Below are 56,043 nucleotides of genomic sequence, written 5' to 3'. Positions count from 1 at the left end.
TCGCACTCGGCCAATTTGTCGAAATCATCCGCGATGGTGCCGGTCGTGATCCGGTCGAGGCATTCCTTGGAATGCAACGCTGGTGGATCGGATTTCTTGAGCCGTTGAAGCGCGTAGTCGGTCGCGTCGGTCGTCAGGTCGAGCAATAGGACGTTGTGGCCCGCATTGGCGATTTGCCCGGCGATCCCGGACCCCATGGTGCCTGCGCCGATGACGGCAATATTCGTGAAAGTCATGGCACAGTGCCTCTTGCTGGCGCCGGAGCCTCCGGCGGGAGTTTTTGGGGAAAGATGAAGGTCAGGCGGTGGCCTTTTGGGCGTCCAGAAACGCGCGCAGGGCTCGGTTTACATCCATCGGTTGCTCGGTGATCGACATATGTCCTGAATGCGCGATCTCGACGAGGTCTCCACCAAGAGCCGCGTGCAATTTGCGGCCTGCCTTGATCGGCGTCATCTTGTCCTGACCGTTCAGGATGCAAATCGTCGGGCAGGTGATCTTGGCAGCAGCCTCAAGCCCGGTCGTGTAGCTGTTGCAGGCGCTCAGGTCTGCATAAAGCGCTCCGGGTGCATTCGATGCCATGAGCTGTGCGCCATAGAGCATGTGCGACGTGCCGGGCAGGGTGTGGTCGTGGATGTGACCGGTGGGGCCATGGCCCCAATCCATCATCGCGCGGATCGCCTTTGGTTCTTTGTCTTTGGCCAAACCCAAAAGATAGTCATTGACGGGGATCGCGTGTGCCGTGCCAAGGAAGGCTGCAGACCGCACGCGGTCCGCGTAGCGCGATGCCAGTTCCAGCGCGACAAGTCCGCCTTGTGAGTGGCCCGCGATATGAGCTTTGTCGATGCCTGCGGCGTCCATGAACGAGGCTAGCCAATCGGCCATCTCCTCGATCGAGGTCAGTGGCTCTCCCTCGGATTGCCCATGGCCGGGGAAATCCGGCGTGATCGCTTGCCAGCCGCGATTGGCGAGAAAGCGATGTTGCAGCATGTAGCCGAGGTGGTTTTGCCCCGACCCGTGGATGAACAGGATCACGTCACCTTTTGGGTCGAAGTCGCGACCGCCGGTTGAGGCGAAAATTGTGGTGCCGTTGACTTGGGTCTTCATTCTGCGGCCATCCGGGGTTGAACGCGGCTTGCGGCCTTGAGCGCTTGGTTGAAGTCAGCGGCGAGGTCGTCGAAATCTTCGAGGCCGACCGAAATACGCACGAGGTCTTCGGTCAGGCCAGCGGCAGCCATCGCCTCTGGCGTGATGTGGCTGTGGGTGGTCGACCCGGGATGGATCACCAGCGTTTTGGCGTCGCCCACATTGGCGAGGTGGCTGGCGAGTTCGACGGACTCAATGAAGGCACGGGACGCGTCGCGGCCACCCTTGACACCCATCGAAATGATCGAACCCTGACCTTTTGGCATCAGGCGCATGGCTGCTTCGTGATCCTTGTGGTCGGGCAGTTGCGGATGTTTGACCCATGCGACCTGATCGTGGTTTGTCAGAAATTCCAACATCTTGGCCGTGTTGGACATGTGCCGTTCCATCCGGAGCGGCAGCGTTTCGAGGCCTTGCAGGATATAGAATGCGTTTTGCGGTGACAGGCAGGGGCCTGCATTCATCATGCCTTCTGTGCGGACACGGATGCTGAACGCGGCTGGACCGAACTCTTCCCACAGGTTCACGCCTTGATAGCCAAAGTGCGGCGTCGTCAGCATCGGGAACTTGCCGGGCGTTGCCCCCCAGTCGAAATTGCCGCCGTCGATCACGGCGCCGCCTAGCGCCACGCCGTGGCCGCCCATCCATTTGGTCAGTGAGTGGATGACGATGTTCGCGCCATGCTCAATCGGCTTGATCATCCAAGGTGTGTTGAAGGTGGCATCAATCACCAGGGGGACATTGGCCTCTTTGGTGACTGCAGCGACGGCAGGGACGTCGAGAATGTCCATGCCGGGGTTACCGATCACCTCACCAAAGACCATCTTTGTGTTGGGCTGGATGGCGGCTTTGATCGCGTCGGGGTCGTTCGGCGCGACAAATGTGGTTTCAATGCCGTAGCGGCTGAGCGTGTGTTGGAACAGGTTGATGTTCGCGCCGTACATTTGGGACGAGGACACGATGTGATCGCCTGCAGAACAGAGCGCCAGAACGGTCACGAAGAGTGCCGACATCCCGGACGCCGTTGCCACTGCGGCGACGCCACCATCAAGCGCCGCCAGACGCTGTTCCAGAACGGCCACGGTCGGGTTCGTCAGACGCGAATAGATGTGGCCGCCGATTTCCATGTTGAACAGGGCTGCGGCCTGTTCGGTGTCTTGAAACACGTAAGAGGTGGTCTGATGGATCGGCACAGCGCGGCTGCCAAAGCGGGCATCAGGAGCCTGCCCGGCATGCAGGCTGAGCGTATCAAATTTATAATCGGCCACGACGGATAATCCTCCCCAGCGAACGTGTTGGTGTGTCGTAGCGCGACACGGGCAGGCGCGGCAAGCGCGCTCCCTTATTTCCAAGGTGCCGCGTCGCAACGGAACTTTCCTTTGGGTCAACTCTGGATTGTGCCTCGCACCGGTCAAATCCATGGCTATTTTGGGAATTGTCCAAGTTGCCGCGACAATACTTATGAGAATTGATCATTATCCTTTTGCTCTGTTGAGTACCGGGAGGTTCCGGTTCTATCCTACGAACGACTTTACGCTGGTGTCGGACTTGGGGTTTCGACGTTACTGATTGCAAAGGATGCTGCCATGCCGACCGTTTTTGAAACGCTCGCTGCCGACGAGAATTATTCGGTTCTAACTGACACGATCATCGCCGTGGACGCGGCCCTAGGATCGTCGCTTCAGGCGCAATTGAACGATGCTGGCCTCGGGGCCACCATTTTCGCGCCCAGCAACGATGCCTTTTTGTCGGCGGCACAGCAGATCGGCTATCCCGGCGACGACCTGGATGATGCTCTGAAGTATCTGACCGCGTCTTTTGATGCGCTCGGCGATGGCAACGGTGCCGCGCTCTTGGCGCAGGTTTTGAGCTATCACGTCGCCACATCCGAGCTTGAGGATGCTGATCTGGTTGATGGGGCAATCATCGCCACATTGCTGGGATCTGACGTGACGATTGCGGGCGGCGCGGTCGTCGATCTTGACCCTGAATCGCTTGATGCGGGTTTTGGTCCCGCTCAGGCGGTAGATAACGGTGTCATTGTCCCGATTGACCAAGTGCTGTTGCCTCTGGATGTCGATGCCGACATGGCGCCGACCAACGACGCTGACCTGATCCTCGGCACCGAGGGCGATGACGTGATTGACCTGCTGGACGGGGACGACGTGCTCAGCGCGGGCGACGGCGATGACGTGATCCGGGGCGACATGGGCGACGACATTATCCATGGCGGCGCAGGAAATGATCGCCTGATCGGTGAGCAGGGTGACGATTGCCTGCATGGCGGCGAAGGAAATGACGCGATCTTCGGGCTTGAGGACAACGATCTGCTCTTTGGTGAAGGTGGCCATGACCGCTTGGGCGGTGGCGCAGGCGATGACCGCGTCGATGGCGGTGAGGGCGACGATACCCTCTTTGGCGGCGACGGCGACGACCGCCTGTTCGGCGGACGTGGCGATGATGTCATGTCGGGCGGGTCCGGCAATGACCGGCTGTTCGGCAACTCCGGCGATGACGAGATGGCCGGTGATGATGGTGACGACTTCCTCGAAGGGCGGAGCGGCGATGACTTTCTGTCCGGCGGCGATGGTCAGGACACGATTTTTGGCGGGCGCGGCGATGATGCGATTGTAGGCGGCGGCGGTGCTGACCGGTTGAATGCCGGCTCAGGCGATGACGTCGTGCGCGGCGGCAATGGCGACGACCGGGTCGCTGGCAACTCTGGTGATGACCGGGTCTTTGGTGGCGAAGGCAACGACACCGTTCTCGGTGGCAGCGGCAACGACTTTGGCACCGGCGGCCTCGGCAACGACCGCATGGTCGGCGAAGACGGCAACGACGAATTCAACGGCGAAGAAGGCGATGACATCATCGATGGTGGCCTCGGCGATGACATCCTGCGCACCGGGTCGGGCAACGATACAGTGATCACCGGCGAAGGCTTTGACCGGCTAGAGCTTTTGGTGTCGGACGAGGGCGCCAATACGGTGACCGACTTCAACACCGAAGAAGACACGCTCGCGCTGTCCATCGGGGAAGAGGACGTGCTCAGCATTTTGACCGGACAAGGCGATGGCAACGACACCTTGATCACCGTCGAAGGCAACGAAGCGTGGTCTGTCCTGTTGGAAGATGTCCAAGATCTGTCGGAAGACGATATCGAGCTTTTCTGATCGCTTTGTGATCTGATCCTTTGAAGGCGGGTGCGCGAATGCGCCCGCCTTTTTTGTTTCGGCCGATTTGCCCGCCCGCCTCCCTCTTCGCCAGCGGGCGCTGGCTGTGACCGCTTGAGGCGCCGCCTGCGGCGGCGAAAGGGGCTCTGCCCCTTAGACCCCGGAGTATTTCAGAAACATAGAAGGGATCAGGTCACGCGGTTGCGGATCTGGTACTCTGGCGCCTCATAGGCTTTGGTCTTGATGATGTGCTCAAGACGCTGCGCGGCTTCGGTTACGTCACCGGCGTCGATGAAGAGAGGCGTGAACCCAAAGCGCATGATGTTCGGCGCGCGGAAGTCGCCAATGACCCCCGCTGCGATGAGGGCCTGCATCGTAGCGTAACCGTGATCGAAGGCAAAGGAGACCTGTGAACCGCGCGCATTGGCATCGCGCGGCGAGACGAGCGTGAGCTCAGGGCAACGGTTTTCGACCTCGGCGATGAAGAGATCGCAGAGCGCGATGGAGGCTGCGCGAATGTCCTGCATCGTGATGCCGTCCCAAACATCTAGCGCGGCCTCAAGCGCGGTCATTTGCAAGACCGGCGGTGTGCCGACGCGCATGCGTTCGATTGACGGCGCCGGGCGGTATCCGGGTTCGAAGGCAAATGGCGCGTCATGGCCGAGCCAGCCGGACAGGGCCGGATCAATCGTCTCAATCAAATCGGGGCGCACATAGATAAAGGCCGGCGCGCCGGGACCGCCATTGAGGTATTTGTACGTACACCCAACGGCAAAGTCGCAGTGTGACGCCGTCAGATCGACGGGCACTGCCCCTGCGGAATGGGCCAGGTCCCAGATCATCACGGCACCGGCGTTATGGGCGGCCTGTGTGATGGCATTCATGTCATGCATGCGCCCGGTGCGATAATCGACGTGGGTGAGCATGACGACGGCCACCTCATCGGTAATGGCGGCCGTAACATCTGTTGGGTCGACAAGGCGCAATTCATGGTCCCGACCCAACATGCTGCTCAGGCCTTCGGCCATGTAAAGATCGGTCGGGAAATTGCCGGTGTCCGACAGAATGACCTTGCGCGTGGGGCGCATGGACAATGCCGCTGCAAGGGCCTGATAGACCTTGAGCGATAGAGTATCGCCAAGAACGGTTGTCCCGGTGGGGGCGCCAACGAAATCGCCAATCCGATCCCCAAGGCGTGCTGGCTGAGCCATCCAACCTTCTGAGTTCCAACCACGGATCAGGGATTGGCCCCATTCCTTTTGCACGGCTTCGCCCACCCGCGCGGGCACCGATTTGGGCAAGGGACCCAAAGAGTTGCCGTCAAGATAGATCAGGCCCTCTGGGATGTGGAAACGGTCTTTGACGGGAAGCATGGCAGTCAGTCCAGAATTGCGGAAGTCAGGGGGCTGTCGGCAGTCATCAGACCTTCGACCACCGAGAAATGGTCTTGCCCTGGTTCGTAATACGCGCGCACCTTTTGTCCCTGTCTGCTCCAGTTTTCTTCGAGCAGCCGGGTTTGACGCAAAAACTCTGGCCGCTCCTGTGCGCCTACCCATGCTGTCACGGGGCAGGTGTTGGACGGTGTCAAAAGCGCGGGGCTGTCCGCAGCCGCCGTATCGGGTGTGAGGCCAAGATCGTCGTTCATATTGGTCAATGCCAGAGGGCGCAGATCATGCAAACCACTGATCGATGTGATGCCTGTGATGCGGGCCGCAACCGGCTCTGGCAGGAGGCCGGGGGAGGTGGCCATGCGGCTGACCAGATGCCCACCTGCCGAATGTCCGGCAAGGCGGATCGGCGCGGTCACCAGCGTGGAAGCATGCGCAATCGCGGCTGCAATATGCGGCGCAATCTCGGGCAACGAAACGCCTGGACACAGAGGATAGCTTGGCATGGCGACCGCCCAGCCGCGTGTCAGCGCACCTCTGGCCAGATGGCTCCAAGTCGATTTGTCAAAGAGCCGCCAATAGCCGCCGTGGACGAATATCATCAGACCCTGTGCGGTGCCTTCGGGTTCGAACAGATCAAGCCGGTCGCGGTCGCCGGGACCGTAGGCCAGATCAAGCTGCGCATCGGGATGTGCCGCGCGGAACTGAGCGGCGGCGCTGTGCCACTGATCTGGATAGGCTTGGCCACCGGGGATGTAGCCCATGTTGTCGAAGGCGTCGTCCCAGTCGAATGTCCAGTCTGTCATGGCAGGAGCCTTTCTTTCACGTCGCTCAGGGTGGCCGCGCCCAGCTGGGCCATATTGGCCTCAAGGTCGGCGCGCAGGATATGGATCAGGTGGTCGATGCCGCGCGCCGCAAACGCTGCAACCGCATACATGAAGGCCCTTCCAAGGAATGTGAAGTCTGCGCCGAGGGACAAGGCGCGCAGAATATCGAGCCCGCCGTCGATGCCGCTGTCAAAGATGATCGGTGTGTCCGGACCGGCGGTTGCGCGGATGAGCGGTAATTGCGTGATCGCGGCAGGGCCACCGTCGAACTGGCGGCCTGTGTGGTTTGAGACCCAGAGTGCGTCTGCGCCAGCCTCTAGAAGACGGGGTACCATGGCTGGGTCGCTGACGCCTTTGATGATCAGCGGCCCCGCCCATGCGGCGCGCAATGCGGCGAAGTAATCCCAGTCTGGCCACCCGCGAATGACGCGACCTGCATGAACAAAGGCGTCATGCGCAGAGGCATCGACATAGCTTTCTGGAAAGGGCATGCGCGGAGGGCCGGATCGAGCCATCGCCAGTGCCCAACGCGGATGCGTCATCATCGAAACGATCATGCTGGGTGTCAGGCGCGGCGGCATGGCGACATGCGCGCGTCTTTGGCGTTCGCGGCGGCTTTCACCGGGGACATCGACGGTGATCACCAAATTGGAAAACCCTGCCGCTTTGATCCGCTCCAGCATGTCTCGCATGATCCCGAGATCATGCACAGGGTAGTGCTGAAACCAGCCCATTTCTTTTGCGATTGGGCCTGTGTCCTCTGGGGCAGCGGCAGCCACGGTGGATTGACAGTAAGGAATCTGGTGTGTGGCAGCCGCGCGAGCCAGCAGGCGTTCAGCGTCCGGCCAGATCATCCCCGCCATGCCAATTGGGGCGATGCCAAAGGGCAGGGGATAGTCGCGCCCCATAAACGTCGTCGCGGTCGCGTAACTGAGATCGCCTGCGAGGATCGCAGGTTGGAACAGCACGTTGTCCAAAGCCGCGCGGTTGCGGCGTGCGGCGGCCTCGGTCCCGGTGGCGCTGTCGAGATACTCAAAGGCGAAATGCGGGATGCGGCGGCGGGCCGTGCGACGCAGATCGGCAATGGCTGGATGGGTCAGGTCAAGATCAGCGGTCGATGCGCGCACGCGTTACACCCGCTCCAGCGCGACAGCGATGCCTTGGCCGACGCCGACACACATCGTCGCGAGCGCGCGGGTGCCTTTCATGCTCTGAAGCTGCAAAGCCGCCGTGCCGGTGATCCGCGCCCCTGACATGCCCAAGGGGTGGCCCAGAGCAATCGCTCCGCCATGCGGGTTCACGTGGTCAGCATCATCCGGCAAGCCAAGGTCGCGCAACACGGCAAGTGCCTGGGCGGCAAAGGCCTCGTTCAGTTCAATCACGTCGAAATCCGTTGGTGACAGAGCCAGCCGCGCGCACAGCTTGCGCGTTGCGGGGACCGGTCCAATTCCCATGATCCGAGGGGCAACACCGGCACTGGCCCCGCCTGTGATACGTGCAATGGGGGTAAGACCGTTGGCCTTGGCGGCGGCTTCTGAAGCGATGATCATCGCGGCGGCACCGTCGTTGACCCCGGATGCATTGCCCGCGGTGACAGACCCGCTCGCCCGGAATGGCGTGGGAAGGCTGGCAAGCTTTTCCAGCGGGCTGAGCCGGGGATGTTCGTCCGTTGCGACGACGATTGGATCGCCCTTGCGCTGCGGGATGGTGACCGGAGTGATTTCTTGCGACAGGGTGTCTTTTGCTGTTGCCGCACGGGATTGGCTGCGAAAGGCAAAGGCATCCTGATCCGCGCGCGAGATCGCAAATTCCTCGGCGACGTTCTCGGCGGTCTCAGGCATTGAGTCGATGCCATATTGCGCCTTCATCACCGGGTTGACGAAGCGCCAGCCGATGGTGGTGTCATGGACTTCATTGGCACGGGAAAAGGCTTGGGTCGCCTTGGGCATAACGAAAGGCGCGCGAGACATGCTTTCGACACCGCCTGCGATCATGAGGTCGGCTTCACCAGCGCGAATGGCGCGGGCGGCAGCGATGACGGCATCCATCCCGCTGCCGCAAAGGCGGTTCATCGTTGTGCCGGGGACCTCGACAGGAAGCCCCGCCAAAAGAGCCGACATACGCGCGACGTTGCGGTTGTCTTCGCCTGCCTGATTGGCGCAGCCATAGATCACTTCATCGACCGAGACCCAGTCCACGCCGACGTTTCGCTCCATAAGAGCTTTGATCGGGATGGACCCCAAATCGTCCGCGCGCACCGAAGACAAAGCACCGCCGAAGCGTCCGATAGGCGTGCGGATGTAGTCACAGATAAATGCCTCGGCCATGGCGTGCCTCCCTTGCGCGCCATGTGGTCACGGGGCCGCGCGATGTGCAAGGGGGCTACCCGGCAAGAAGAGCCGCGTTGCCACCGGCGGCTGTCGTGTCGATGCACAGATGGCGTTCCTCCACCACATCTGCGGCCCTTGGTGTGCCTGTAATCAAAGGCAGGATCGGACCGGGGCGGGCTGCCAAAGCCTGTGCGTAAGGGCGCGCATCATCCGTCCAAACGATTGCGGCGGAAATCCCCGCGAGCTGAGTTAGTTTCTCGACAGGCAAATCCGGATAGAGGACCGCCGCGCCGCCGGCCGCACGCACCGCTTGCGCTTGTTGCTGGGCTGTTTCGCGTCCGGGGCCAAGACAGGCGACAGGCGCGCGGGGATGGCTGGAATACGTGTTGGCCTCTCCTGTGGGGCCGGGCAAATCGATCTGCGACTGTGCGGCAATCGCGCCTTTGTGAAAGCGGGACAGGTAGAGCGGACCACCCGCCTTTGGCCCCGTGCCTGACAGCCCGTGCCCGCCAAAGGGCTGGCTGCCGACGACCGCGCCAATTTGGTTACGGTTGACGTATATGTTGCCCGCCCGGATGCGGTCGGTGACATGCTGTACCCGTGTGTCGATGCGGGTGTGCAGACCGAAGGTCAGGCCATAGCCCGTCGCGTTGATTGCATCGATGACGGCGTCCAGATCACCGGCCTCGAATGTTGCGACATGAAGGACCGGGCCAAAGACTTCGCGGTCAAGATCGCTGATGTCATCGACCTTGATCAGCGTCGGCGCAACATAGGTACCCGTCTCTGGCGCGGTGATCTGATGAAGAACGCGCTCTTGTAACTGCGCCTTTTCGATATGCGCGTCGATGGTTGCCTTTGCTTCGGGGTCTATCACCGGGCCGACATCGGTCGACAGGTGCCACGGCTCGCCCACGCATAATTCGTCCATCGCGCCTTTGATCATGTCGATCATGCGCGGGGCGATATCGCTTTGTACATAAAGACAACGGAGCGCCGAACACCTTTGGCCAGCCGATTGAAAGGCGGAGGCCACGATATCGCGCACGGCCTGCTCCGGAAGGGCGGTCGAGTCAACGATCATGGCATTCAGCCCGCCGGTTTCAGCAATAAACGGCGCTCCGGGGTGCAGCGCGTCGGCCATCGATCGGCGGATCAGATGGGCCGTGTCGGTTGATCCTGTAAAGACCACGCCATCCACGCGCGGATCAAAGGTGAGAGCTGCGCCAACTGTCGCGCCGTCGCCAGGCAAAAGCTGCAACGCTGAAATCGGAACACCGGCGCCGTGCATCAGTTGGACAGCCATCGCCGCCACCAGCGGTGTTTGTTCGGCAGGTTTGGCGAGCACCGCGTTTCCTGCGGCCAAGGCGGCAGCGATCTGGCCGGTGAAGATCGCCAGAGGGAAATTCCATGGCGAAATCGCTGTCACCGTACCGATTGGGTCCGCCTTTTGCGCCGCAGCCTCGGACGCGTAGTAGCGCAGGAAATCAACTGCCTCACGCAATTCTCCTACGCAATCATTCAGCGTCTTCCCTGCTTCAAGCGCCAGTGCCGAAAACAGCCTTCCGGCATTCGCCTCATAAAGATCGGCAGCGGCATTCAGGACGGCTGCTCTATCCGTCACTGGCGCATTCCATGGACACGCATCGTCAATCGCACGTGCCACGGTATCCGCGTCCGCCTCTTGCACATTCGCCAAGGTCGCGCCGGTCGCGGGATTTGTGATGGCCCTGACAGGGCCCGATGCCGTCCGCACGGTCAGTGGCGCGGCATCGGGCAGATCTCGGGGCCGAGTTGCGTCAAGGGTGGAAAGTGTTTCTGCGTCGGTCAGATCAAACCCGGTAGAGTTGGCGCGACCCGGAAAGATAGCGTGCGGTGCTGCGATGCTGGTTTGCGCCGATGTCGCGATCTCGAATGGATCGGTCGCGATCTCTTCTGGCGTCACATCGGTATCGACGATCTGGTTCACAAAGCTGGAGTTTGCCCCGTTTTCCAACAGTCGCCGGACGAGATAGGCCAGCAAATCGCGATGCGCGCCCACCGGCGCATAGATACGGCAACGCTTGCCTTCTGCGACGCCGAGGTCATGCAGACGTTCGCCCATGCCGTGCAACCGTTGGAACTCATAGTCTGCATTGCCTGCCATATGCCGGATAGCGGCCACGGTGTGCGCGTTATGTGTCGCGAATTGCGGATAAAGACGATCCGCGTGATCCAAGAGTTTGCGCGCGCAGGCGATGTAGCTGACATCCGTGGCGGATTTCGTTGTGAAGACCGGGAAATCTGCCAAGCCTTCGACTTGGGCATGTTTGATTTCAGTGTCCCAATACGCCCCTTTGACAAGACGAACCATCAGGCGGCGGTCCAGCCGTGTTGCTGTTTCGGCAAGCCAATCGATCACCGCATCAGCCCGTTTGCCATAGGCCTGCACGACGACGCCAAACCCGTCCCAACCGGCAAGCTCAGGGTCCGCCAAAACCGCTTCAATGACCTGCAGCGACAGGACCAGCCTGTCTTGCTCTTCCGCATCAATATTAAGCCCCATGCCAGCAGCTTTGGCTTGCCGCACCAAGCGCTGCAGGACAGGAACCAGTTCCTCCATAACCCGCTCGCTTTGTGCCACTTCATAGCGCGGGTGCAGGGCGGAAAGTTTGACCGAAATGCCGGGATTGGCCCGTACATCACCGTGCGTGCAGGCACCGGCAATGGCGGCAATCGCGTCCTCGTAGGCCGTAGCGTAGCGCGCGGCGTCATCTGCCGTCATCGCTGCTTCGCCCAACATGTCGTAAGAGTAGGTGTAGCCCTTGGCCTCTTCGCCGCGTGCTTCTTTCAGCGCGCTTCCAATCGTTTCGCCCAGCACGAACTGAGCGCCCATTTGCTTCATCGCCTGACCCACAGCTGTGCGGATCACAGGTTCGCCCAACCGTTTGATCGCGCCGCGCAGAATGCCCGCGATCCCCGGCTGGTCATCATCCAGTACGCGGCCCGTCAGCATAAGCGCCCATGTCGACGCATTCACCATCGGCGACGATGCAGCGCCCAGATGCCGCCCCCAGTCCGATGGGGCGATTTTGTCTTCGATCAGGGCATCGATTGTCTCGGCGTCTGGCACGCGCAGCATCGCCTCTGCCAAACACATCAAGGCCACACCTTCGGTCGTGGACAGGCCGTATTCCGCAAGGAAATGCTCCATCATCGTCGGGCGTGAGGTGCCGCGAATATCCCGTACCAGTTGCGTCGCCTGTGCCGCGATCTTTGAGCGGTCATCTACCGTAAGTCGGGCTTGGTCCATCAGCCTATGGATCAGCGTGGTTTCATCGGCAGTTTTGGTGGCATGAGTAAAGCGAGTGTGCAGCGGCATATGCATGGCGAGCTCCAAGAGGTATGCCCTATGATACACCCGATTGAATGGGCCTTGCGTCTAAAGATGGCGGAAATCATAGTCCGAATGGAACGAGAATTTGACCGAGAGGCCCTCAAATGGTCTATCAACTGGATGCACAGGACCGAAAGATCCTGAATGAACTGGTGGCGGATGCCCGAATCTCGATCGCGGAACTGGCACGCAGAGTCGGTCTGTCGAAAACGCCCGTCGCATTGCGGGTCAAAGCGTTGGAAGAGGCGGGCGTGATCACCGGATACAGGGCGAACCTGTCACCGGTGAAGCTGGGACTGATCCATATCACCTTTGTCGAGGTTAAGCTGTCCGACACGCGCGAAGCGGCGCTGCGCAAGTTCAATGACGCAGTGCAGGACATTCCCGAAATCGAGGAATGCCACATGATCGCCGGAGCGTTTGACTACCTGCTCAAGGTTCGGTCCCGCGATGTCGCGGACTATCGCCGTGTGATGGGGGAGCGGATTTCCACGTTGCCCAACGTCATGGCCACATCCAGCCATGTCGCCATGGAGGCGGTTGTCGAGCAAGGCACGCTTTCAGTCTAGCGCTCACTTGTTCCATATTTTGAAACTCAGTCCCAAATCTTGGATTTTTCCTCCGGAATCCTTCCATCACCTCTTTCCTGTCGAGGCAAACGGTCCTAACCCGTTAGGGACCCCCAGACAGGAGCCCGGCTATGACCAAGCGCAAGATCGGCATTGAGGACCTGCGGTCCCGCAACTGGTTCATGAACTCAAAAGACCCTGAGATGACGGCGCTCTATCTAGAGCGCTATCTGAACTACGGTCTGACGCGCGAAGAGCTGCAATCCGGCAAACCGATCATCGCGATTGCGCAGACCGGCAGCGATTTGAGCCCTTGCAACCGCCATCATATCGAACTGTCGAAACGTGTGCGTGACGGCATCATCGCGGCCGGCGGCACCTGTATCGAGGTTCCGGTGCATCCCATTCAGGAAACCGGCAAACGCCCGACGGCCTCGCTGGATCGCAATCTGGCGTACCTGTCGCTGGTCGAGACGCTATTTGGTTACCCGCTTGACGGGGTGGTCCTGAACATCGGGTGTGACAAGACCACGCCTGCATTGCTGATGGCGGCGGCAACGGTGAATATCCCGGCGGTTGCCTTGTCGGTTGGCCCCATGCTGAACGGCTGGTGGAATGGCGAACGCGCCGGGTCCGGCACCGTGATCTGGAAAGCGCGCGAGATGATGGCCGCTGGCGAGATCGACGGCGATGAGTTCATGGAGATCGCCGCGGCCTCGGCCCCATCGGTCGGTTATTGCAACACGATGGGCACCGCCACCACGATGAACTCGCTCGCCGAGGCGCTGGGCATGCAACTGCCCGGATCGGCGGCCATTCCAGCGCCGTACCGTGAGCGCGGACAGATCGCCTATGAGACCGGCAAACGGGTCGTTGAAATGGTGTGGGAGGACCTGCGCCCCTCCGACATCATGACCCGTGAGGCGTTTGAAAATGCCATCGTGATAAACTCGGCCATCGGTGGTTCGACCAATGCGCCGATCCACTTGAATGGCATTGCTCGTCACCTTGGCGTCCCGCTGGACAATGACGATTGGCAGCGTCTTGGTCACCACATTCCGCTTCTTGTGAACCTGCAACCCGCAGGCAAATACCTCGGCGAAGACTACCAACAGGCTGGTGGCGTGCCGGCTGTGGTGGGGGAGTTGATCAAGGCGGGCCTGCTTCCCCATCCGGGCGCGATCACGGCCAACGGTCAAACCATGGGCGACAACTGTTCAGCCCGGAAAACGCTGAACGACGATGTCATCCGGACCGCTGACAACCCGCTTGTTGCAGCCGCGGGCTTCATCAATCTTAAGGGAAACCTCTTTGACAGCGCGATCATGAAAACTTCGGTGATCAGCGCCGAATTCCGCGACCGCTATTTGTCAAACCCAGACGACCCGAATGCCTTTGAAGGGCGTGCGGTGGTCTTTGATGGGCCAGAGGATTTTCACCACCGGATCGACGACCCGGCTGAAAACATCGACGAAACCTGCATCTTGTTCATGCGCGGGGCTGGACCACTGGGCTATCCCGGAGGCGCCGAGGTCGTGAACATGCGCGCGCCAAATTACTTGATCAAGAAGGGCGTAACCGCTTTGCCATGCGTGGGGGACGGGCGGCAATCGGGCACGTCAGGTTCGCCTTCGATCCTGAACGCGTCTCCCGAGGCGGCGGCTGGTGGTGGATTGGCCTTGCTCCGGACCGGCGACACGGTGCGCATCGATCTGGGCAAATGCACCGCTGATATGCTTGTCGCACCAGATGAACTGGCCGAACGCGCGCGCGAATTCGAACGGGCGGGGGGCTATCAGGCCCCGGAAAGCCAGACGCCTTGGCAGGACATCTTCCGAGATCGGGTTGAGCAGTTCGACCGCGGTATGACTCTGCGCGGGGCCGACCAATACACCGATATCTCACGAAAGTTCATGCCTCGTGACAGCCACTAAATTCGAGACGGTCGATATCGTCAAATGGGTGGCGACTGTTATCCAGCTGTTCGGATATGGCTTGACCGGACTGGGTGTGACCCCGTGGAACATCTGGGCGTTTTTCGCCGGCATCGTTTTGTGGTTTGCGGTTGGTTTCATGTGGAAAGACCAGGCTATCATGGTGGTGCATGTTGGGGCATTCCTGTCTTTGATGGTGGGTTACCTAAACGCCTGACTAATAGGGGAGAACCGCATGAAGCTGTTGCGATGGGGTGAGCCGGGGCAGGAGAAACCCGGCCTGATGGCGGATGATGGCACCATCCGGGATTTGTCTGCCCATGTGGTGGATATCGGGGGGGCGGTGCTCTCGCCGGACGGGCTGGCACGGCTGGCCGAAATTGATCCAATGTCTCTTCCTGTTGTTGCCGGTGATGCGCGGCTTGGTCCCTGCGTTGGCAACATCGGCAAGATGATGTGCATCGGTCTGAACTATTCTGACCATGCCGCTGAGGCCGGGATGGATGAGCCAGAGCACCCGATCCTTTTCATGAAAGCCAATTCTGCCATCACCGGCCCGAATGATACGGTGATGATCCCGCGTAGGTCGGTGAAGACCGATTGGGAGGTCGAGCTTGGTGTCGTCATCGGCCAGACCTGCAAATACGTGACCGAAGCCGAGGCGCTGGATTACGTGGCGGGCTATTGCATCGTGAACGATGTCAGCGAACGCGAGTTTCAGATTGGACTGACCGGCCAGTGGACCAAGGGCAAAAGCTGCGACACCTTTGGCCCGACCGGACCGTGGCTGGTCACAGCCGATGAAATCCCAGATCCACAGACGCTTGACCTGTCGCTCGACCTGAACGGTCAGCGGATGCAGACCGGGAACACGTCCAAGATGATCTTTTCGGTCGCGCAGATCATCTCGCACCTGTCGCAGCTCTGCACCCTTCACCCCGGCGACGTGATCTCAACCGGCACCCCGCCTGGTGTCGGCATGGGGATGAAACCTGATCCGGTATATTTGAAGGCAGGCGATGTGATGGAGCTGTCTATTTCAGGGCTCGGCACCCAGCGGCAAGAGGTTGGTCAGGATGCCTGATCTGCTGATCATCGGCTCCATCACGCCCGAAATGCAGGCGCGCGTCGAAGACCGATTTGATGTGCATTGGCATGGGCAGGTTGATCTGGCAGCCGTTGGTCCAGACGTCACCTATGTGCTCACCAACGGCGCGCTCGGCCTGCCGGATGAAGTGATGTCGGCCTGTCCCAACCTGAAGATCGTTTCGTCTTATGGCGTTGGCTACGATGCGATTGATACCGCGGCCTGCGTGGAACGCGGCATCGTCGTCACCCACACGCCCGATGTCCTGAACGCCGAGGTCGCCACGACGGCGCTCATGCTCATGCTGGCGCTGTTTCGCAACCTGATTGGGGATGACGCCTATGTGCGCGCGGGCCGCTGGCAGACCGAGGGCGACGCGCCTCTGACCCGCACGGCAGACGGCCGCAGGATCGGCATCCTGGGCATGGGCCGTATCGGGCAAGAGATCGCGCGCAAGCTTTCTGTCTTTGACGCCGAGATTGCATATCATAGCCGCACGCCAAAAGACGTCCCCTATCGCTATGTCGATGACCTCTTCGAATTGGCGCGCGACGTTGAGGTTCTGATCTGCATCACACCCGGCGGGGCCGGGACGCATCACCTTGTCGGGCGCGAGGTTCTGGACGCTCTCGGGCCTAAAGGTATGCTGATCAATGTCGCGCGTGGGTCCGTGGTGGATGAAGCGGAACTTGTCTGGGCGTTGCAGGATGGTCGTCTCGGCTATGCCGGGTTGGATGTCTTCGAAGACGAACCGCGTGTGCCGGACGCCTTGAAAGAGATGCCCAACGTCGTGCTCTTGCCTCATGCAGGCAGCGCCACCCATGAAACGCGCGCCGCGATGGGCAAACTGACGGTCGACAACCTTGAACGGTTTCTGGACACAGGCAATGTTTTGACGCCCGTGCCGGAGTGCAAAGGCCTGCTTTAATCCCGTGGCGCTGGTGCGCCACCTTCGAAATTGTTCCCATTCTCATAGTCACAGGGCGCTTCCTGCATTTGCAGATGCAGGTCTGGGCCTGTGTATGGATGCGCGCGCGCAAGGTCTTCGTCCACCTCGACACCAAGGCCCGGTGCCGTTGGTGCGGACACGAAACCGCCCTCAACCCGAATGGAGCCTTTGATCAACCCGTCATGAAACGACGTCTCTATCGTCTCTGCCAGCAACAGGTTTGGGATCGACACCGCGAGGTTGATATTCGCCGCCCATTCGATTGGTCCGGCATAGAGGTGCGGAGCCATCTGCGCGTTATGCACCTCTGCCAGCGTGGCGATTTTCTTGGCTTCCCAAATGCCGCCAGCCCGCCCCAGCGCAGGTTGAAGGATAGTCGCCGCACCGTGGCGCAGCACCTCGGCGAATTCGGCCTTTGTCGTCAGTCGTTCACCGGTGGCCACAGGAATACGCACCTGGCCCGCGACCTTGGCCATTTCACCGACGGCATCCGGCGGGATCGGTTCTTCGAACCAAAGCGGGCTATAGGGTTCCAGCGCCTGACCCAAGCGGATCGCGCCTGCCGTGGTGAATTGCCCATGCGTTCCGAACAAAAGGTCGGCGCGGTCGCCCACCGCGTCTCGGATGGCTTTGCAAAATGCAACCGACTGGCTGATGTCACGCATCCCGGGCATGTGTCCGCCGCGCAGTGTATAGGGACCTGCCGGATCAAATTTGACGGCTGTATAGCCCTGATCCACGTAGTGCAGCGCCGCCTCTGCCGCCATGTCCGGCGATGTCCAGAAGTCCGACAGCGCATGCTGCGGCTGCGGATAAAGATAGGTGTAGGCGCGCACCCGGTCATTCATCTTGCCGCCGAGCAGGGCCCAAACCGGCACATCGCGCGCCTTGCCCAGAATATCCCAGCACGCGATCTCCAGCCCCGAGAACGCGCCCATGACTGTCAGATCGGGCCTCTGCGTGAACCCCGATGAATAGGCGCGACGGAACATCAATTCGATATTGGCGGGGTTTTCGCCCTGCATGTGCCGCTCAAACACATCCTGAATGACAGCGCGCATGGCCTCTGGCCCAATAGAGGACGCATAACACTCGCCCCAGCCCGTGATGCCGTCATCGGTTGTGACCTTGACCAAGATCCAATATCGCCCGCCCCAGCCCGGAGCAGGTGGCGCCGTGACGATGATGTCTAGGTCTTGAAGCTTCATGCGCTCTTCATCTTTCCCAAAAAAACTCCGGGGGGGGCGGGGGCTGGCCCCCGCGTGTCGGATCAGCGGTCAAACAGGATGACGTTGCGCTTGGCTGACCCAGTCTTCGTATCGGCAATTGCCTCGTTGATTTGATCCAGCGTCCACCGGCCAGAGATCAATTCATCGAGCTTCAGCCGCCCCTGTTCATAGAGATCGACCATCCAAGGGATATCGCGCTGGATCACCACATCCCCCATCTTCGATCCGATCATGCCTTGCCCCATCGCGGCAAGGATCACGGGTTCATAGCTCGACATCGCTCCGGTATGGGGCATTCCGACCATGATGACCTTGCCGCCGGGGGCAAGGTAGCGCGGCGCCTGATCATAGGCCGGGATCGCGCCCACGGTCACGATCACCGCATCGGCATTGCGCCCCATCGCCTTGCGGGCGTGACGCCATGGGCTTTTCTCCGTGGCCAGAACACCGTCGGTGGCTCCAAATTCCTTTGCGATAGCGAGTTTTTCTTCGCTCATATCAACGGCCACGATCCGGCGCGCACCGGCAATGCGTGCGCCTTGGATGGCATTTAGCCCGACACCACCAGCCCCGATGACGACCACGTCTTGGCCAGGGCGCAACCCGGCGGCATTGACCACCGCGCCCACACCCGTGATGACACCGCAGGCCAAAAGACAGGCGGTTTCAAAGGTGATTTTCTCGCCGATTTTCACCACCTGGCTTTGATCAACGACCACCTTCTCGGCAAAGGCTCCGCTGTTCATGGCCTGCGTGATGGGTTGGCCGTCGGCTGTGTTCAGTGGCCCGTCATTCAGGCTGTCGGGGGCCGTTGTGCATACGGTTGGCTGACCGCTCGCACAGGTTGGGCAGGTGCCGCAGGCGCGGATCAACGTGACAACCACCCGGTCCCCAACGGACAGGTTCGACACGCCGTCGCCCACTGCCGTGACCGTGCCAGCCGCTTCATGCCCATAGATCGCGGGGAGCGTGCCGCCCCAAGCGCCTTCCGCAAAGGAGATGTCAGAATGGCAGATCGCCACGGCACCGAGTGTGACCTCGACTTGCCTTTGAACAGGTTCTGAAATCTCGATCTCTTCGATGCTGAGTGGGGCGTCGAATGCATGCGCGACGGCAGCTTTGATACGGGCCATGCGCGGTCCTCCTCGTTTGGTCTTGGTCCGACCTGACCGCAGGATGGGTGGCAAACGCTAGTCCAAAAACGTCACGTCTGGATCAGGTCGTGACGTCACGGCGGCGCTCGGGCCACAGGAACACGACAAAACACGCAATCACCAGCACCATGGACAACGCGAACGGTGCGCCGGGCAGATAGATTCCGCTGTCGCGCGTAAACAGGAAGAACAGGCCAGACATCACCAAGGGGCTCAGGATCATCGCAATTGCCTTGAACGAGGTAATGACGCCCTGCAATTCGCCTTGCTGGTTGTCGGCGGCACGCTGGCTCATCATGCCTTGCAAGGCAGGCGTGACGACCGCGCCAAAGGCACTGATCGGCGTCAGCAAGAGCGCCAGCGTCCCGTTGGCAAGGAAGGTCAGCACAAGGAAGATCACGACGTTGAAGAGCATGCCGTAGATGATGGTCTTGCTTTCCCCGAAACGGGGGATGATCCATCGGATTAACACGCCTTGTACGATCGCCATGGAAATGCCGAAGCCGCCCAGCGACGCGCCAACCATCGTCTCGCTCCAACCAAAGCGTTCAGGCGTGAAGTAGGCCCAAACCGCCGGATAAACGATGAACGCAAATTCATAGAGAAAGACGATCAACAAGAGCCGTCCAAGCCCCGGCAACTTGGAGATTTGCGCCAGCGCACCAAACGGGTTGGCCCGCGCAAGCGTAAAGGGACGCCGGATTTTGTCGGTGACGGTTTCGGGAAGCACGAAGAAGCCGAACACCAGGTTTGCAGCCGCAAGCGTAGCCGCGGCAAAGAACGGCGTCCGATGCCCGAAATCGGCAAGCAACCCCCCGATCACCGGGCCCAACACAAACCCAATGCCGAAAGCCGCGCCGACCAGACCAAAGTTGGCGGCTTTCTTTTCAGGGGGTGAGATATCGGCAATGAAAGCCGAGGCTGTGGCCTGCGTGGCGGTAGCGATGCCGCCGACGATCCGCGTCACCAAGAGCAGACCGATGGTGTTGGCCAGCCCCATGATGATGAAGTCCACACAGACAACAGCCAGCGAAATCAAAAGGACAGGCCGCCGCCCGTAGCGATCTGACAACGACCCGACGATCGGCCCAAAGATCACCTGCATGATCGCAAAGATCGAGGACATGATCGCGCCCCAGACGGCCGCGTCGCCAAAATCACCACCCGTGATTTCCCGGATCAGGGTGGGCATCACAGGCAGGATCAGCCCGATGCCCATGGCGTCGATCATCAAGGTGATGAAGATAAAAGTCAGCGCGGAACGCGGATTGGCAATAGTCGTTGTCATCTTTGTTCAGCCCAAACGTCTCAGGCGTGTAACAACTGAACTGCCCGGTTCAAAGTGAATTCACACGCGTCGCAAAGGATTTCGCGTCATCCGGTGCCTGTCCAAGCTGCGTGGCCACGTCAAACACCGCGCTCATATCCATATCAGGAAATCGCTCAGCAACGACCTTTGACAGGTGTGTTTCCGTAGCCATCGCCTGCTGGCACAGCTCTTTGGATACTGCCTGCGCCTCTGGTCGCGGCATCGCCGCGCAAAGTGCAAAACTCAGCGCCTCGGCATGGATCAACCCTTGGGTCAGGTCCATTGTCTTGGCCATGCGGTCCGCGCGGGGTGAGATCGTGCCCATCAACTCCGCCGCGCCGATCAAGGCGCGTCCGGTGGCGATGACCATTTGCGGCAGGCTCAGCCATTCCGTCATCCATGCGGCCCCGTCGCGCTGGTGCTGATGAACCGCCGCGCCTTGTAGGGCGGTGTTCAAGGCTGCCGTATGACCGGCAAGAGCAACCAGGACCGCAGGCTGAACCGGGTTCTGTTTTTGCGGCATGGTGGAACTGGCCCCCGCGCCACCAAGGTGGATTTCGGCCAGCTCGGTTTGTGTCAGGGCCGTCAGGTCGCTGCCGATCTTGCCGATCTGTGCGGTCACCTGCGTCTGCCATGCGCCAAGCGCAGCAATGCCAGAGCGGTCACTGTGCCAGCTATGGCCCGGATCACGCAGGGACAACGCCTCGGCAAGTGCTGCCCGCGTTTCGGCGGCTTTTGGGCCAAGCGCGCCTGCCGTGCCTGCCGCGCCGCTCAGCGACACAACGGCAACGCCGTGTTCGACGCGTTCAAGATCGTCCAAGAGGGCGAGCAATGGGTCGCCCCACGCCGCGCAAATGGCCCCAAAGGTTGTCGGAGTGGCATGCTGGCCCCAAGTGCGCGCGGGCATGGGGGTGTCGGCATGCTCATTTGCCAGCGCGCCAAGATGGCTGAGCACCTGGCTGAGCCGGGCACGATAGATGCCGATCACCTGCCGCAGACGCAGCGCCTGTGCGGTGTCGATGATGTCCTGTGACGTCGCGCCAAAATGAAGGTATTGCGCGTGTTCAGGGGCCTGCATTTCCTTGCGAAACGCCGAGACAAGGGCTGGGATCACAACGCCATTCTGCGCCGTTTCCGCCGCAAGGCCACCGGCGTCCAGCTGGATTTCCAACGTCGCGCGATGGATGGCGGCGGCGCTGAGTTCGGGGATCACGCCCAGTTTTCCCTGCACCTTCGCCAGCGCGCCTTCAACGATTAGCATCGCTCGGATCTCGGCGCTGTCGCCTGTCAGTCGTGACAATTCGGGGTCGCCAAACAGGCCGCGCAAATGCGCGGAATCAAAAACACTCGCAGCCATTCAGATATCCAGAAACAAAGTCTCGTTTGCGCCCTGCAGAACAAAGTCGATGGCATATGCGCTGGGACCGGTCGCCTTTGCAATGAGCGTTTCCGCGCGGTGGCGGTGTTCAACGCGTGAGAGCAAAGGGTCGGCGCTGTGGTCATCCTCTGGGAAATAGATGCGCGTGTTCAGGCCAAGATTTATTCCCCGCGCGACAATCCAGACGGCGATGTGCGGTGCCTGACCATCCGCAGCGCCCGGTTTCACCGTATTGAGGGACCATTCTCCGGTTTCCGGATCGGTCACGATCCGCGCCCAACCACGTGTCCCAGGGCCGTAGGTGCCGCCTGCTCCGGCTTGCCACGTCTCAATCATCGGGTCCTTGATCGGGGTGCCAAAGCCGTCAATCACGCGACCGGTGATGGTGATGCGGTCACCTTCGCCGGGAAACGGATCAGCGCCCAGATCGTCGAATACGCCTTGGATGCCAGCGAAGTTGGGTGTGCAGCCAATGTGTACATAAGGCCCCGCCGTCTGGCTAGGCGTTTCGCGCAGGTGGTCGAGTTTTTGCACCATCACATCCCTTCCGGCCGGTTTTCAAACCGGGTCTGTGTGCGCCCACGCAGCACGATATCAAATTTGTAGGCCAGACAATCGAGTGGCTGCGCCATGGTCATATCGAGGGGCGCGACAAGGCGGTCGATCTGGGTTTGGTCTTCGATGGTTTTTACAATTGGGCAGCGGGCGATGAGCGGATCCCCTTCGAAATACATCTGCGTGATCAGGCGCTGGCCAAAGCTGTGGCCAAACACGCTAAAATGGATGTGCATCGGTCGCCAGTCATTGGCACGGTTGGGCCAAGGATACGCGCCGGGACGGACGGTTAGAAACTCATAGCGTCCGTCTGCGTCGGTGATCGTGCGCCCGCAGCCGCCAAAGTTTGGGTCGAGTGGCGCGAGGTAGCCGTCCTTTTTGTGGCGATAGCGACCGCCGGCGTTCGCCTGCCAGACCTCGATCAAACAACCGGGCAGTGGGCGGGCGTATTCATCCATCAGGCGGCCATGCACGATGATGCGTTCGCCGATGGCGGGTTGGCCTGTGAAGTTCAGGATCAGGTTGTTGTCGTGTTGGCCGATCATGTCGTGGCCGAAAGTGGGGCCGGTGATTTCAGTCTGGGTTGTTGGAAATGACAACAGCGGCTGATTGGGCGACCGCGAAACGGATGTTTTGTAATCCGGCGCGTAGGCGCGGGGATGGGCGCTCAGGTCGCGGGGGATCAAGCGCTCAGTCATCTGCCATCTCTGCATAGGTTTCCTTGGCAATCTGGATTGCACGGTTAGCGCGCGGCACGCCTGCGTAAATTGCGACGTGCTGGAACGCCTCCATGACATCTGTTTGTGTCGCCCCTGTGCGGGCTGTTGCGCGAATGTGCATCGGGATTTCGGCAAAGTTTCCGGTGGCCGCAAGCAGCGCCAGCGTCAGCATCGACCGCTCTCGCAACGAAATCGCATCAGAGGCCCAGACCGTTCCCCATGCGCCTTCTGTGATCAGGTCCTGAAACGGTGTGTCAAAGTCCGTTTTTACGGCCTCAGCCCGGTCCACATGGGCGTCGCCCAGTACTCTGCGCCGGACCTTCATTCCGTCTTCGCGCCTAGACATGGCCGGTCTCGCGCATGAAATCGGTCAAATGGCGGGCATAGGTCACAGGATCTTCTACGCAGGGCAGATGCCCAGCCTTCCGCATGATCACGGTACGCGACCCGGGGACGAGGCCCACCGTTTCCTTAACTAGATCGACCGGCGTCGCATCATCTTCGTCACCTGCAATGCCAAGGGTCGGAAGGCGTAATCCGCTGGTGGGCGTGATGAAGTCGGTTCCCGAAATCGCATGGGCACAGCCAATGTAGCCCTGTGCGGGCGTGCGGGTCAGCATATTGCGCCATGGCTCTACTTCAGGTGTTTTCTGGAACCCGCGCGAAAACCAACGCTTCATGGTGGCGTCGCCGATGGCTTCCATCCCATAGGTCTCGATGGTGTGGATACGGTCGGCCCAGATATCACGCGTGGCGATCTTGGCCCCAGTGTTCGACAGAACCATTGCTCGGATCATGTCGAGCCGCTTGGCCGCCAGCCCCTGCGCAATCATGCCGCCGATGCTGAGGCCCACGAACAGGCAATCGCGCACCTCGAGATGCTCCAACAGCGCCTCGATATCCTTGACTAGTGCACCCATCGAGTACGGTGCCTCGGGGCACGACGACAGGCCATGGCCACGCTTGTCATAGCGGATTATCCGTAGGCCCGGCGGTAGGTGCGGCAGCACGTCGTCCCACAGGCGAAGGTCGGTGCCGAGCGAATTGGAAAACACTATCGGCGCACCGGACGGGTCGCCATCGACGCGGTAATTCAGCCGCGCGGTTCCTGTATCAAAGACGTTCAATAGGGCAGCCCCACATAGTTTTCGGCCAGCACGGTTTGTGCAGCTTTGGATGTTTCTAGCACATCGAGTTCGGCTTCCTGAATACGTCGGTCGAATTCGGATTGTTCCGGGAAGCGGTGCATCAGTGTTGTGAACCACCAGCTAAAGCGGATCGCCTTCCACACCCGTGCGAGTGCGCGGTCTGAGTATTGGTCCAGCGTGGCAGCGTCGCCTTGATAGGCTTCGCGCAGGCCAGACCACAGATAGTACACATCTGAGACAGCCAGGTTCAGGCCCTTGGCACCCGTTGGAGGCACAATATGTGCGGCATCACCCACAAGAAACAGACGCCCCCATCGCATAGGTTCGGCGACAAATGACCGAAGCGGCGCGATGGATTTCTCGATGCTGGGTCCTGTTTCAAGACGGTCGGCGGCGTCTTCGGGAATGCGGCGTTTCAACTCGTCCCAAAAGGCGTCGTCGCTCCATTTCTCAATCGGATCATCGACCGGGGCCTGAATGTAGTAGCGCGACAGGCTGTCATTGCGCATCGAACACAAGGCAAAGCCGCGCTCGTGATGGGCATAGATCAGTTCTTCGGAGACGGGTTTGGTTTCCGACAACACGCCCAGCCAGCCGAAGGGATACACGCGTTCGACCTCCTTCAGGATTGAAGCCGGGATCGCCTTGCGCGACACGCCGTGAAACCCGTCGCAGCCAGCGACATAGTCGCAGTCGATCCGGTGCTCTGTGCCGTCTTTGGTGTAGGTGACGAAGGGTGCCTCGGTTTTGAGGTCGTGGAGCGTCACGGCTTCGACCCCGTGAATGATTTTACCATCCATCGCATCCCGCGCCGCATAGAGATCGCGGGTTACCTCGGTTTGACCATAGACCGTCACTGACCGACCGATCAGCGCGTCAAAGTCGATTCGAAATCCCTGGTTGCGCGCTGACAGATATGTCCCGGAATGAACAAAGCTCTCTGCGTCCAGACGGTCGGCGACCCCCGCTTGGCGCAGCATCTCGACCGTGCCGTTCTCTAGCACGCCTGCCCGGATGCGGCTCAGCACATACTCGCGCGACTGACGTTCGAGCATCACCGTGTCGATGCCGTCGCGATGCAACAGTTGCGACAACAACAGGCCAGACGGCCCGCCACCAATGATGACAACCTGTGTGCGCATATCGCCTCCCTTATGGGAACGATGTGGCGAGATGGTTGTCGATGTCAATTAAATTTAGCTGTGCCGCATCTTCATATGCGCAATGATCTGGCCATGATCTGAGGCCAACTTGTTATGCGGTGCCTCGGGATGGGAGCCATCTGTCAGGTGGTCGTTGAGCACACTGAAATAGGCCATGTCGCCGATGCGATTTGCGTAATCCGGGTGGAAATGGCGGCTGAGGAAGATTTGGTCTATGCTTTCAAAGACCCCACCGAACGACGCGGTGTAAACCATGTCGCGCAGGGACTTCCGGACGAATAGCTTTTCTGCCGAATGCAGCAGGTTCGCCTCCATTGCCTCACGGATCTGAACATCTTCATGCTCTTTGTAGCGGTCGTTGCGATGGCGGGCGTCGTGGCGGCGCAGCCATCGGTAGTTTTTGAACGGCGCTTCACCCCGGATGATTTCAGAACTGACCGAATGCTCGCTGTCGTTAAAATCGCCAAGGACCATGACCGTCTCGCCTGCAGCGAGCGATTTGACCACCTCGCGCCGCAACACCCACGCCTCGGCCATCCGGCGAAGCGCCGATCGCAACGCGCCCATGGCCCGGCCTACGGGGTCATAGTTCAGCAAATCAACCTCGGGCGGCGGGCCGTCCGGAGTTGATGGAAACTCACCCAATTTCGACTTCAGGTGGCAGTTGAACACTGTGATGACCTGTCCACCGACCGGGATTTTCACCTTCAGGATCGGGCGCGATGTGCGGCGGATCGTATAGCTGCCACCGTCGTGACCGCCCAGATCGGTGAACGGGATAGTTAAAGGCTCTGGCAGGTCCTGAATGATCTCTGGATCGCCTGCAAACCCAAGCCGGGACAGAACGGCCAAGCCGGGACGGCGACTGCCGGGCTCTCCGTCAAAGCTGTTCGTCGCCATGCGCAGGCAGTCGCCCTCGTAGGGATCAAACCTGATCTTTTCAAAGATCTTGCGTCCGCCATACCGCGCGTTTTGCGGAGGGATCACGGCGGTGTTGTGGGTCAGGCCCCGTGCGTTGACCTCATTCACCACTGCGCGCACCGCGCTTTCCTCAAAGATTTCCTGAAAGCAGACGATATCGGCGTCCATCGTCAAAAGCTGGGTGACAAGCCAGTCTTCTTTCCAAGCATATTCCTCGGGCGTGTAGGATTCGTACCGATAGTATTCCTGTTCGGCTCCGATCAGGTTTTTGACGTTAAAGCTGGCAATCGTGAACTCGGTCATCTGTCTTACTCAAGTGTTTCCAAAGCGCGGGCGAACATCGGCGCATCCACGTTGCCGCCTGACGCTGTGACGATAACATCATCGCCTTCGATCTCATCTTGATGAAACAACGCCCCGGCCAAAGCAGCCGCACCGCCTGGTTCCAGCACGACCTTCAGCCGCATAAACGCATGCGCCATCGCGCGCAGGCACTCTTCTTCGCTGACAACAACGCCGGGTCCGCAATGGGCCTGCATGATGGGGAAGGTGATGTCGCCCGGTTGGGGCGTGATAATCGCGTCGCAAATCGAACCAGACAGCCTATTGTTGCGGCTGATCGTGCCGGTGGCCAGCGACCGGGTCACGTCATCAAAGCCTTCCGGCTCGACCGGGCGCACCTGCATATCAGGCGCGCGATCTGCCAGACCCAGCGCGATGCCAGAGGTAAATCCGCCTCCGCCACAGCAAACCAAAACCTGTGCTTGCGTGACACCGGCCTCGGCAGCTTGCTCTGCAATCTCAAGCCCACACGTGCCCTGACCGGCAATGACCTGCGGCTCGTCAAAGGGTTTGATCAGTGTCAGGCCTCTTTGTTCAGCCAGCGACGCGCCGATCTCTTCGCGGCTTTCATTCGCTCGGTCATAGAGGACCACTTCACCGCCAAGGGCGCGGGTATTGGCGATTTTGATTGCCGGAGAATCTGCGGGCATCACGATCACCGAAGATGTCCCATGCAGCGCGGCGGCGCGAGCGATTGCCTGAGCGTGGTTTCCCGAAGAAAATGCAATCACACCGCGTGAGCGCGTCTCTGGGTCAAGCGCTGATATCGCAGACCACGCCCCGCGATACTTAAACGCTCCCGTGTGCTGCAGGCACTCGGCTTTTAGAAACACCCGACGTCCAGCGATCTCATCAAGGAAAGGCGAGGTTAGGAGCGGCGTGCGCCGAACGTGGCCTTTGGCCCGCTCTGCGGCGGCTGTGATCATCTCGATATTCATAGCTGGGCAATCCATTGGCGCAGGGCATCAAGCGCGGCGGGTTCATCCAAAAACGGCACATGCCCCCGGTCTGGCACGTCTGCGAAAATCATGTCAGGGCGACGGCGGAACATCTCAGCCGCGGTCTCAGGACTCAGCAAGTCAGAATTTGCGCCTCGGATGAGCGCTGTCGGCAGACCTTCAAGCGCATCAAAGAATGGCCACAGGTCCGGCACCGGTTGCGCTTCTGCGTTCAGAACCGCGTCACGCAGTTTCGGGTCATAGGTGATATCCAGACCATCCGGAGCAGCGCGATAGTGCAACATAACCTCCTGCGCCCATCGGGTGTCCGGCACATTGGCAAATCCGGCCATGACAGCGCCTCGTTGGCTGATAGCCTCATCCAAGGTTCTGAAGGCTGGTCGGCGTCCCAGATAGCCTTTGATTGCATCCAGCCCGGCATCCGCAATCACGGGGCCAATGTCGTTCAGTGCGACACCCAAGAGACGATCCTTGACCGTGGCCGCCAACCCCATCGCAATAAGCCCACCGCGCGACGTGCCAAGGATTGCGGCCTGCTCAAGCCCTAGATGGTCCAATAGTGCAAGCGCATCCTGACCTTCCTGGGGGATTGTGTAGGTCGCAGGATCGGCCCAATCCGATTGCCCGCGCCCGCGATAATCCATCCGGATCAAGCGAACGCCCGCAAGGTGTGGCGCGACATAGTCAAAGTCTCGCCCGGTGCGCGTCAATCCGGCAAGGCACAGGATGGGCGTGCCCGTCCCTTCGTCTGTGTAGTGAAGGCGCGTGCCATCGGCAGCGTGAAACTGCGGCATCAGTCCAGCAACAGGTCTGGAATGGTCGAGAGATTCGACAGCACACGGTGCGGCGTGCCGGGCAGACGGTCCATCGGTTCGCCTGCGCGATTAACCCAGACGGTCGCAAAGCCATAAGCCGCCGCATGCGCTGCATCCCACCCGTTGGAGCTGACGAACAGAACCTCACCTTGCGTGCAGTGGAAGTGATCCCCAACAAGATCATAGACCGCGCGTGCAGGTTTGAAGATGCCGATCTCCTCGACGGAAAGCACCGCATCCAGATCTCGGCCCACCCCGGCTGAGGTCACGGCGGCATCCAGCATTTTGGGCGATCCGTTTGACAGGATCGCCGTGCTCAACCCCATCCGTTTTAATTGGCGCAGCATTTGCGGCACCTCTGGATAGGCTTTCAATTCCCAGTACAGATCAAGCAGCCGACGACGTAGGGCAGGATCATGCAGGTTCTGAGCCTCCATCGCCCAATCAAGACCGTCCTGCGTGATCTGCCAGAAATCAATGTGCGTTCCCGCAATGGCGCGCAGCCATGTGTATTGAAGCTGTTTGTTGCGCCAGTTGGTGGCCAGTGTCGCCCATGTGTCGGCGATGGCAGCATTTTCAGGGGCTTGTGCGGCTTCTCGCGCTGCGGCTGAGACGTCGAACAATGTGCCATAGGCATCGAATACGCAGGTCGTGATAGTCATAGGCCCTCCATAACCGCAGCAAACCACGGGCCTGTCAGCATGGAAAGCCATCTGCGGAGTTCTGGCACATTTTTCTGCGGTTCGGCGGATAGGCGTCTGCGGCAGGCGACAGCGCTGCCTCAAGAAAATCGGGAACCACGCAGCGCCTTTGGCGGTTCATCAAGCACAGTAATAGGAAAAGGAGATCAACATGCTCGGTTGGGCACTGACGTTTTTCATTGTGGCAATCATTGCCGCTGTTTTGGGTTTTGGCGGGATCGCTGGCGCATCCGCAGGGATCGCGCAGATTCTCTTTGTCGTCTTCTTGGTTCTGGCCGTTGTGGCGGGCGTATCCCGCGCGCTTCGGGGCCGTCAGCCCTGATCTGTTGATCTGACTTTCGGGCGCAGCTTCTCACGAGGTTGCGCCCTTTTCATGACTTGGAACCCCGTAGCCCGATTCCAGTGTGGCTCATTTCCACGCCGAAGGTCGAACGCCGCCCAGCAAAAGTAGGCAACCGACAGCAGGGCAAAAGCCGGATGTAAGACCACGGCGCTGACAGGCAATAAACCAAGCCAAAGCCGCATTTCTCGACATAGCAGGCAGCCATCTCCGACCAGCACAAAGCCAAACGGACGATCCCGCCGCGCCCGATACGCCGCCACAAGCGGCTGGAGGAGGCAGGTAATACCGACCGCTCCGGCCATCGTTTGTAGTGTCGCAGACTGCCCGAGAGCCATCAAAAGACAGCAGCAAATGGCGAAAGTCGGCGCAGCCGAAGCCAGTGCCGACAGGCTACGGCGCAGGATCACAGATTGTCTGGCTGTGGCATTCCCAGAATGTGATAGCCGCCATCGACCATGATGCATTCGCCAGTCGTGCAGTCGCTGTAATCCGATGCCAGATAAACAGCGGTCCCGCCAATCGCCTCTAGGCTGGCATTCTTGCGCAAGGGACTGTTGGCTTCGGTAAAGCGGAACGTCTTGCGCGCCCCACCGATTGCCGCGCCTGACAGGGTCTTCATCGGGCCGGGCGAGATCGAATTCACGCGGATGCCCTGCGGACCCAGATCGTTGGCCAAGTAAAGCACGGTTGTTTCAAGCGCGGCTTTGGCAACGCCCATCACGTTGTACCACGGCGTCGCTTTCTTGGAGCCTTGATAAGTCAGCGCCATGATCGACCCGCCATTGGTCATGAGCGGTGCCGCATTCCGCGCCATGTCGATCAGGGAATAGGCCGAGATATCGAGCGAGTTCTTGAAGTTCTCGCGGGTGGTGTTGCTGAAGGCGCCGGTCAGTTCGGACTTGTCCGAATAGGCGATCGCGTGAACGCAGAAATCGAGGCTGCCCCATTCCTTTTCCAGCGTGTCAAAGCAGGCTTTCGAGACCGCGTCGTCGGTGGCGGAGTAATCAGTGACGATCTTGACGCCAAGTTCGTCGGCCAGTGGTTGCACCTTGGCTCCAAACACATCCATTTGCGCCGCAAAGGCCAACTCGGCCCCCTCGGCGGCCATGGCCTTGGCAATCCCGTAGGCAATGGAACGATTATTTGCGATGCCTGTAATGAGGCCGCGTTTGCCTTTCAAGAGGTCAGCCATGGTCGTGTTACTCTTTGAATTTTGACATGATCATTGTGGCATTGGTTCCGCCAAAGCCAAATGAATTCGACAGCACACTGTCCAATTCAACGCCGTCCCGCAATTCGGTGACAACTTCATCGGGGCGTAGTTCCGGGGCCAATTCATTCACATTGATCGATGGAGCGATGAATCCTTTGTCCATCATGATCAGCGAATAGATCGACTCGTGAACACCCGCGCCACCCAGCGCGTGACCCGTCATGGATTTGGTCGAGCCGACGACAGGATGCTCTTCCCCAAAGACGCGGCGCACGGCCATCATTTCGGTCACGTCACCCACAGGCGTCGATGTGCCATGCGCGTTGATGTAATCAATACTGCGGCCCTCTGGCAGCGTCGCAAGTGCAAGCTTCATCGAGCGTTCGCCGCCTTCACCGGACGGGGCTACCATGTCGTGACCATCCGACGTCGCGCCATAGCCAGTGACCTCGGCGTAAATCTTTGCACCGCGCGCTTTGGCGTGCTCCAATTCTTCGAGAACGACCATGCCGCCGCCGCCGCCGATGACAAAGCCGTCACGCGTCGCATCAAACGGGCGCGAGGCGGTCTCAGGCGCGTCGTTATATTTGGACGACATGGCCCCCATCGCGTCGAACAGGCACGAGAGCGTCCAGTCGACCTCTTCGCCACCACCGGCGAAGACGATGTCCTGCTTGCCCATTTGAATTTGCTCGGTGCCGACGCCCATGCAGTGCAGCGTGGTCGAACAGGCCGAGGTGATGGAGTAGTTCTGACCCTTGATCTTGAACGGGGTCGCAAGACATGCCGACACGGTGGACGACATACAGCGCGTAACCATGAATGGTCCCATGCGCTTGGGTGCGCCTTTGTTGATGACAGTATCAAAGGCGGTGAAAAAGTTGCTGGTCGACGGACCGCCGGAGCCTGCAATCAGGCCGGTACGCTCATTCGAGACATCACTTTCTTCAAGTCCGGCGTCTGCAATCGCCTGTTCCATGGCAATATAGGAATAGGCCGCGCCTGGCCCCATGAACCGCAATTGCCGTTTGTCGATATGCTCGGAGACGTCGATTTTCGGGATGCCCGCGACCTGAGAACGAAAGCCGTGCTCGGCATAGGTCGGTTCGAATTCGATTCCCGATTTTCCGGCCCTGAGCGAGGCTTCGACCTCTGCCACTGTGTTGCCGATAGGGCAGACGATCCCGATCCCTGTGATGACGACGCGGCGCATTCAGCTCTCCCTCGCTGGTTTTCTGCTATTTATGGGACAGGTGAAATGGGGGCAAGTAGTCGCGCCATCACTGATATTGCGCAGCGGTAATGAATTCACCGAAGGCTTCGCACCATACAAGGACAGTGTTGTAAGCGGTCAGATCAACGTCGTCCGGTAAATCCAGCGCGAAGCCGTTGAATGTCTTGATCGACCCGATCGCGCGGCTTTGAGCTTTGAGCGGACCGAATTCGTCTTCGTGGGCCACAAACTCTGGCACGAGATACAGCATGTAATCCGGGCCGGGGGCCAGTTCGCCCGTGTGGATCACTTGCGTTGGCGTGATCCGAACGGTGCCATTGCCCCAATGCAGAAAATCCTGCCCCCGCAGGTCTTCTTGGAATTCAGTCTCGAAAATGGCGTCCGTCGCCATCGCCTCTAGCGTTGCGGCATCAGGCGAGGGAGGCGCCGTTAAAATCGGCAAGAGGTAAATCCCCAAACCAAACCCAATAGCCAAGGCCGCACCGTGTGACACGATCCCCACAACAATCCGTTTCATAGCGCCCTCCGCTTATTCGGTGATGCGCAAGTATGTCTGGTCAAAGGCTTTCCGGCAATCGCCCGTTGCCGCCGGTCTCAGCCGACACGTTTCAACCAAAGGGGCGCGGATTTCTTGACCTGTGTCAAAGCCACGCCGCGGTGCAGCATTTAGGGTCACCGCGAAGCAAAGATACGAAAAGGACGGGACCATGACACGCTTGGCACAGTTCACCTCGGTTCTGGCCCTTGGCATGGCGTTGACGACGGCCGCAGTTGCAGAGTCTGAATGGGGGCCGCATTGCGGGACGCAGGTCGAGGTCATGCAAGCGACGCTAGCCAACGGGGATGCCGAAGCCATTGACGCACTGATGGGGCATCTTCTGGATGACGCGAATGCCAAGGTGTTTTTGGCCTCGCTGACCCAAGAGGATGCGCAACCTTGGTTTGGCGTCGTCTTTCACCCTGCGTTTCTCGACACGCTTGTGACGTCTTCGCCGGAACGGATCGCGGCTTGGGATGCCGTTGTGACCGTGCTTGAGGGCGCGCGTATCGTATCGGACGGTTTGCACGGCTAATTCAGATGTTTGAAACGATTATAGAGATCACGGGCGATCTGGGTTTTATCGCGCTGGCCGGCGTTGTTGTGGGCATGGTGTTTGGGGTCTCGGCTGAACAGAGCAAATTTTGCCTGCGGGCAGCCGCTGTCGAAGTCGCGCGCGGCAGAGCCGGGCCGCGCTTTGCCGTCTGGCTTCTGACATTTTCGACTGCGCTCTTGTGGACGCAAGGCATGCATCTGGCCGGGATCATTGATCTGGGCCAGAGTCGATGGTTGGCCTCTCCCGGCACCATCAGTGGCGCTATTCTCGGAGGTGCAATCTTTGGTGTCGGAATGGTTCTGGCACGCGGGTGCCCTGGGAGGCTTTTGGTCTTAGGGGCAACGGGCAATCTGCGGGCCATCCTGTCTGGCTTGGTCTTTGCCGTCGTTGCGCAGATGAGCCTGTATGGTGTGATTTCTCCGCTTCGGGCGGCCTTGTCCGGTGCGTGGATCACCAATGGACCAAATCCGGAAAGCTTGCAGCTTTTGGGCGCTCCGCCCTTGGCCGGGATTGCCATTGCTCTGGCCTTTGCTGCTGCGGCGCTGGTGATTTCGTTTCGCAATCGCGTGGCGATCCGGACCTTGGTGTTCGGTTGTGGTGTCGGCTTTGCCGCCGCGCTTGGGTGGTTTTTGACCTACACAGCTGGCGCGCTCAGCTTTGATCCCGTCGCGATGGGCTCCATCACCTTCTCTGGCCCGTCGGCGCGCACGCTTATGTTCCTACTGTCGCAGGACACGGTTTTGGACTTTGGCGTCGGTCTGGTGCCGGGCGTCTTCCTGGCCGCTTTTGCTTCGGCGGCGGCGTCAGGCCGGCTGTCGTGGCAGGGTTGGGATGGGGTCGGCGCAATGCAGCGCTATCTGACCGGGGCAGCGCTCATGGGCTTTGGCGCGATGACGGCAGGGGGCTGTACCATTGGAGCAGGCGTCACCGGAGGATCGACCTTTGCCATGACCGCATGGATCGCACTTGTGTCGATGTGGGTGGGCGGAATGGCGGCCGATCGATTGATCGACCAGCGCCCCGTTGGTGTGGTCCAGCAGGGCGCCTGAAGCAGGTTTCGCGGTCAGCTTTCGCTGAGCGCGACCTTCATATCCTTGACTTCGTAGATGACCTCGCCATCCGCTTCGACGATGCCGTCGGCCACGCCCATGGTCAGGCGGCGGGTCTGGATCGCCTTTGTGAAGTCGATCTTGTAGGTCAGCATCTTGCGGTCAGGGCGCACCATGCCCTTCAGTTTGACTTCGCCCACACCCAGCGCATAGCCGCGCCCCTGCCAGCCCCTCCAGCCAAGGTTAAAGCCGGTCAATTGCCACAAGCCGTCAAGACCCAGACAGCCCGGCATGATCGGGTTGCCGGGAAAGTGGCAGTCAAAGAACCAGAGGTCCGGCTTGATATCGAATTCAGCCAGCACGTGCCCTTTGCCATGCGCGCCGCCATCTTCCGAGATGTCGGTGATACGGTCCATCATCAGCATCGGTGGCTCGGGCAACTGTGCGTTGCCGGGGCCAAAAAGCTCTCCTCGTGCGCATTTCAAAAGATCGTCGCGGTCGAAGCTGCTTGGGTAGGGGGCCATGCGGTCGGTCTCCAAATTCAGGTTGGCGACGGCCCTAGCATCGGCGCCCGCGCAGACGCAAGGACGCAGACAGGACGGTTCGTCGCGCCGGTGTCCCTTGAAGCGCTGGGTAATCACAATAAGCCGCCGAGGCCAGCACCGCCGAGATCATTGTCAAACATGGCTGCATTCGCGCGTTTGTTTCCACTCATGCGCTTCTGCCACGTCAAATTGCGACTCAGTCGCAGTTTGGATTGAATTCCCGTGATGACCCTGCATATATAGACGGCAGGAGAGGCCAATGCTTGATCAAACAGTTGCCACCCAACGCACCCATGACTGGCTGAACGCCGGCGGTCTGCGCCCAACGCGGCAGCGGCTGGTGCTGGCGTCGCTGTTGATTGGCGACGGCAATGATCGGCATGTCACGGCTGAAAGTCTACATGACAGCACCCGCGACGCCGGCGAACGGGTGTCGCTGGCAACGGTCTACAACACGCTGCGCGCCTTCTGCGATGCCGGTTTGATGCGTGAGATCACTGTTGACGGCTCAAAGAGCTATTTTGACACCAACATGTCGGACCATCCGCACTTTTACTGGGAAGATACGGCAACCCTGTCGGACGCTCCGGTTGAAGATCTGAAAATCCTGAGCCTGCCAAATGCTCCGGACGGAACAGAGATTGCCAAGGTCGACGTTGTCATCCGTTTGCGCCGCACCTGATACGGCTGGCCTCAGTCGATCCTTCAAAACAAGGTTGATCCATTGCGCCCGTCGGGACACGTTACACGTGTCTTGAACTGGGGATGTTATGCCTGCGTCAAATCCACATGAACTGGTGCTGTCCTATACCCGTGTGCGAACGGCGCTTGGTCTATTGGGGATGGCATTGCCGCTGGTCCTGTTGATTGGCGGACTTGTGTTCGAAGAGGACGGCTTGGCGCCATCGATCAGTGACTTCTACCACACGACCTATCGCGACATCTTTGTCGGCACCATGATCGCGATCGGTGTGTTTCTGATTTCCTACCGAGGCTATGCGCCCGCTGAAAAAGAACGGTTGCCAGATGATGTCTTGGCAACGATTGCAGGGATCGGTGCCTTTGGCACAGCGTTTTTCCCCAATGAACTGCCACCACATATTCTAGTGGCCTATGGCGACCTCGCGGACCCGATCAAATGGGATGCGGTGCCCGCGACAACTGTCTTTCAGAGGATGGTCGGCATCCAGTACGCGCCATATTTTCACTATGTCTTCGCGACCCTGTTCTTCGGGAGCCTCGCGCTGTTCTGCTTTGTCAAATTTGCCCGGCATTCGCGGGTTGTTTGGCGGCGGCGTCTTTATCTAACTTGCGGATGGATCATCCTGGCAACGCTGGCATTGGCGTTCGTGGCTTCGATGCTCAAGATTTTCGGACCCGATGATGCGGCGGTCGTCGTCTTTGTGAAAAGCGCTCCGATCATCTTTTGGCTGGAGGCCATCGGCGTCTGGGCTTTTGGACTGAGTTGGCTGGTCAAAGGGAAGGCCGATTATCGACTGGCTGCAATGGCCGTCGAGTTGCGCCGGATCAGCCGCTGATCACTTTGCGCTCGACCGGGGGCAGGGCGCTAGAACCACTGTCCCGGCTCCATCAGACCCAAGTCCATCAACTGTTGAGACCCCCACTCGAACGGTACCGAATTGTGCCAGCGCAGCGTTTTGATGTCATAGGTCGAGCCCGGATTGCGTTTGAGCGCCTTCGCAGTGCGAAACGAACAGATCGTGGCCGTGATGTTGTGGTGCCACGGGCAGGCATAGGTGTTGTATTCCGGATCGCTGAAGATGTGCTCTTCGGACAAGGTCAGGCCAGGTTTGGCCTTGAACAGGGCGACACGGTCGATTCGGCGCTTTTTGGTCGGGATATGCTCTTCGAAGCGCCACCGCAGACCGCCGTAGAAATCCATCTGCCGGTCCAAAGCGTTGTTCCAACGGTCGGTGCGGTTCAGGGCATAGTAGCCTGATTTATCCATCAACGCGCCGTCAAGATCGACGGCATTGGGAAATTTGCGCAGGTCGCCTGCGTAAAGGTCGATCACATAGGTCAGAACTGTGTCCCGCCGCTCTTCGACGTTAAAGGCGATCATTTCGCCGATGCTGCGCTGTTCGCAGAACGGGAAGAACAGGAATTCCGCGTTGTAACAGTAATAAAGCCACCGACCTGGGCAGGCCTCGATGACGGCATTCACGATGGTTGTCGTGGGGGCCTCTTCGGCCATGTCCCATGTCACCCGCTGAATGCGCGCCTCAAGCTCGCCGGGGATCGGCAGGGCGTCGTTGGCAAAGACGGCGACATTCGGGAAGCCCGCGTCAAGGTGATGTTTGATGGTTTCCGTGGCTGCAGCGGTATCTTCGATCAGGATCAGCGCCAGCGGACCCTTGAATAGTTCTGGCACACCCTTTTTGAGAAAGTCCTGTAGGCTACTGTACTGCATCTTCGACCTTTTGATCTGCCGCCCTTCGGGTTTCCCGGATCACGGACGTCAATGCAAGGCCCGCGCAGGCGCGGAGCGCCGGAAAGCCGCTCTATTGCATGCAATTCGCGGCTGACGCATAAGGCGCACTGACTTTGACGACCGACCTCCCCTAAACGCGCAGGGTCCCCTCCCATGACGAAGAAGCTCTACATCAAAACCTACGGCTGTCAGATGAACGTCTATGACAGCGAACGCATGGCCGAGGCGCTGGGCGGCGAAGGGTATGAGCAGACGGCGACGCCGGACGACGCCGACATGATCCTGTTGAACACCTGTCACATTCGCGAAAAGGCCGCCGAAAAGATTTATTCTGAACTCGGACGGTTTAAGGGGCTGAAGGCCGAAAAACCTGATCTGAAGATCGGCGTGGCGGGCTGCGTTGCGCAGGCAGAAGGTGAGGAAATTGTCAGGCGGCAACCAATGGTCGATCTGGTCGTTGGGCCGCAAAGCTATCACCGTCTGCCCGAGATGAACCGCAAGCTCGCCGAAGGGCAGCGCGCGCTCGACACGGATTTCCCCGAAGAGGACAAGTTCAACCATTTGGCCAAGCGGCCCAAGGCCAAACGCGGGCCGACGGCGTTTCTGACCGTTCAGGAAGGCTGCGATAAATTCTGCGCCTTTTGCGTTGTGCCGTACACCCGTGGAGCCGAAGTCAGCCGTCCAGCGGCGCGCGTTTTGGACGAAGCGCGCGATCTGGTCGAGCGCGGCGTGCGTGAGATCACGTTGCTGGGGCAGAACGTGAATGCCTACAATGGCCATGACGGCGGTCTGGCGGGGCTGATCTGGGACCTAGACAAGGTCGATGGGCTGGAGCGTATTCGGTTCACCACCAGCCATCCCAATGACATGGATGATGCCCTGATCGAAGCGCATGGCACTTGTGAAAAGCTGATGCCTTACCTGCACCTGCCTGTTCAATCCGGAAGCGACCGCATTCTGAAGGCGATGAACCGCAAACACACACGTGATGCCTACTTCGTGTTGATCGAGAAGCTGCGGGATGCGCGGCCTGACCTGCTCCTGTCGGGCGATTTCATCGTTGGTTTCCCCGGCGAAACTGATGCCGATTTTGAAGACACGATGGATCTGGTTCGGACGGTTGGCTATGGCCAATCCTATTCGTTCAAATACTCGGCGCGTCCCGGCACGCCAGCTGCGGAGAAAGACCCCGTGGCCGCAGAGGTCGCGAACGACCGGCTGTACCGTTTGCAGGCATTGCTGAGTGATCAGCAGCGCGCGGCACAGGATGCGATGGTCGGGCGTGAGGTGCGCGTGTTGTTTGAAAAGCCCGGTCGTCAGGATGGGCAGATGGTCGGCAAATCCGAGTACCTGCATGCGGTGCATGTTACGAGCGATGCCGTCCAAGTGGGTGATATCGCGCAGGTGCGTATCGCTGAGTCCAGCACCAATTCACTTGCTGGTGAATTTATCAGCGTTGACGCCTGACGATAGAGTTTCGCAATCGCGCTAGGCTTGGTGCTAGATACACCCATTTACACTAGAATTTGCGTCTCGTTCTGCTTATGGAGGCAGAGCGGGCAGTTCTGTGCAAAATAAACTGACCCACATCTAGTGAATACCCCTTCACAAATACCCGTTTTTTGATAGGGTCTCCAGCAATAGTATGCACGCGACACGTGGCAACAAGACCACGAGCAGCGCTTGAGGCATCTTGCAGAGGAAACACGGACGTGGTGACAAAGATTTTCAAAGCATTCGGCGCGGCGACCGTCGCGGCCTCAATCGCACTGTTCTCGGCTCCTACGGCGACATTTGCACACCAGACGACAGGCCAGCCTTTCAACCACACGCACGATGGTGGTCAGCAGCGGGTTGTGACCGGTGAACGCTATGTTCCGACCATCTGGGTTGACCCGGATGGGTGCGAACACTGGGTGATGGATGACGGCTGGGAAGGGTACATGACCCTGAAAGTTGACCGGAATGGCAAGCCCACCTGCCGTCAGGGCAGCATCTGCGCCAAGATGGACGCGCATGCGATCTTTGAACGCAATGGCGCATGGCTGACCCACAAGGGCAAGTCGTTGGTCAACGATTTCTTCAAGACGCAGCGCGCCTCGGCTTACAAGATCATTGGGCACACCTCCGGCCACAATACGAACCTTCTTAAGAAACGGGCAAACATGCTCGCGCAGGTCGCCCACGGTTCGGGTGCACGGATTGTCGGCATTGACGCCTATGGCGGCAAAGGCGGCGGCAATTGGAGCAAAAGCCAGCACATCGAAATTCTGTGCCTGCGCTGAGGGGGACAAAAATATGAACACTCTGATTAAAGCAACGGTGGCGGTCAGTCTCTTTGGTCTGTTGTCTGCCTGTTCAGGTGGCGGTGGAGCATTCGGTTTCGAGCGCGACAACATGACCCCGGACAAGACCCGCGACCTAGGCCGCGATGAGAAAGACCTGAGCCAATTGGTCGCCGGCATCTGGATTGATCCGAATGGGTGTGACCACTGGATCATCGACGACGGCATCGAAGGTTACCTGTCGCAACGCGTTGACCCCTACGGAAAGCCTGTCTGCACTGGTCACGGTGCTGAAACGATCGCCTCCGGGCCATTCAAGGAAGGCTCCGAAGTGAATGGTGACAGTGTCCTGGGCGCGGGTCCAAGCGAACGGTTCTGATCAAGACGACGTGCAGGTTTCAACCAACAATAAAAGGCCGCAGTGGAAACGCTGCGGCCTTAATGCATTTTCGCCCTATCTTTATGCAATGAGGCCGGAATTGGCCCCTTGCACCATGTCGCGCTGCTTGGCAGCATCAAGGAAAGTCATTCGACTAAAAGGACGCTCTGATTGGTTTTGACACCCACGCTGCCGCCTGAAACTGCCGCTGACACGAGCGGTGAGTCCCTTCTGGAATTTCCGGACAATTTTCTTCTGATTGATCTATGCGGTGAGTATGACCGCAATCTCAGTGATCTTGAGAACCGGCTGGGGCTACAGATCGTCAGGCGCGGCAACCAATTGGTTTTGCTGGGCGATGCAGATGCGCGTGCGCGCGCCGCAGAGGTTTTGCAGTCGCTCTATACGCGCCTCGAACAAGGGCGCGGCATTGAGCCTGCCGATCTCGACCGTGAACTGCGCATGGGCAACACGGACAAAGGCACAGGCACGCGCGACGGCGACCAGATGGAACTGTTCAAAGGCGGCACGGTCGAAATCAAGACCCGCAAAAAGCTGGTTGAGCCGCGCACGGATGCGCAAAAGGCCTATGTCCGCTCGCTGTTTAAAAATGAGTTGGCCTTTGGCATTGGCCCGGCGGGAACCGGGAAAACCTATCTGGCGGTTGCCGTTGGCGTGAACATGTTGATCACCGGCAACGTGGATAAGATCATCCTGTCACGGCCGGCTGTCGAAGCAGGCGAGAAGCTGGGCTATCTGCCCGGTGACATGAAGGACAAGGTCGACCCTTACATGCAGCCGCTTTACGACGCGCTGAATGATTTCCTTCCGGGGAAGCAGGTCACCAAACTCATCGAGGAAAAGACCATCGAAATCGCACCGCTGGCCTTCATGCGCGGACGGACGCTTGCGAATGCATTTGTCGTCTTGGACGAGGCTCAGAACGCGACATCGATGCAGATGAAGATGTTTTTGACCCGTCTGGGTGAGGGGTCGCGCATGGTGATCACCGGGGACCGGTCTCAGGTCGATCTGCCGCGCGGCGTAACATCAGGCCTACGCGATGCCGAGCGGTTGCTGAGTGGTATTCCCAAGATCAGCTTCAACTATTTCTCGTCCAAGGACGTGGTGCGGCATCCGTTGGTGGCAGCGATCATCGAAGCCTACGACGCCGATGACCCGGCACGTGGCGCATAGGGTCCGACAACAACGGGTTTCAGGGTGTCGTCCCGCAGCGGACAGGAGACCTGGGTCATCGCTCCTACCACATCAGAGCGGGCATGAGCGCTGTTGCCCCAATGGCATAACGTTAATCCTCCATTGACCATCTGACGGAGGCAGGCCAAGGCACATCCATGGTGACCGAGACCCTCATCGAAGACGACCGCTGGCAAGAGGCAGGTCTTGCTGTGCTTGCGCATGAGGCGACGGTGGCGACCCTTGCGCATTTGGATGTGCAGGGTGAGGTGTCGGTCATGGGATGCGATGACACGCGGATTGCTACGCTGAATGCGGCGTTTCGCGGCAAGGCCGTGCCGACCAATGTGCTGTCTTGGCCGTCGGAAGAGCTCGGAGCAGAAGCGGATGGGGGGGAGCCCATCGCGCCGGACGATCCGGAACTGGGAGACATTGCCATTTCCTACGACACCTGCTTGCGTGAAGCCCAAGCGGCGAAGATCCCGTTGGAGCAGCACACCACCCATCTGATCGTGCATGGCGTGTTGCATTTGTTGGGCTACGACCACGAGCGCGATGCTGACGCCGAACTGATGGAAGGCATCGAAACAGAAATTCTTGGCAATATGGGTCTTCCTGACCCATATTCGTCAAACAAGAGCACCCCTTAAGGGTATAGGAGACAATGGGCGAAGCAGCCGACGGATCGTCTGACGCAGCGCAGCGCGCGCAGTCCGACAGTGACAGTAAGACAGTTGAGTATCAGGGCGCTCCGGAAGCCTCTGATATGGTTGAAACGCAAGAGCGTGGTTTTTTCGGGCGTCTGGTGCAGGCGCTTAGTCCTTCGGACACGGACGAAACCGACAAGGATGCCGTCATTCAACGTGTGAATTCACCGATGCCCGGACTGGGCAATCTGCGCCGTATGCGCGTTGATGATGTCCTGATCCCCAAGGCCGAAGTCGTGGCCCTGTCCGACACGGCCGCCAAGGAAGAGGTCTACGAAGTCTTTAAGGATAGCGGGCTGACGCGCCTTCCGGTCTATTCGGGGACGTTGGATACACCTATCGGCTTTGTGCATCTCAAGGATTTCGCTCTGCAATTCGGGTTCAATGGCAAGGGCGAGACCTTTGACCTGACCAAATTGGTCCGGCCTTTGCTATTCGTGCCGCCGTCGATGCCGCTGGGTGTTCTTTTGACCAAGATGCAGGCCGATCGCGTGCATATCGCTTTGGTGATCGACGAATATGGCGGCACCGACGGGCTTGTCACCATTGAGGACCTCATCGAACAGGTCGTGGGCGAGATTGAAGACGAACACGACACCGAGGAGGACAAGCTGTGGTCCGAGGAAAAGCCGGGCTGTTTCCTTGTGCAGGCCAGAACACCTCTGGATGAGTTCGAAGCCGAGATCGGCATGTCTTTGACCCGGCACGAGGAAATCGACGGGGAAGAGGTCGACACCTTGGGTGGACTGGTCTTTATGCTGTCCGGTCGCGTACCCGCACGGGGCGAGATCGTTCCACATCCCGGCGGCCCGGAGTTCGAAGTCGTGGATGCCGATCCGCGTCGGATCAAGCGTTTGCGCGTCTATGTTCCCTCGGACGCTGGGGTCTAATCCTCTTTCACAGCTGAGCTCGCGCAGGTTATGGCTTTATGCCTGCCTGTGCGGAGGTATTGCTGCCTTGGCGAACCCGCCCTTCGGCGTGCCGTTGGCGGCTGTGATCGGTGCGCTTGGGTTCATGTTGGCGCGTCCTTGGCGCTTTGGCACAAAACGGGGCTTCTGGCTCGGGTGGGGCTTTGGCCTTGGGTATTTCACACCAACCTTTCACTGGATCATTGAGCCGTTTCTTGTTGACCCGCTGCGGCATGGTTGGATGGCGCCTTTTGCCATTTTGTTTTTGTCCGGCGGGTTGGCGCTGTTTTGGGGGGCGGCAGTGAGTTTCGCCGGGTGGCGGCGCAGTGGACTGCTCCTTGTTATTGCTATGGGATGTGCGGAACTGGCGCGCGGGTACCTGTTCACCGGGTTTCCCTGGGCGATGTTGGTCACGACGTCTGTGGACCAGATGCTCTACCAAGCTGCGGCTTGGATTGGGCCATATGCTTTGACCATGGTGTTTTGGGGCGTCCTATGGGCGGCTGTCGCCAGTTGGCGCAGCGTGCCCGCTGTTTCACTGGGGTTGATCGGCGTGATGGTCGCGCTGGTGATTGTGCCTGCGCCCAAGGGGCCAAAGGCGGCATCCGATGCGCCGCTGTTGCGGGCTGTGCAGCCAAATGCGGCGCAAGATCAGAAATGGGATCCGGCGATGATCCCTGTGTTTTTGTCCCGCATGCTTGAAAGCACGGCCGCCGCGCCGCAAGCGGACTTCATTTTGTGGCCCGAGATATCGGTGCCTTACGCGCTGGATGAGGCCGGGGCGTTGTTGTCGGTCGTGTCAGAGCGCGCAGGTGGAGCGCCCGTAATGGTCGGCGCACAGCGGTTTCAGGCAGGCAAACTGTATAATGTGCTTGCTCTGGTCGAGCCGCGCGGGGATGTGTCCGATGTCTATGATAAGGCACACTTGGTGCCCTTCGGGGAATACATGCCTTTGGCCGAACGATTTGCAGCCTGGGGTATTTTCGGTTTGGCCACCGATGGACAATTCGGGTTCTCGGCGGGCACGGGTGGGCATGTTGTCGATGTGCCGGGGATCGGTCTGGTGCAGCCGATCTTGTGTTATGAAAGCGTCTTTCCGCGCAATGTCGGCAATACGTCCGAGCGACCAAGGCTTTTGGCTCTGTCGACGAATGACGCATGGTTTGGTGAATACGGCGGGCCGCGTCAGCATCTTCAACAAGCTCAGGCGCGTGCCATCGAACAGGGTCTTCCGGTGCTGCGGTCCGCGAATACGGGGATTTCATCCGTGATCGATGCGCGCGGCCATGTGCTTGCAGAACTGCCTCTGGGCGTAGCCGGGCATGTCGACCACGCGTTGCCGCCTGCCTTGCCGCCCACACTCTATTCCCGGTGGCGTGAAATGGGGTTTGCCCTAATCGTGGCGTTGTTAGTGTTTGGACATGTTTTTGGGCGATGGAAAGGCAGACAGGGCTTTAGCGATTGACGCATCCGAGGCGCAAGCGTAGGCCTGTCGCGCAGCAGCGTCCCAACGGCTTCCTGGCGGGACGGTTCATAGAATAATGGAGCATCCCCATGACACGCCAAAACTATACCTTCACCTCGGAGTCCGTCTCGGAGGGGCATCCCGATAAGGTGTGCGACCGTATCTCTGACGCCGTGCTGGACGCATTGCTCAGCGAAGAGCCAGAGGCGCGGGTGGCGTGCGAAACCTTTGCCACAACAAACCGCGTGGTGATCGGTGGTGAGGTGGGGCTGTCGGATCAGTCAAAACTGACCGAATACATGGAGCGGATCGAGGACATCGCGCGCGCCTGTATCAAGGACATCGGCTACGAGCAGGACGAATTTCACCATGCGACTTGCGAGGTGACGAACCTGTTGCACGAGCAATCCGCGCATATCGCGCAGGGCGTGAATGCGGGTGAGGACAAGGACGAAGGCGCAGGCGATCAGGGTATCATGTTCGGATACGCCACCAATGAAACGCCCGAGTTGATGCCGGCGCCGATCCTTTATTCACACGCGATCCTGCGCCGGCTGGCGGAGGTGCGCAAAGACGGCACGGAGCCAGACCTGCGCCCGGACGCGAAATCGCAGCTGTCGCTGCGCTATGAAAATGGTGTGCCGGTCGAGGTGACATCGATCGTGCTGTCAACGCAGCATGCCCATGCCCATCAAACAAGCGGCGACATTCGCGCCATCGTTGAACCCTATATTCGCGAGGTGCTTCCCGACGGATGGCTGACCGATGAGACCGAATGGTGGGTCAACCCAACTGGAACCTTCGTGATTGGTGGACCCGATGGTGACGCAGGCCTGACAGGCCGCAAGATCATCGTGGATACTTATGGCGGTGCCGCGCCACATGGTGGTGGTGCGTTTTCGGGCAAAGACCCGACCAAGGTTGACCGCTCGGCGGCATATGCCGCGCGCTACCTTGCGAAGAACATCGTCGCCGCAGGCATGGCCGACCGCTGCACATTGCAGTTGAGCTACGCAATCGGCGTGTCCAAACCACTTTCCATCTATGTCGATACCCACGGCACAGGTGAGGTGAAGGAAGCTGCGATTGAACAGGCGGTTGCGAAGTGCATGGACCTGACCCCACGCGGCATTCGCAGCCATCTTGATTTGAACCGCCCCATTTATCAGCGTACGGCAGCCTATGGTCACTTTGGCCGCGCACCTGATGCGGACGGCGGATTTAGCTGGGAAAAGACCGATCTGGTTGAGGCGCTGAAGAAAGCCGTCTAACAGCCCCGCCATGGCAGACGAACTGGACAATTCAGCCGAGGCACACCCATCCGGTGCGCCATGGCGTAATTTTTACGGTCGGATCAAAGGCAAAACCCTCAAGCCTGCGCAAGAGCGCGACCTGGATGAGGTGTTGCCAGAGGTCCGGCTTGCCCACGTATCATGGGAAGAGAACCATGATCGCACCCCCTTAGACATGGATGCTGTCTTTTCGGGTCAGGATGTCTGGCTTGAGGTCGGATTTGGCGGTGGAGAGCATGTCGCGGCGCAGGCCTTGGCCAATCCAGATGTTGCGTTCATTGCCTGCGAACCCTTCGTGAACGGCGTTGCGATGTTGCTCGGGAAAATCCGGCGCGAAGGCATAACGAATATCCATGTGCATCCCGGCGACGCGCGCGATTTGTTTGATGTGCTGCCGGATCAGTCGATCTCAAGAGCGTTTCTGCTCTACCCAGATCCGTGGCCTAAGGCACGGCATCATCGCCGACGCTTTGTTACGCCGGAACATCTGGAGCCGCTGGCTCGGGTTGTGAAACCGGGAGCGACGTTTCGCGTGGCGACGGACATTCCCGATTATGTGCGCCAAGCGCTGGAAGAGGTGCCGCCTGCGGGATTTACGTGGATGGCGGAGCGCGCCGATGATTGGCGCACACCTTGGGATGACTGGCACCGCACGCGGTATGAGGCCAAGGCGATCCGCGAAGGGCGCGTGCCGCATTACCTGACATTCACGCGCAACGGCTAAACCCGCACGCTTTGTTCAAAGATTGTGCTGGCTTGGTTTACGCCGCGTGGCGTGGGCGCTAACAGACGTTGGAACACAAAAGAGGTTTTCATGTCAGGCCACGGCACTCCTATTCCCATGACATCGCACAAATGCGGCCCGTTGACCGGCGTAGCCGATGTTCCGGGAGACAAGTCGATTTCGCATCGCTCGCTGATCCTTGGTGCGATGGCGGTGGGAGAGACCAAGGTCACTGGCTTGCTGGAAGGCGAGGATGTTCTGGACACGGCCAAGGCCATGCGCGCCTTTGGGGCCGAGGTCACACAGCATGAAGATGGATCATGGTCTGTGCACGGCGTGGGCGTCGGCGGGTTTGCCGAGCCGGATCAGGTGATTGACTGCGGAAACTCTGGTACGGGCGTGCGGCTGATCATGGGCGCGATGGCGACCTGTCCAATCACCGCGACCTTTACAGGTGATGCGAGCCTGAACAGCCGTCCAATGGGCCGTGTCACTGACCCGATTGCCGAGTTTGGCGCGCAGTCCTATGGCCGTGAAGGTGGTCGCTTGCCGTTGACCATCGTCGGTGCGCGGAACCCTGTGCCTGTGACCTACACTGTCCCTATGCCGTCGGCACAGGTGAAGTCCGCGGTCCTGTTGGCTGGACTGAACGCGCCGGGCAAGACGGTTGTGATCGAAAAAGAAGCGACACGCGATCACACCGAGCGGATGCTTGCAGGCTTTGGCGCCGAGGTGAGTGTTGAGGAAACGGAAGACGGCCGGGTGATTACCCTGACCGGCCAACCCGAGCTGAAGCCGCAGACCATCATCGTGCCCCGTGATCCGTCATCTGCGGCGTTCCCGGTCTGTGCGGCGCTGATTGTTCCTGGCTCTGACGTTCTGGTGCCGAATATTGGGCTGAACCCCACGCGGGCGGGGCTCTATTACACGCTGCAGGAAATGGGCGCTGACCTGACCTTTGAGAATATGCGGGAAGAGGGTGGCGAGCCTGTCGCCGACCTGCGTGCCAAATACTCGCCAGATATGGTGGGGATCACCGTTCCGGCCGAGCGCGCAGCGAGCATGATTGACGAATACCCGATCCTGTCGGTGGTTTCGGCCTTTGCCAAAGGGCGCTGCCATTTCGAGGGGGTCAAGGAACTGCGCGTGAAGGAAAGCGACCGGATCGCTGCGATGGCCGACGGCCTGCGCGCAAATGGTGTTGAGGTCGAAGACACCGAAGACACGATGACAGTGATTGGAACCGGATCGGTTCAAGGCGGCGCGACCTGCGTGAGCCACTTGGACCACCGGATCGCGATGAGTTTCATGTGCCTTGGCATGGCTGCTGATGCGCCCGTCAGCGTTGATGATGGTGGTCCGATTGCAACGTCCTTTCCGATCTTTGAACCGTTGATGGCGTCGCTTGGGGCGCGGGTTGAGCGCACATGAGCGCACATCGAGGCGGATGTCTGTGCGGTGCGGTGACCTATGTCGCGCGCGGTTCGTTGCGCCCGGTTGTGGCCTGCCACTGCGTGCAATGTCGCAAGACCAGCGGCCACCACGTCGCCGCAACCTCGGTGCGGCGTGATGAGATCGACATCGACGGTACCGTGACGTGGTATGTTTCATCAGACACCGCACGCCGCGGGTTTTGCGGTGTTTGCGGGTCCAACCTGTTCTGGGATGGGGCGGGCGAAAACCTGTCAATCTTTGCGGGAACGCTGGATGGTCCCACCGGATTGTCCGTGCTCGGACACATCTTTTGCGCGGACAAGGGCGATTACTATGAGATCGCCGATGGGACGCCGCAAGCAGAACAGTACGACCCGAACCTGACCACCATGGTGCGGACATGAAGGGTCGTTTTACAGTCGCGCTGGACGGGCCTGCGGCAGCGGGCAAGGGGACCATCGCGCGGGCGTTGGCGGATCACTTTGGCTTGGCCTATCTGGATACAGGTCTGCTTTACCGGGCCGTCGGCAAGCGCACATTGAGCGGCGAGGATGCGTTAACCGCCGCACAGGGCCTAACCCCGAAAGATCTGGCGGCAGAGGACTTGCGCACATCAGAGATCGCGCAGGCGGCCAGCGTTGCGGCAGCGATCCCAGAGGTGCGGGAGGCCTTGGTCGCGTTTCAACGCGAATTTGCGGCCCAAGAGGGCGGTGCAATCCTTGATGGGCGCGATATTGGTACGGTGATCTGTCCGGAGGCTGACGCGAAACTCTTTGTTACGGCAAGTGACAGCGTTCGGGCCGAGCGGCGCTTTCTTGAATTATCGGCCAAGGGCGGAACGCAGACGCGTGACGAGGTTCTTGCAGCGCTGCACGCGCGTGACGCCCGCGATGCAGAGCGCGAGGCAGCGCCGATGGTTGCGGCTGACGATGCCGTGATGATCGATACCTCTGATATGACGATTGCCGAGGCGGTGCAGGTCGCGAAGCAACATGTATCAGCGTCGATCAGACGCTAAGATCCCCCAAACCTGCGCCGTAAGTGGTCCGTGCGGCATGTGGCACACGAACCTAACCCTGCCGACTCGTACCCGGCCACATGCCCGATATGAGCCCAGAAACGCGGACCCATAACCTTAACCCATTTTGAACGTCACCGTTACGCTGCGCGCCTATCTTTAGGCGCTTCTCGTCTTGTTCGCCGTGCTCGGTCGGACCTGTGTCTGATCAGGTCGACCGAGCGCCATTGAATATGGCCACCCATTTGTCTGACTGGGTCGAGGCGATACACTGAAACACCCTGAACCAAAGGATTTCGTAAAAGCGATTGGAGCCACTCTCATCCCCGCACGCCGTTGCAATGCTCAATTTTTAGCGTGAGCCTCAGGCCGGAAATGTGCGCTTCGACACATAAGATGTTGGTTTCACACCCCGATCACGCAGTTTTCCTAAACTTGCATCGGAGGCTCAACTCTTGCGTGTGAGGGTTATGCATGGGGTTAAAGACCTGAGGCCTTGCCACGCTACGCATGTTGGCCTATACGACGCGCGTCTAAGCGACGGGACAGTCGTGGACAGAAGACTGGGCAGGGTCGGTTCTACCGACCCTTTCTTATTTTCTATCCGGTCCTTTAGCCGACCAATCCAAGACCGGCGGAGACAACCGCGCGGCCCGAAAAAATCGAATCGTTAGGAAACACACGCCACATGGCATCAACATCGATGGAGGAATTCGAAGCCCTCCTGAACGAAAGCTTCGAAATTGACACGCCCCAAGAGGGCTCGGTTGTCAAAGGCAAGGTCATCGCAATCGAAGCGGGCCAAGCCATCATCGACGTAGGCTACAAAATGGAAGGCCGCGTCGAACTCAAAGAATTCGCAGAACCAGGTGAAGCACCAAGCGTAGAAGTCGGCCAAGAGGTCGAAGTTTACCTGCGTGCCGCTGAAAACGCCCGTGGCGAAGCTGTTATCTCTCGTGAGATGGCGCGCCGCGAAGAAGCGTGGGATCGACTGGAGAAAGCATACGCCGCAGAAGAGCGCGTCGAAGGCGCAATCTTTGGTCGCGTCAAAGGTGGTTTCACCGTCGATCTGGGTGGCGCGGTTGCGTTCCTTCCTGGCTCGCAAGTCGACGTACGCCCTGTGCGCGACGCTGGCCCACTGATGGGTTTGAAACAGCCGTTCCAAATCCTGAAAATGGACCGCCGCCGTGGCAACATCGTTGTCTCGCGCCGTGCCATTCTTGAGGAATCTCGCGCCGAACAGCGCGCCGAGGTTATCGGCAAGCTGGCCGAAGGTGACAACGTCGAAGGCGTGGTCAAGAACATCACCGAATACGGTGCCTTCGTCGATCTGGGCGGTGTGGACGGCCTGCTGCACGTCACCGACATGGCATACCGCCGCGTGAACCACCCATCCGAGATCCTGAACATTGGCGAAACCGTCAAAGTGCAGGTCATCAAGATCAACAAAGAGACCCACCGCATCAGCCTTGGCATGAAGCAGCTGCAAGAAGATCCATGGGATCTGGTCGCTGTGAAATACCCGCTGGATTCGGTCCACAAAGGTCGCGTCACGAACATCACTGATTACGGTGCGTTTGTTGAGCTGGAAGCCGGTGTCGAAGGTCTTGTCCACGTCTCTGAGATGTCCTGGACCAAGAAGAACGTGCATCCGGGCAAAATCGTGTCCACCTCGCAAGAGGTTGAGGTCATGGTTCTGGAGATCGACAGCGTCAAGCGCCGCGTGTCGCTGGGCCTCAAGCAGACCCAACGCAACCCATGGGAAGTCTTTGCAGAGCAGTTCCCAGAGGGCACGCAGGTCGAGGGCGAGGTCAAGAACATCACCGAATTCGGTCTGTTCATCGGTCTCGAAGGCGATATCGACGGCATGGTTCACCTCTCAGACCTGACATGGGAAGGCCGTGGCGAAGACGTGATTGGCGACTACCGCAAAGGCGACATGGTTCAGGCCGTTGTCAGCGAAGTCGACGTCGAGAAAGAGCGCATCAGCCTGAGCGTCAAAGCGGTTGGCGGCGACAAGTTCGCTGATGCCGTGGGCGGCGTGAAGCGCGGCTCGATCATCACGGTCGAAGTGACCGCGATCGAAGATGGCGGCATCGAGGTGGAATACGAAGGCATGAAATCCTTCATCCGCCGTTCGGATCTGTCGCGTGACCGTGCCGAGCAGCGCCCTGAGCGTTTCGGCGTGGGCGACAAGGTCGACGTTCGCGTCACCAACATCGACAGCAAAACACGTCGTCTGGGCCTGTCGATCAAGGCACGCGAGATCGCCGAAGAAAAAGAAGCCGTGGAACAGTATGGCTCGTCCGATTCGGGCGCGTCGCTTGGCGACATCCTTGGCGCGGCGCTGAAAGCCGACGATTAATCCCAAGCGGATGGCAAAAAAGGGGCCCGGTTGCGCAAGCAGCCGGGCCTTTTTCGTTGGTGAGATTGTATCCCGTGCCAGAGGCGAAATGGCTCTTATGTGCTGCGCTATTTGGCAATGTGCGCGCGAATCACAGATGGCGCGGGCGCGCTGCAGATGACTGAAAAAGCGAGCTCAAACGCCGAAGAGTTGCCTCCAGACTGTGAAATCCGGGTTTCGGTGGCTGGTTTGCACCGTCAAATAACAGGGAATGGTTTTCGGATGGTTGGGAATGTGCCTATAGTGCCCTGACGCAGAGGCTACGGCCTTTCGCTGTGGTTTGCACCACAGGCACGACGGGGGGAAGACATGATCCGGTCTGAATTGATTCAGAAAATAGCGGAAGACAATCCGCACCTTTATCAACGAGACGTCGAACGGATCGTATCCACAATTTTTGAGGAAATCATCGACGCCATGGCGCGCGGTGATCGGGTCGAATTGCGTGGTTTCGGTGCCTTTTCGGTCAAGCATAGACCCGGTCGCACTGGCCGAAATCCGCGGACCGGTGAACCGGTTGAGGTTGAAGAAAAACACGTTCCGTTCTTTAAGACCGGCAAGATGCTTCGCGATCGCCTGAACGAAACGGATTAATTATGCTGCGCTACATTCGCTATCTGGTCCTCGTGGCCATTGCCTTGGTTTTGATTATCGTCGCCTTGGCAAACAGGGGGGCTGTGACGGTCAATTCGCTGCCCGAGGGGATGGCGCGTATTCCGGGTCTTGATCTGCTAAGCTACTCGATCCAGCTGCCCATGTTCGTGGTGATCTTTGTCAGCATCGCTGCGGGGGTCCTGATCGGTTATGTCCTTGAATGGGTGCGTGAGCACAAGCATCGCGTCGCCATGCGCAGCGAACATCGTGAGGTGGTCAAGCTGAAGGGCGAAGTGAAGAAGTTGAAGGGCAAGGCCAACGAGGGCAAAGACGATGTTCTGGCCCTGCTGGAAGACGCGCGCTGACCCTCGCGCCGGATCTGACACCTTTATGACAGTACGGATGAAATTCTGCGGGCTGACCAAGCCTGCCGATATCCCTGCCGCGGCAGAGGCCGGCGCTGGCTATGTGGGTTTCGTCAATTTTCCCAAATCGCCCAGACACCTTGAGCCGGAAGCCGCGCGTGCGCTGGCTCTGGCCGTGCCGCCGGGGATTATGAAGGTCGCCTTGATGGTGAATCCGGATGATGCCGCACTCGACCGGTATCTGGAACAGGTGCCCATCGACATGGTGCAACTGCATGGTGGCGAAAGCCCAGAACGTGTTGCCGAGGTGGCGCGGCGCACCGGGTTGCCGGTGATGAAGGCGATCGGTGTGGCGACAGCCGATGATCTTGACCGTATCGCCGACTATGCCGGGGCCGCGCATCAGGTGTTGGTGGATGCCAAGCCGCCGAAAGGGGCCGATCTTCCAGGGGGCAATGGCGCGAGCTTTGACTGGACGCTTTTGCGTGGCCGGCGCTGGCCGATGCCATGGATGCTGGCTGGTGGGCTGACACCCGAGAATGTCGCAGAAGCTGTGCGGGTGACGGGGGCGACACAGGTCGATCTGTCATCCGGGATCGAGCGGGCGCCGGGTGATAAGGACCCGGCGAAAATGCGGGCTTTTGCTGAGGCGTTAGCAAAGGTTTAACCGTCGGCGCCGCAGGGGATATGGGGCGGGCGAGAACGCCGCTCAATTTGTGATCTTCTGCAATACAGCAACGGTCCGGCGGATCAGCAAGGCGCAAATTTCTTCGAAGAGTTTTGGTCGCGTGCGCGGACGCTTTACGCCTGTTGTCTGACCCGTTAAGCCATGATTTCGAGATGGCGAGATCGCGGGAGGGTCCCATGCCCGAAGACCTGTTTAATTCCTTCATGAACGGCCCGGACGAAAACGGGCGCTTTGGCAAGTTTGGCGGACGTTTCGTGTCTGAGACGCTGATGCCTCTGATCCTTGATCTTGAGGCTGAGTATGAGCGCGCCAAGACGGACGACAGCTTTTGGGCTGAGATGAACGACCTCTGGACACACTACGTAGGCCGTCCATCGCCGCTTTATTTCGCTGAACGCCTGACCGAGCGTCTCGGCGGCGCGAAGATTTACATGAAGCGCGACGAGCTCAACCACACCGGCGCGCACAAGATCAACAACGTGCTGGGCCAGATCATTCTGGCGCGCCGTATGGGCAAGACACGGATCATCGCAGAAACCGGGGCAGGTCAGCACGGCGTGGCGACGGCAACGGTCTGTGCCAAGTTTGGCCTGAAATGCGTGGTCTACATGGGCGCGCATGACGTAGAGCGTCAGGCACCCAACGTGTTTCGTATGCGGTTACTCGGTGCAGAAGTCATTCCTGTGACCTCTGGCCGTGGCACGCTGAAGGACGCCATGAACGACGCGCTGCGCGATTGGGTGACCAATGTCCGCGACACGTTCTATTGCATCGGCACCGTTGCTGGCCCGCACCCTTATCCGGCCATGGTGCGCGACTTCCAGTCGATCATCGGCAAGGAATGCAAGGAACAGATGAACGCGGCAGAGGGTCGTCTGCCAGACACCATCATCGCCGCCATTGGCGGCGGGTCGAACGCGATGGGCCTGTTCTTTCCGTTCCTCGATGATGCCAGCGTCAATATCATCGGCGTCGAAGCCGGCGGTAAGGGCGTCAACGACAAGATGGAGCACTGCGCTTCGTTGACTGGCGGCCGCCCCGGCGTGCTGCATGGCAACCGCACCTACCTTTTGCAGGATGACGACGGGCAGATTCTCGAAGGGTTCAGCATCTCGGCGGGTCTCGATTATCCGGGGATCGGGCCAGAGCATTCGTGGCTCCACGAGATCGGGCGCGCGCAGTATGTGGCGATCACCGACAAAGAGGCGCTTGAGGCGTTCCAGTTGTGCTGTGAAACCGAAGGCATCATTCCGGCGCTGGAGCCATCGCACGCGTTGGCGCATGTGATGAAGATTGCGCCAGATCTGCCCAAGGATCACATCATCTGCATGAACATGTGTGGGCGTGGCGACAAAGACATCTTTACCGTCGCAAGGCATCTGGGCTTTGACATGAGCGGCCCAGAAGGGCGCAGCGTCGAATAACGCATAAACCGCAGGTATAAATGGCGGTTATTCACATAGACCCCGGGGTAGATCGACATCTGCCTCGGGGTTTATGTTTTCCGGAATAAACCCCACGTCGATAGAGCGGCGGGCCGGATTGGTCATGTTTGGGTCATCGCTGATCGGCATCGGGCCGGTCACACACCAAAGGAGACCATGCGATGACCAAGAACATGAGAAAGACTGCCTTTTCCACTATGAGCGTCTCTGCCTTTGCACTGATGCTCAGCGCCAGTCAGGCATCCGCCGTAGATCAAGCCGTGATCGACGGCATTGTCTCGGACCTCGCGGCGCAAGGCTATTCACGTATCGAAATTGAAATCGGGCGCAATGGCATTGACGTCGATGCCTATGGAGAGGGCGTCGAGGGTGATTTCCGCTATCGCCGCGACGGGGCATTGGTCCGTTCCGACGTCGATGACGACGACGATGATGATGAGCGTTGGTGGCAGGTCTCGGACGATGACGATGATGATGACGACGACGATGATCGTTGGGACGATGATGATGATGACGACGAAGGCGATGATCGTGACGATGACGATGACGATGACGATGATGATGACGACGACGATGATGACAACGATGACGATGATGACGACGACGACGATGATGACGATGATGAATAAGCCGGTATTTGGCTTAGGATGAATGGCAATCGCTGGCCCTCTGACGGACAAAGTCAGGGGGCTGGCTTGTGGCAGGAGGTGATGCCCTTGAGACGGGTTCTGGCAATTGTGGTGTGTCTGTTCGCGGGACTTGCTGGGCCTGTGAGCGGGGAAACCATTGAGGAACAGGTCATCCGACAGCTAAGCGCGCAGGGCTATAGCAGCTTTGAAACCGGGCGCACGCTGCTGGGCCGGGTGCGTGTTGTTGGCCTGTCCGATACGCGTCGGCGTGAGATTGTCGTGCACCCAACCACCGGAGCAGTTCTATTCGACAACATCCGAGCCTTGGCGGGCGAGCGCACCGGCGTGATCCTTTTGAACGAAAGCGACGATGATGGCCCGTCGGCCTCTGGCGGTGGGGCCGCCGCATCATCAGGGCAGGAGGATGACCGCGACGACGACGGTGATCGGAATGCAGGGAATGCGGATGGCGGGCGCGATGATGACGATCGGGACGACGACCGCGACGACGATGACGACGATGATCGCAACGATGACGACGATGATGATGATGACGAAGATGATGACGGTGACGACGATGATGATGATTGATCCGCGTCGCATGGATGGTCGTCAGCGCTCATGACGTGGCGGTTGGTTCTAGGCCTCTTGATGTTCGAGGCCGTTTGTGCGGCGTTCTTTCTGGTCGATATCCTGTCGGCCTATCTGGGTTACCGTCCGCTGTCTTGGCGGGTTCATGAACTGGTCGAGATTGGCGTTGTCGTCGGTCTGTGCATCGGGATCGCGCTGACCTCTCGTCTATTGGTTGTGTCGCGCAGGCAGGCCGAACGCGCCGAAGCGGCGCTGCGTGCGGCATCGGGGGCGTTTCAGGATTTGCTGGAGGATCGCTTCACTCAGTGGGGCCTGACCCCTGCAGAGCGCGACGTCGCGCTCTTTATGATCAAAGGCTATCCAACTCAGGAAATCGCCGATCTTCGCGGTAGTTCGCCGGGCACCGTCAAGGCACAGACAAATGCCATTTATCGTAAGAGCGGCGTGAGCAGCCGTGCGCAGCTTGTCTCTTTGTTCGTTGAGGAATTGATCATGGATCCGCTGGTGCAAAAAGAGGGCGATGACCCGTCGGCAAAAAAGGTCACCCTTTGAGGTATTGACCAAAGGAAAACGCCGCCCAGTGGGCGGCGTTTTCATGATGGGATCTAGCCTTAGCTGTCGTCGTTGCGATCAGTGTCGTTGTAGGTGCCTTGTGCGCGGGACACACCCGGTGCTGGGCGGTCGCTCACGATACCTACGTCAGCGGCAGTGCCTTCGACACGGTCCGAGAATGGACCTGGGATGTTTTCCTCGCCGACATATTCGCAACCGGGTTGCGAGAGCGTCAGTTCGATGCAGGGCGTGCCGAACTGGTCGTTG

General features: G+C 59.5%; 58 protein-coding genes and 1 riboswitch (2 of these 59 running past the window's edge). Of the genes, 31 read left to right on the top strand and 27 right to left on the bottom strand.

Annotation, left to right across the window (positions count from 1 at the left end):
* The 3 genes from FE702_RS08405 to FE702_RS08395 form a co-directional block, all read right to left on the bottom strand.
* Window positions 1–236, bottom strand: partial view of a 3-hydroxyacyl-CoA dehydrogenase NAD-binding domain-containing protein gene (locus FE702_RS08405; protein WP_147125793.1) — the start only. 2,038 nt of this gene lie to the left of the window's left edge; 236 of the gene's 2,274 nt are visible here — the first part of the coding sequence; its start codon is at window positions 234–236; its stop codon lies beyond the left edge, outside the window.
* Between the two features lie 61 nt (window positions 237–297).
* Window positions 298–1,104: an alpha/beta fold hydrolase gene (locus FE702_RS08400; RefSeq protein WP_147125792.1), complete on the bottom strand. Its 807-nt coding sequence runs from the start codon at window positions 1,102–1,104 to the stop codon at window positions 298–300.
* Window positions 1,101–2,411, bottom strand: a complete 1,311-nt coding sequence (locus tag FE702_RS08395) for an O-acetylhomoserine aminocarboxypropyltransferase (protein ID WP_255449640.1) — start codon at window positions 2,409–2,411, stop codon at window positions 1,101–1,103. Before FE702_RS08395 ends, FE702_RS08400 begins: the two co-directional genes overlap by 4 nt.
* Window positions 2,412–2,729: 318 nt before the next feature.
* Here FE702_RS08395 and FE702_RS08390 point away from each other — a divergent pair, with 318 nt between their 5' ends.
* The gene (locus FE702_RS08390; protein WP_147125790.1) at window positions 2,730–4,316 is read left to right on the top strand and encodes a fasciclin domain-containing protein; all 1,587 of its coding nucleotides are present in this window, start codon (window positions 2,730–2,732) and stop codon (window positions 4,314–4,316) included.
* 188 nt (window positions 4,317–4,504) lie between these two features.
* Here FE702_RS08390 and kynU read toward each other — a convergent pair whose 3' ends face one another.
* The 5 genes from kynU to putA are packed head-to-tail and all read right to left on the bottom strand — an operon-like array spanning window position 4,505 to window position 12,228.
* A complete protein-coding gene (gene kynU / locus FE702_RS08385; RefSeq protein WP_147125789.1) occupies window positions 4,505–5,689 on the bottom strand; it encodes a kynureninase in 1,185 nt (394 codons plus the stop codon).
* Window positions 5,690–5,694: 5 nt separating this feature from the next.
* Window positions 5,695–6,510 carry an alpha/beta hydrolase gene (locus tag FE702_RS08380; RefSeq protein WP_147125788.1) on the bottom strand — a complete coding sequence of 272 codons (816 nt, stop codon included), beginning with the start codon at window positions 6,508–6,510 and terminating at the stop codon, window positions 5,695–5,697.
* Complete coding sequence (locus FE702_RS08375) at window positions 6,507–7,658, bottom strand: alpha-hydroxy acid oxidase (protein WP_255449639.1); 1,152 nt, start codon at window positions 7,656–7,658, stop codon at window positions 6,507–6,509. The genes FE702_RS08380 and FE702_RS08375 overlap by 4 nt, the downstream gene beginning before the upstream one ends.
* 3 nt (window positions 7,659–7,661) lie before the next feature.
* Window positions 7,662–8,858 carry a 3-oxoadipyl-CoA thiolase gene (pcaF, locus tag FE702_RS08370; RefSeq protein WP_147125787.1) on the bottom strand — a complete coding sequence of 399 codons (1,197 nt, stop codon included), beginning with the start codon at window positions 8,856–8,858 and terminating at the stop codon, window positions 7,662–7,664.
* A 55-nt stretch (window positions 8,859–8,913) separates the two neighbouring features.
* A complete protein-coding gene (putA, locus tag FE702_RS08365; protein WP_186827030.1) occupies window positions 8,914–12,228 on the bottom strand; it encodes a bifunctional proline dehydrogenase/L-glutamate gamma-semialdehyde dehydrogenase PutA in 3,315 nt (1,104 codons plus the stop codon).
* A gap of 113 nt (window positions 12,229–12,341) precedes the next feature.
* Here putA and FE702_RS08360 point away from each other — a divergent pair, with 113 nt between their 5' ends.
* From FE702_RS08360 to FE702_RS08340, 5 genes are all read left to right on the top strand, one after another.
* Complete coding sequence (locus tag FE702_RS08360) at window positions 12,342–12,806, top strand: Lrp/AsnC family transcriptional regulator (protein ID WP_147125786.1); 465 nt, start codon at window positions 12,342–12,344, stop codon at window positions 12,804–12,806.
* 131 nt (window positions 12,807–12,937) lie between these two features.
* Window positions 12,938–14,740, top strand: coding sequence for an IlvD/Edd family dehydratase (locus tag FE702_RS08355; protein WP_147125785.1), 1,803 nt, complete (start codon window positions 12,938–12,940; stop codon window positions 14,738–14,740).
* The gene (locus tag FE702_RS08350) at window positions 14,727–14,957 is read left to right on the top strand and encodes a DUF6552 family protein (protein ID WP_147125784.1); all 231 of its coding nucleotides are present in this window, start codon (window positions 14,727–14,729) and stop codon (window positions 14,955–14,957) included. Before FE702_RS08355 ends, FE702_RS08350 begins: the two co-directional genes overlap by 14 nt.
* Before the next feature lie 18 nt (window positions 14,958–14,975).
* Window positions 14,976–15,824: a fumarylacetoacetate hydrolase family protein gene (locus FE702_RS08345; RefSeq protein ID WP_147125783.1), complete on the top strand. Its 849-nt coding sequence runs from the start codon at window positions 14,976–14,978 to the stop codon at window positions 15,822–15,824.
* Entirely contained in the window at window positions 15,817–16,755 is a 939-nt protein-coding gene (locus tag FE702_RS08340; protein WP_147125782.1) for a 2-hydroxyacid dehydrogenase, read from the top strand. Before FE702_RS08345 ends, FE702_RS08340 begins: the two co-directional genes overlap by 8 nt.
* On the opposite strand, the gene FE702_RS08335 is transcribed toward FE702_RS08340, so the two are convergent.
* From FE702_RS08335 to FE702_RS08275, 13 genes are all read right to left on the bottom strand, one after another.
* A complete protein-coding gene (locus tag FE702_RS08335; protein ID WP_147125781.1) occupies window positions 16,752–17,984 on the bottom strand; it encodes a mandelate racemase/muconate lactonizing enzyme family protein in 1,233 nt (410 codons plus the stop codon). The genes FE702_RS08340 and FE702_RS08335 overlap by 4 nt on opposite strands.
* A 62-nt stretch (window positions 17,985–18,046) precedes the next feature.
* Complete coding sequence (locus tag FE702_RS08330) at window positions 18,047–19,138, bottom strand: Zn-dependent alcohol dehydrogenase (RefSeq protein ID WP_147125780.1); 1,092 nt, start codon at window positions 19,136–19,138, stop codon at window positions 18,047–18,049.
* 82 nt (window positions 19,139–19,220) lie between these two features.
* Window positions 19,221–20,447, bottom strand: coding sequence for a TCR/Tet family MFS transporter (locus tag FE702_RS08325; protein WP_147125779.1), 1,227 nt, complete (start codon window positions 20,445–20,447; stop codon window positions 19,221–19,223).
* Window positions 20,448–20,496: 49 nt separating this feature from the next.
* Window positions 20,497–21,825 (bottom strand): lyase family protein, encoded by a 1,329-nt coding sequence (locus FE702_RS08320; protein WP_147125778.1) that lies wholly within the window; start codon window positions 21,823–21,825, stop codon window positions 20,497–20,499.
* Window positions 21,826–22,383, bottom strand: coding sequence for a protocatechuate 3,4-dioxygenase subunit alpha (gene pcaG / locus FE702_RS08315; protein WP_147125777.1), 558 nt, complete (start codon window positions 22,381–22,383; stop codon window positions 21,826–21,828).
* Window positions 22,383–23,099, bottom strand: a complete 717-nt coding sequence (gene pcaH, locus FE702_RS08310) for a protocatechuate 3,4-dioxygenase subunit beta (RefSeq protein ID WP_147125776.1) — start codon at window positions 23,097–23,099, stop codon at window positions 22,383–22,385. The genes pcaG and pcaH overlap by 1 nt, the downstream gene beginning before the upstream one ends.
* Window positions 23,092–23,466: a 4-carboxymuconolactone decarboxylase gene (gene pcaC, locus FE702_RS08305; RefSeq protein ID WP_147125775.1), complete on the bottom strand. Its 375-nt coding sequence runs from the start codon at window positions 23,464–23,466 to the stop codon at window positions 23,092–23,094. Before pcaC ends, pcaH begins: the two co-directional genes overlap by 8 nt.
* Window positions 23,459–24,247, bottom strand: a complete 789-nt coding sequence (pcaD, locus tag FE702_RS08300; RefSeq protein WP_147125774.1) for a 3-oxoadipate enol-lactonase — start codon at window positions 24,245–24,247, stop codon at window positions 23,459–23,461. The genes pcaC and pcaD overlap by 8 nt, the downstream gene beginning before the upstream one ends.
* Complete coding sequence (gene pobA / locus FE702_RS08295; RefSeq protein WP_147125773.1) at window positions 24,244–25,410, bottom strand: 4-hydroxybenzoate 3-monooxygenase; 1,167 nt, start codon at window positions 25,408–25,410, stop codon at window positions 24,244–24,246. Before pobA ends, pcaD begins: the two co-directional genes overlap by 4 nt.
* Window positions 25,411–25,464: 54 nt before the next feature.
* Window positions 25,465–26,655, bottom strand: a complete 1,191-nt coding sequence (locus tag FE702_RS08290) for an endonuclease/exonuclease/phosphatase family protein (protein ID WP_147125772.1) — start codon at window positions 26,653–26,655, stop codon at window positions 25,465–25,467.
* Window positions 26,656–26,660: 5 nt separating this feature from the next.
* Window positions 26,661–27,632, bottom strand: a complete 972-nt coding sequence (locus tag FE702_RS08285) for a threonine ammonia-lyase (RefSeq protein ID WP_147126171.1) — start codon at window positions 27,630–27,632, stop codon at window positions 26,661–26,663.
* Window positions 27,629–28,447 (bottom strand): alpha/beta fold hydrolase, encoded by an 819-nt coding sequence (locus FE702_RS08280; protein WP_147125771.1) that lies wholly within the window; start codon window positions 28,445–28,447, stop codon window positions 27,629–27,631. Before FE702_RS08280 ends, FE702_RS08285 begins: the two co-directional genes overlap by 4 nt.
* Window positions 28,447–29,130, bottom strand: coding sequence for a haloacid dehalogenase type II (locus FE702_RS08275; RefSeq protein WP_147125770.1), 684 nt, complete (start codon window positions 29,128–29,130; stop codon window positions 28,447–28,449). Before FE702_RS08275 ends, FE702_RS08280 begins: the two co-directional genes overlap by 1 nt.
* 190 nt (window positions 29,131–29,320) lie before the next feature.
* Here FE702_RS08275 and FE702_RS08270 point away from each other — a divergent pair, with 190 nt between their 5' ends.
* Window positions 29,321–29,491 carry a DUF1328 domain-containing protein gene (locus tag FE702_RS08270; RefSeq protein ID WP_147125769.1) on the top strand — a complete coding sequence of 57 codons (171 nt, stop codon included), beginning with the start codon at window positions 29,321–29,323 and terminating at the stop codon, window positions 29,489–29,491.
* Window positions 29,492–29,915: 424 nt separating this feature from the next.
* On the opposite strand, the gene FE702_RS08265 is transcribed toward FE702_RS08270, so the two are convergent.
* The 3 genes from FE702_RS08265 to FE702_RS08255 form a co-directional block, all read right to left on the bottom strand.
* Complete coding sequence (locus FE702_RS08265; protein WP_147125768.1) at window positions 29,916–30,704, bottom strand: enoyl-ACP reductase FabI; 789 nt, start codon at window positions 30,702–30,704, stop codon at window positions 29,916–29,918.
* 7 nt (window positions 30,705–30,711) lie between these two features.
* Complete coding sequence (fabB, locus tag FE702_RS08260) at window positions 30,712–31,938, bottom strand: beta-ketoacyl-ACP synthase I (protein ID WP_147125767.1); 1,227 nt, start codon at window positions 31,936–31,938, stop codon at window positions 30,712–30,714.
* A gap of 67 nt (window positions 31,939–32,005) precedes the next feature.
* Entirely contained in the window at window positions 32,006–32,476 is a 471-nt protein-coding gene (locus FE702_RS08255) for a DM13 domain-containing protein (protein WP_147125766.1), read from the bottom strand.
* A gap of 190 nt (window positions 32,477–32,666) precedes the next feature.
* Between FE702_RS08255 and FE702_RS08250 the strand changes: the two genes are divergently transcribed.
* Both FE702_RS08250 and FE702_RS08245 read left to right on the top strand, forming a co-directional pair.
* Window positions 32,667–33,032 carry a hypothetical protein gene (locus tag FE702_RS08250; RefSeq protein WP_147125765.1) on the top strand — a complete coding sequence of 122 codons (366 nt, stop codon included), beginning with the start codon at window positions 32,667–32,669 and terminating at the stop codon, window positions 33,030–33,032.
* Window positions 33,033–33,037: 5 nt separating this feature from the next.
* A complete protein-coding gene (locus tag FE702_RS08245; RefSeq protein WP_147125764.1) occupies window positions 33,038–34,102 on the top strand; it encodes a YeeE/YedE family protein in 1,065 nt (354 codons plus the stop codon).
* A gap of 14 nt (window positions 34,103–34,116) precedes the next feature.
* Here the strand turns inward: FE702_RS08245 and fabA are convergent, their stop codons facing one another.
* Window positions 34,117–34,626: a bifunctional 3-hydroxydecanoyl-ACP dehydratase/trans-2-decenoyl-ACP isomerase gene (gene fabA, locus FE702_RS08240; protein WP_147125763.1), complete on the bottom strand. Its 510-nt coding sequence runs from the start codon at window positions 34,624–34,626 to the stop codon at window positions 34,117–34,119.
* Between the two features lie 280 nt (window positions 34,627–34,906).
* Between fabA and irrA the strand changes: the two genes are divergently transcribed.
* Window positions 34,907–35,329 (top strand): iron response transcriptional regulator IrrA, encoded by a 423-nt coding sequence (gene irrA / locus FE702_RS08235; RefSeq protein WP_147125762.1) that lies wholly within the window; start codon window positions 34,907–34,909, stop codon window positions 35,327–35,329.
* Window positions 35,330–35,417: 88 nt separating this feature from the next.
* A complete protein-coding gene (locus FE702_RS08230) occupies window positions 35,418–36,185 on the top strand; it encodes a hypothetical protein (RefSeq protein ID WP_147125761.1) in 768 nt (255 codons plus the stop codon).
* A 29-nt stretch (window positions 36,186–36,214) separates the two neighbouring features.
* On the opposite strand, the gene FE702_RS08225 is transcribed toward FE702_RS08230, so the two are convergent.
* The gene (locus FE702_RS08225; protein WP_147125760.1) at window positions 36,215–37,078 is read right to left on the bottom strand and encodes a glycosyltransferase family protein; all 864 of its coding nucleotides are present in this window, start codon (window positions 37,076–37,078) and stop codon (window positions 36,215–36,217) included.
* 174 nt (window positions 37,079–37,252) lie between these two features.
* Here FE702_RS08225 and miaB point away from each other — a divergent pair, with 174 nt between their 5' ends.
* The 20 genes from miaB to FE702_RS08125 all read left to right on the top strand — a co-directional run bounded on the left by miaB (window position 37,253) and on the right by FE702_RS08125 (window position 55,776).
* A complete protein-coding gene (gene miaB, locus FE702_RS08220; protein ID WP_147125759.1) occupies window positions 37,253–38,566 on the top strand; it encodes a tRNA (N6-isopentenyl adenosine(37)-C2)-methylthiotransferase MiaB in 1,314 nt (437 codons plus the stop codon).
* A 245-nt stretch (window positions 38,567–38,811) separates the two neighbouring features.
* Complete coding sequence (locus tag FE702_RS08215; protein ID WP_147125758.1) at window positions 38,812–39,384, top strand: OmpA family protein; 573 nt, start codon at window positions 38,812–38,814, stop codon at window positions 39,382–39,384.
* 13 nt (window positions 39,385–39,397) lie between these two features.
* Window positions 39,398–39,763: a hypothetical protein gene (locus FE702_RS08210; protein WP_147125757.1), complete on the top strand. Its 366-nt coding sequence runs from the start codon at window positions 39,398–39,400 to the stop codon at window positions 39,761–39,763.
* 177 nt (window positions 39,764–39,940) lie between these two features.
* Window positions 39,941–40,960, top strand: a complete 1,020-nt coding sequence (locus FE702_RS08205) for a PhoH family protein (protein WP_147126170.1) — start codon at window positions 39,941–39,943, stop codon at window positions 40,958–40,960.
* 158 nt (window positions 40,961–41,118) lie between these two features.
* Window positions 41,119–41,610 carry an rRNA maturation RNase YbeY gene (gene ybeY / locus FE702_RS08200; protein ID WP_147125756.1) on the top strand — a complete coding sequence of 164 codons (492 nt, stop codon included), beginning with the start codon at window positions 41,119–41,121 and terminating at the stop codon, window positions 41,608–41,610.
* A 14-nt stretch (window positions 41,611–41,624) separates the two neighbouring features.
* The gene (locus tag FE702_RS08195) at window positions 41,625–42,557 is read left to right on the top strand and encodes a hemolysin family protein (protein WP_147125755.1); all 933 of its coding nucleotides are present in this window, start codon (window positions 41,625–41,627) and stop codon (window positions 42,555–42,557) included.
* Window positions 42,496–44,040 carry an apolipoprotein N-acyltransferase gene (gene lnt, locus FE702_RS08190; RefSeq protein WP_147125754.1) on the top strand — a complete coding sequence of 515 codons (1,545 nt, stop codon included), beginning with the start codon at window positions 42,496–42,498 and terminating at the stop codon, window positions 44,038–44,040. Before FE702_RS08195 ends, lnt begins: the two co-directional genes overlap by 62 nt.
* A 34-nt stretch (window positions 44,041–44,074) precedes the next feature.
* A riboswitch (SAM-SAH riboswitch) is annotated at window positions 44,075–44,124 on the top strand.
* Window positions 44,125–44,129: 5 nt separating this feature from the next.
* Window positions 44,130–45,311 (top strand): methionine adenosyltransferase, encoded by a 1,182-nt coding sequence (gene metK, locus FE702_RS08185; protein ID WP_147125753.1) that lies wholly within the window; start codon window positions 44,130–44,132, stop codon window positions 45,309–45,311.
* Between the two features lie 10 nt (window positions 45,312–45,321).
* Window positions 45,322–46,056, top strand: coding sequence for a tRNA (guanine(46)-N(7))-methyltransferase TrmB (trmB, locus tag FE702_RS08180; RefSeq protein WP_147125752.1), 735 nt, complete (start codon window positions 45,322–45,324; stop codon window positions 46,054–46,056).
* 90 nt (window positions 46,057–46,146) lie between these two features.
* Complete coding sequence (gene aroA / locus FE702_RS08175; protein ID WP_147125751.1) at window positions 46,147–47,487, top strand: 3-phosphoshikimate 1-carboxyvinyltransferase; 1,341 nt, start codon at window positions 46,147–46,149, stop codon at window positions 47,485–47,487.
* A complete protein-coding gene (locus FE702_RS08170) occupies window positions 47,484–47,894 on the top strand; it encodes a GFA family protein (RefSeq protein WP_147125750.1) in 411 nt (136 codons plus the stop codon). Before aroA ends, FE702_RS08170 begins: the two co-directional genes overlap by 4 nt.
* Window positions 47,891–48,508: a (d)CMP kinase gene (locus FE702_RS08165; RefSeq protein ID WP_147125749.1), complete on the top strand. Its 618-nt coding sequence runs from the start codon at window positions 47,891–47,893 to the stop codon at window positions 48,506–48,508. Before FE702_RS08170 ends, FE702_RS08165 begins: the two co-directional genes overlap by 4 nt.
* A 688-nt stretch (window positions 48,509–49,196) precedes the next feature.
* Entirely contained in the window at window positions 49,197–50,873 is a 1,677-nt protein-coding gene (gene rpsA / locus FE702_RS08160) for a 30S ribosomal protein S1 (protein WP_147125748.1), read from the top strand.
* A 348-nt stretch (window positions 50,874–51,221) separates the two neighbouring features.
* Window positions 51,222–51,506 (top strand): integration host factor subunit beta, encoded by a 285-nt coding sequence (ihfB, locus tag FE702_RS08155; RefSeq protein WP_147125747.1) that lies wholly within the window; start codon window positions 51,222–51,224, stop codon window positions 51,504–51,506.
* Between the two features lie 2 nt (window positions 51,507–51,508).
* Window positions 51,509–51,871, top strand: a complete 363-nt coding sequence (locus FE702_RS08150) for a lipopolysaccharide assembly protein LapA domain-containing protein (RefSeq protein WP_346722153.1) — start codon at window positions 51,509–51,511, stop codon at window positions 51,869–51,871.
* Window positions 51,872–51,896: 25 nt separating this feature from the next.
* Entirely contained in the window at window positions 51,897–52,538 is a 642-nt protein-coding gene (locus FE702_RS08145) for a phosphoribosylanthranilate isomerase (protein WP_147125746.1), read from the top strand.
* A 197-nt stretch (window positions 52,539–52,735) separates the two neighbouring features.
* Window positions 52,736–53,983, top strand: coding sequence for a tryptophan synthase subunit beta (gene trpB, locus FE702_RS08140; protein WP_147125745.1), 1,248 nt, complete (start codon window positions 52,736–52,738; stop codon window positions 53,981–53,983).
* 182 nt (window positions 53,984–54,165) lie between these two features.
* Entirely contained in the window at window positions 54,166–54,633 is a 468-nt protein-coding gene (locus FE702_RS18595) for a hypothetical protein (RefSeq protein WP_186827028.1), read from the top strand.
* A gap of 87 nt (window positions 54,634–54,720) precedes the next feature.
* Entirely contained in the window at window positions 54,721–55,224 is a 504-nt protein-coding gene (locus FE702_RS08130; protein WP_186827027.1) for a PepSY domain-containing protein, read from the top strand.
* Between the two features lie 30 nt (window positions 55,225–55,254).
* Window positions 55,255–55,776, top strand: a complete 522-nt coding sequence (locus FE702_RS08125; protein WP_147125743.1) for a helix-turn-helix transcriptional regulator — start codon at window positions 55,255–55,257, stop codon at window positions 55,774–55,776.
* A 59-nt stretch (window positions 55,777–55,835) separates the two neighbouring features.
* Here the strand turns inward: FE702_RS08125 and FE702_RS08120 are convergent, their stop codons facing one another.
* Window positions 55,836–56,043: the 3' portion of a hypothetical protein gene (locus tag FE702_RS08120; protein ID WP_147125742.1), read on the bottom strand. The gene runs 62 nt beyond the window's last position; the window shows 208 of its 270 coding nt (coding positions 63–270); the start codon falls outside the window, past its right edge; its stop codon occupies window positions 55,836–55,838.

It is taken from the genome of Shimia ponticola, from assembly GCF_007995215.1.
GTDB classification, from domain to species: domain Bacteria; phylum Pseudomonadota; class Alphaproteobacteria; order Rhodobacterales; family Rhodobacteraceae; genus Shimia_B; species Shimia_B ponticola.
Note: the sequence above shows the minus strand (reverse complement) of the source record. Positions and strands in the feature narration are given on the sequence as shown.

What these genes read in the sequence shown, in the direction of transcription:
- rpsA (WP_147125748.1), top strand. Translation starts at nt 49,197, where the DNA reads ATGGCATCAACATCGATGGAGGAATTCGAAGCCCTCCTGAACGAAAGC.
- FE702_RS18595 (WP_186827028.1), top strand. Translation starts at nt 54,166, where the DNA reads ATGACCAAGAACATGAGAAAGACTGCCTTTTCCACTATGAGCGTCTCT.
- FE702_RS08165 (WP_147125749.1), top strand. Translation starts at nt 47,891, where the DNA reads ATGAAGGGTCGTTTTACAGTCGCGCTGGACGGGCCTGCGGCAGCGGGC.
- FE702_RS08195 (WP_147125755.1), top strand. Translation starts at nt 41,625, where the DNA reads ATGGGCGAAGCAGCCGACGGATCGTCTGACGCAGCGCAGCGCGCGCAG.
- putA (WP_186827030.1), bottom strand. Translation starts at nt 12,228, where the DNA reads ATGCATATGCCGCTGCACACTCGCTTTACTCATGCCACCAAAACTGCC.
- FE702_RS08360 (WP_147125786.1), top strand. Translation starts at nt 12,342, where the DNA reads ATGGTCTATCAACTGGATGCACAGGACCGAAAGATCCTGAATGAACTG.
- FE702_RS08210 (WP_147125757.1), top strand. Translation starts at nt 39,398, where the DNA reads ATGAACACTCTGATTAAAGCAACGGTGGCGGTCAGTCTCTTTGGTCTG.
- FE702_RS08285 (WP_147126171.1), bottom strand. Translation starts at nt 27,632, where the DNA reads ATGAATATCGAGATGATCACAGCCGCCGCAGAGCGGGCCAAAGGCCAC.
- fabA (WP_147125763.1), bottom strand. Translation starts at nt 34,626, where the DNA reads ATGGCCCCCTACCCAAGCAGCTTCGACCGCGACGATCTTTTGAAATGC.
- FE702_RS08280 (WP_147125771.1), bottom strand. Translation starts at nt 28,447, where the DNA reads ATGCCGCAGTTTCACGCTGCCGATGGCACGCGCCTTCACTACACAGAC.
- FE702_RS08355 (WP_147125785.1), top strand. Translation starts at nt 12,938, where the DNA reads ATGACCAAGCGCAAGATCGGCATTGAGGACCTGCGGTCCCGCAACTGG.
- FE702_RS08275 (WP_147125770.1), bottom strand. Translation starts at nt 29,130, where the DNA reads ATGACTATCACGACCTGCGTATTCGATGCCTATGGCACATTGTTCGAC.
- FE702_RS08325 (WP_147125779.1), bottom strand. Translation starts at nt 20,447, where the DNA reads ATGACAACGACTATTGCCAATCCGCGTTCCGCGCTGACTTTTATCTTC.
- lnt (WP_147125754.1), top strand. Translation starts at nt 42,496, where the DNA reads ATGCCGATCCGCGTCGGATCAAGCGTTTGCGCGTCTATGTTCCCTCGG.
- FE702_RS08170 (WP_147125750.1), top strand. Translation starts at nt 47,484, where the DNA reads ATGAGCGCACATCGAGGCGGATGTCTGTGCGGTGCGGTGACCTATGTC.
- trpB (WP_147125745.1), top strand. Translation starts at nt 52,736, where the DNA reads ATGCCCGAAGACCTGTTTAATTCCTTCATGAACGGCCCGGACGAAAAC.
- FE702_RS08345 (WP_147125783.1), top strand. Translation starts at nt 14,976, where the DNA reads ATGAAGCTGTTGCGATGGGGTGAGCCGGGGCAGGAGAAACCCGGCCTG.
- FE702_RS08290 (WP_147125772.1), bottom strand. Translation starts at nt 26,655, where the DNA reads ATGACCGAGTTCACGATTGCCAGCTTTAACGTCAAAAACCTGATCGGA.
- FE702_RS08150 (WP_346722153.1), top strand. Translation starts at nt 51,509, where the DNA reads ATGCTGCGCTACATTCGCTATCTGGTCCTCGTGGCCATTGCCTTGGTT.
- FE702_RS08390 (WP_147125790.1), top strand. Translation starts at nt 2,730, where the DNA reads ATGCCGACCGTTTTTGAAACGCTCGCTGCCGACGAGAATTATTCGGTT.
- irrA (WP_147125762.1), top strand. Translation starts at nt 34,907, where the DNA reads ATGCTTGATCAAACAGTTGCCACCCAACGCACCCATGACTGGCTGAAC.
- fabB (WP_147125767.1), bottom strand. Translation starts at nt 31,938, where the DNA reads ATGCGCCGCGTCGTCATCACAGGGATCGGGATCGTCTGCCCTATCGGC.
- metK (WP_147125753.1), top strand. Translation starts at nt 44,130, where the DNA reads ATGACACGCCAAAACTATACCTTCACCTCGGAGTCCGTCTCGGAGGGG.
- ihfB (WP_147125747.1), top strand. Translation starts at nt 51,222, where the DNA reads ATGATCCGGTCTGAATTGATTCAGAAAATAGCGGAAGACAATCCGCAC.
- FE702_RS08270 (WP_147125769.1), top strand. Translation starts at nt 29,321, where the DNA reads ATGCTCGGTTGGGCACTGACGTTTTTCATTGTGGCAATCATTGCCGCT.
- FE702_RS08245 (WP_147125764.1), top strand. Translation starts at nt 33,038, where the DNA reads ATGTTTGAAACGATTATAGAGATCACGGGCGATCTGGGTTTTATCGCG.
- FE702_RS08380 (WP_147125788.1), bottom strand. Translation starts at nt 6,510, where the DNA reads ATGACAGACTGGACATTCGACTGGGACGACGCCTTCGACAACATGGGC.
- pcaC (WP_147125775.1), bottom strand. Translation starts at nt 23,466, where the DNA reads ATGTCTAGGCGCGAAGACGGAATGAAGGTCCGGCGCAGAGTACTGGGC.
- pcaG (WP_147125777.1), bottom strand. Translation starts at nt 22,383, where the DNA reads ATGGTGCAAAAACTCGACCACCTGCGCGAAACGCCTAGCCAGACGGCG.
- FE702_RS08265 (WP_147125768.1), bottom strand. Translation starts at nt 30,704, where the DNA reads ATGGCTGACCTCTTGAAAGGCAAACGCGGCCTCATTACAGGCATCGCA.
- pcaF (WP_147125787.1), bottom strand. Translation starts at nt 8,858, where the DNA reads ATGGCCGAGGCATTTATCTGTGACTACATCCGCACGCCTATCGGACGC.
- FE702_RS08225 (WP_147125760.1), bottom strand. Translation starts at nt 37,078, where the DNA reads ATGCAGTACAGTAGCCTACAGGACTTTCTCAAAAAGGGTGTGCCAGAA.
- FE702_RS08125 (WP_147125743.1), top strand. Translation starts at nt 55,255, where the DNA reads ATGACGTGGCGGTTGGTTCTAGGCCTCTTGATGTTCGAGGCCGTTTGT.
- miaB (WP_147125759.1), top strand. Translation starts at nt 37,253, where the DNA reads ATGACGAAGAAGCTCTACATCAAAACCTACGGCTGTCAGATGAACGTC.
- kynU (WP_147125789.1), bottom strand. Translation starts at nt 5,689, where the DNA reads ATGCTTCCCGTCAAAGACCGTTTCCACATCCCAGAGGGCCTGATCTAT.
- pobA (WP_147125773.1), bottom strand. Translation starts at nt 25,410, where the DNA reads ATGCGCACACAGGTTGTCATCATTGGTGGCGGGCCGTCTGGCCTGTTG.
- FE702_RS08255 (WP_147125766.1), bottom strand. Translation starts at nt 32,476, where the DNA reads ATGAAACGGATTGTTGTGGGGATCGTGTCACACGGTGCGGCCTTGGCT.
- FE702_RS08400 (WP_147125792.1), bottom strand. Translation starts at nt 1,104, where the DNA reads ATGAAGACCCAAGTCAACGGCACCACAATTTTCGCCTCAACCGGCGGT.
- pcaH (WP_147125776.1), bottom strand. Translation starts at nt 23,099, where the DNA reads ATGACTGAGCGCTTGATCCCCCGCGACCTGAGCGCCCATCCCCGCGCC.
- FE702_RS08230 (WP_147125761.1), top strand. Translation starts at nt 35,418, where the DNA reads ATGCCTGCGTCAAATCCACATGAACTGGTGCTGTCCTATACCCGTGTG.
- FE702_RS08340 (WP_147125782.1), top strand. Translation starts at nt 15,817, where the DNA reads ATGCCTGATCTGCTGATCATCGGCTCCATCACGCCCGAAATGCAGGCG.
- FE702_RS08145 (WP_147125746.1), top strand. Translation starts at nt 51,897, where the DNA reads ATGACAGTACGGATGAAATTCTGCGGGCTGACCAAGCCTGCCGATATC.
- aroA (WP_147125751.1), top strand. Translation starts at nt 46,147, where the DNA reads ATGTCAGGCCACGGCACTCCTATTCCCATGACATCGCACAAATGCGGC.
- FE702_RS08330 (WP_147125780.1), bottom strand. Translation starts at nt 19,138, where the DNA reads ATGGCCCGTATCAAAGCTGCCGTCGCGCATGCATTCGACGCCCCACTC.
- FE702_RS08250 (WP_147125765.1), top strand. Translation starts at nt 32,667, where the DNA reads ATGACACGCTTGGCACAGTTCACCTCGGTTCTGGCCCTTGGCATGGCG.
- trmB (WP_147125752.1), top strand. Translation starts at nt 45,322, where the DNA reads ATGGCAGACGAACTGGACAATTCAGCCGAGGCACACCCATCCGGTGCG.
- FE702_RS08335 (WP_147125781.1), bottom strand. Translation starts at nt 17,984, where the DNA reads ATGAAGCTTCAAGACCTAGACATCATCGTCACGGCGCCACCTGCTCCG.
- ybeY (WP_147125756.1), top strand. Translation starts at nt 41,119, where the DNA reads ATGGTGACCGAGACCCTCATCGAAGACGACCGCTGGCAAGAGGCAGGT.
- FE702_RS08320 (WP_147125778.1), bottom strand. Translation starts at nt 21,825, where the DNA reads ATGGCTGCGAGTGTTTTTGATTCCGCGCATTTGCGCGGCCTGTTTGGC.